Source organism: Streptomyces sp. Y309 (assembly GCF_056712025.1).
In genome coordinates, this window is the sequence record NZ_CM160048.1 from 4,885,981 (window position 1) to 4,943,651 (window position 57,671).

Here is a 57,671-nt window from a genome sequence, read left to right on the forward strand (position 1 = left end):
AGTGGGGGCTGTACGCGGTGTAGGGGCCGTACGCGGTGTAGGGCAGCGGCACCACGACCGGCGCCGTCACCCGCGCCGCGTACGCAAGGGCGGGCCGGGCCACCTCGCGGCGCTCCCACAGCGCGTCGAGCAGTTCCCGCTCCCTGACGGTGAAGTCGGCGCGGGCCCGGCCGCGCCGGGCCCGGTGCCGCAGCAGCGCGAGGGACGTCGCGTACGTCTCGTACGCGACGACGCTCCGGCCCGCGGGTTTGCCCAGGTGGTACGCGGCGTAGTCGCGGGCGAGGGTCCGCGCGCGCATCGAGCCGAGCGCGAACGGCTCGGCCGCGGTGAGCCAGCCCGCCGTCACATAGGCGGGCAGTTCGGCACGGACCAGGCGCAGTTCGCGCCGGCGCAGCCAGACGGCGAGCCAGGTGAGCAGCCCGAACACGGGCAGCATGAAGGTCGCGTACACGACGAAGAAGCCGTACTCGCCGAAGCTCGCCGAGCCGTTCCAGAAGGCGTGCAGGCCCATCGCGAGCAGCAGTCCGGTGACCGGAAGCAGCACCCGCCGGGCGGTGTGCCGCTCGCCGCTGAGGGCGGAGATGCCGAAGCCGATGCCGGTGAGCACGGTGAACAGCGGATGCGCGAACGGCGACATCACGATGCGGACGAAGAAGGTCGCCGCGGTCACCGAGGCGAGGCCGCTCTCGCCGCTGAGCTGGTCGGTGCCGAAGGCGTTGCCGAGGTAGAGGATGTTCTCGGTGAAGGCGAAGCCGGTCGCGGTGACGCCCGCTATGACGAAGCCGTCGACGACACCGGTGAAGTCGGATCTGCGGAAGAGGAAGACGAGCAGCACGGCCGCCGCCTTCGCGCTCTCCTCGACGATCGGGGCTATGACGGTCGCGCCGAGGGTGTCGGCGCTGGTCGGGTCGGCGGTCGCGGTGGCTATCCAGCGGGTCGCGAAGCTGTTCGCCACGATCGCTATCAGCGCGGCCGCGCAGGCGCCCCAGGCGAAGGCGAACAGCAGATTCCGCCAGGGGCCGGGGGCGACCCGGTCCAGCCACCGGAACGCCGAGACGAGCAGCGGCACGGGCAGGGTGGCGAGCCCGAGGCCGACCAGGAACCCCTCGGTGCCGGTCTGCTGCCGCACCAGGGCGAGGATCACCAGGCCGGAGAGCGCGAGCAGCGTGACGAGCGCGGCCGCCCGGATGGCTCTCCGCTGCCACCAGTGCGGATGCCGGGGCCCGGGTGCCTCGGCTGACCCGGCGGGCGGTGCCGGGTAGTTCGAGTACGCGGGACTGGTGGCCACGGCTTTGACAGTAACGAGGGTTGCGGCGGACCGCGACGGTGCCTCGGGTCCGGGGCCTCAGTCCTGCTGGTCTGCGGGGGCGTCCTCGTGCTGGGGATCCTCCGGTCGCTCCGCGAGGGTGGCGGCTCTGCGGAAGAGCAGGTCGTGGACCACGTGGCCCTTGTTGAGGCCCTGGCCCTCGAAGCGGGTCTGCGGCCGGAAGTCGGGACGCGGCGCGTACCCGCCGTCCTCCTGGGTGTTCTCGAAGTCCGGATGCGCGTTCAGGACCTCCAGCATGTGCTCGGCGTACGGCTCCCAGTCCGTGGCGCAGTGCAGCACCGCGCCCGGCTTGAGGCAGGGGGCGAGCAGGGTGAGGAACTCCGGCTGGATCAGGCGGCGCTTGTGGTGCCGGGCCTTGGGCCAGGGGTCCGGGAAGTACACGCGGACGCCGTCCAGGGACTCCGGGGCGAGCATTTCGCGCAGCAGGATGATGGCGTCGCCGTTGGCCACCCGGATGTTGGACAGCCCGTTCCGCTCGGCGAGACCGAGCAGGTTGCCCATGCCCGGGGTGTGTACGTCCACGGCGAGGATGCCGGTGTCCGGGTCGGCGGCGGCCATCTTGGCGGTGGCCTCGCCCATGCCGAAGCCGATCTCCAGGACGATGCGGGCCGGGCGGGGCGCCTTGTCCGGGGCGGCGGTGCGGGGTGCCTTGTCCGTGTCGGCGGTGCGGAAGAGCTCGGCGAGGTCGAGGACCTCCTTGCCGTCGATGTCCAGGCCCCACTGGGGCCACAGCCTGCGCAGCGCGTCGCCCTGCGCGGTGGTGACCCGGCTGCGCCGCGGCTGGAAACTGCGGATCCGCCGCTCGAACCTCGACCCGGCGGGGTCGGGGGCGGGACCTTCGGGAAAGCGGGGGGTGCCCTTCGGGCGGGAATTCTCAGACACAGTGGGGTCGATTTTAATCGGGCGGGGGCCCTGCCGGGGGCTCCCCCAATCCCGCCGCTTCCCGTAACCAGGGGGCTGCCGCCCCCTGGACCCCCGCTATCGCCGCTTCGCGGCTCGTCCTCAAGCGCCGGACGGGCTGGATATAGCCCCTCCGGCGTTTGAGGAGCGGGGGTCTGGGGGCGGAGCCCCCAGTTACGGGAAGGGGCGGGCTTGGGGAAAGCCCCGCAGGGCCCCCGTCACAGCACAGCCAGCACTCGCCGAGCCACCTCCCGCCCGATCGGCAGCGAGGCCGTCGCCGCGGGTGAGGGTGCGTTCAGGACGTGCACGGCCCGCGCCCCCTCCCGGATCAGGAAGTCGTCGACCAGCGTCCCGTCCCGAAGGACGGCCTGAGCCCGCACCCCCGCGGCAGCGGGCACCAGATCCTCCGCCCGCACAGCGGGCAGCAACCGCCGCACCGCCTCGGTGAACGCCCCCTTGGACAGCGAACGCCGCAGCTCACCGGCCCCGTACCGCCAGTGCCGCCGGGCTATCCGCCAGGACCCGGGCCACCCCAGCGTCCCCGCGAGCTCGCGGGGGTGGACCACCGACCACGCATACCCCTCGCGCGCCAGCGCGGGCACCGCGTTCGGCCCGACGTGCACCCCGCCGTCGACCCCGCGCGTGAGATGCACACCGAGGAAGGGGAAGGCCGGATCCGGCACGGGATAGACCAGGCCCCGCACGAGCCCGGGCCGCGCCAGCGTGAAGTACTCCCCCCGGAAGGGCACGATCCGCATGCCGGGGTCGTCGCCGGTCAGCCGCGCGACGCGGTCGCAGTGCAGCCCGGCGCAGTTCACCAGGACCTTGCCGCGCACGACGTCGCCGGCGGCGGTGCGCACGGCGACCCCGAGGTCCGCGCGCCGGTCGACCCGCACGACCTCCGCGCCGTACCGCACCTCGACGCCGGAGGCCTGGGCGAGCTGTGCGGCGACCGCTCCGTAGTCACAGATCCCGGTGGTCCCGACGTGGATCGCGGCGATGCCCCGCACACACGGCTCGTACTCCGCCATCTGGGCGGGGCCGAGCTCGCGGACCGGTATGCCGTTCTCCCGGCCGCGCTGGACGAGGGCGTGCAGGCGGGGCAGCTCGGCGCGGTCGGTGGCGACGATGAGCTTGCCGGTGACCTCGTGGGCGATGCCGTACTCCGCGCAGAACTTGACCATCTCGGCGGCGCCGCGCGCGGCATAGCGCGCCTTCAGGGAGCCGGGGCGGTAGTAGATCCCGCTGTGGATGACGCCGCTGTTGCGGCCCGTCTGGTGGCGGGCGGGGCCCGGCTCCTTCTCCAGGACGGTGACGCGGGTGCCGGGTGCCGCGCGCGTCAGGGCATACGCCGCCGCGAGCCCGACGATCCCGCCGCCGACCACGAGCACGTCACAGTCGTACGCCACGCCATCCCGACCCATCGCGCTGCACCTCCCACCCCCGATACTGCCCTGCACCACTGACAACGCCCCCAAACGTCCGTGGGCAGGCTGTCCGGCGTCCGCCCAACGTTTCCGTCATCGCTGTGGGCAGGCGTTCCGCAGGGCGGATCCCGCCCCTAAAGGCAGCCCCGTCCCACGGTGCCGTTCCGGACGGCGCCCGCACAGTGCCACCCCCGGCAGGGCCCCGTCACGGCCCGCGTGCACCACGACCCCGCTCAGCCCAGGGCACCGCTACGCCGGGGCGACCAGCAACGGCCGCGCCCGCTCCCGCAGCTCCACCACCCGGGGCTCGTCCCCGTAGGGCTCGAGCCGGTGCAGGAGGTCCTTCACGTACTCCGTGGTCCGCGCGGACGAGATCCGCCCGGCGACCTCCACGGCCCGCACTCCCTGCTCGCACGCGGCGTCGAGGTTCCCGGACTCCAGCTCGGCCACCGCCGACACCACGAGCCGCAGTCCGTGCGACCGCACGAATTCCTCGGTGGGCCGGGACAGGGCCTGCTCGGTGAAGCGCCGCACCTGGCGGGGCGCCTTCAGGTCGCGGTAGCACTCGGCGGCGTCCGCGGCGAAACGGTCGTAGCCGTAGAAGCCGAGCCACGAGGGGTCGTTGTCGCCCTCCCGGGCCCGCTCCAGCCAGCCCTCGGCGGCCCGCAGCGCCGCCCCGGCGGCGGGCGCGTCATTGGCGCGCGCGTGCGCGCGCGCCTCGACGAGCCGGAAGAAGCTCATGGTGCGGGCGGTGGCGAGCCCGCGGTTGCGTTCGAGGGCGGCCTGCGCGAGGTCCACGCCCTCGTCCCCGAAGCCCCGGTAGGTGGCCTGGAGGGACATGGACGCGAGGACGTACCCCCCCAGAGGCACGTCGGCGGCCGCGCGGGCGAGCCGCAGGGCCTGGATGTAGTACCGCTGTGCGGCCTCCTGCTGGCCGGTGTCGAAGGCCATCCACCCGGCGAGCCGGGTGAGTTCGGCGCTGGCTCCGAAGAGGGCGCGTCCCACTTCGTCGGAGTACGAACCGAGGAGCAGCGGCGCCGCCTCGACCCGCAGACACTCGGGGACCATGGACGAACGCCAGTCCCCGCCGCCGTACTTGGAGTCCCAGCGGCGCGCGTCCTCGGCGGCCTCCCGCAGTTTCAGTACGTCGCTGTGGCCGACCTTCATCGGCGGTCCGCCGTCGTCCTGGTGGGCCACGTCACGTGGCCCGTCCTGCGAGGCGTCGCGCGCGACGGAGCTGTCGGCCGGGGTTATGAGCCAGCGGGACGCCGGCGTGGCGTACGCGCTGACCGCGAAGGAGCCGGCGAGGGACTGCCAGATGCCGCCGCCGGTGCGGCGGCCCGCGAGGTCCAGGCGGTACAGCTCGGTGGCCGCCTTCACGGCGGCGCCCACGTCGCGCGGGAAGGCGAGGCCCACCTCGGGCGCCGGATCCGCGTCGGCGAGGCCGATTTCGTGCAGGGGCACGGGGCGGCCGAGTTTCTGCCCGATGGCGGCGGCGATGAGGTGGGGCGCGGCGCCCTGGGGCACCATCCCCTTGGACACCCACCGGGCCACCGACGTCTTGTCGTAACGAAGCGTCAACCCGCGTTGAGCGCCTAGGTCGTTGACCCGGCGTGCGAGTCCCGCGTTGCTGATTCCCGCGAGGGCGAGAACGGTGCCGAGCTTTTCGTTCGGCCCGCGTTGCTCCCTGGACATGCGCCACCCCTCGACACAGACGGCTGCCGGGCAGTGGCTTGACCGCGCGGCATTCGTGCTGTGTTCCCCCGGGGACAGCGGCTGGGTGCCCGGTCCGTCGGCGTGTCGCGCGCCGCGGCCCCGATCCCCGGCCGCAAGAGCACTTGGCCGAGCCCCCAGGTATATGCCTCCGCGAAAACATCAGCACACCCAGCGTAGTTCGGCGGATCCCAAGCGTTAAGAGGCGCAGTTCCGTATGGCGAGATTGTTGTCCGTACGGGAGTACGGCGATGCCGAGGCGTGCTCCCGTTGTGTGGCCGTGCGCCTGTGCGTGCGCTCTTCTCCGGCCATGTGGACAGCGCTTCCATGGTTGACGCGTGGGTCGGCCCGCTGCGCTGGAGTCAGCGGGCTGGGGGACACCGCCGCCTCCATCCCCGCGGGCGGCGGACCGGTCCGGGAGGCGTATGCCGCCTCCCGGGCTGTGCGTGGGTGCCGCGGGGCGCCATGGGGCGCTCGCGCGTGTTCGGCCATGGCTGAATTGGCCGAAAATCGCCCCCAGGTAAACGGGCTTCAGCCGTTCCACGTCCCCTTGTCGGTGTCGTTGCCGCGTCAACGACCGATCACCCAGGGCGCGTTCGCGCCGGTGTGAGCGCCCTCGCGAGCTCTCCCGCGCGCCTCCTTCGTGGCAGCATGGGTCCCCGAATCCCTCAGTCAGTCATGGATGCACTGGCTGTCCACAGCCTGTGGAGGCGGCGATGCGGTGGTTGGTGGGGTGGAGCAGTACCACCACGAGACCCCCTATGGGCGCTGCCGCCGTCGGCACGGCAGGCGCCACCGGTGACGACGGCGAAACACTGACCCCCGTGGGCTCGCAGCTCCTGTGGGGCGATCCGGACCCGCTGTGGGCCGTCGGCGACTGGCGCGCCGACGAAGTGCGCACCGTGAAGGCCGACGACCAGACCCGCATCGCGGTGCTCGGCACCTGCGGGGCCAGCGACGAGGAGCTGCGGGTCAGCCTGTTCGCCGCGCGCGGTGGCGCCCTGCGGCACCTGACGGCCTGGTCCGGCAGCTACACGGCGGTCGTCCAGGTCGGCCGCCGCGTGATGATCGCCGGTGATCTCGCGGGCGCGCGGCCGGTGTTCTACACCCCCTGGGCGGGCGGCACGGCGTACGCGACGGCCGCGCTGCCGCTCGCCGACCTCATCGAGGCCCACCTGGACATCGGGCACCTCGCGGCGCTGCTCGCGGCCCCCGACGTCCCGGAGGCGCTGCACGACTCGACCCCGTACCAGGACGTGCGCCGCGTGCCCCCGGGGCATGCGCTCATCCTCCGCGCGGGCGCACGGGAAATCGCCGGATACGAACCCGTCGCGTCGCTCGCCGTGGCGGCGCCCACGGCGGACGAGGCCGGTGCCCTGGACGGGGTCCGGGACGCCCTCGTCGAAGCGGTACGCGCCCGCCTGCGCGCGCCACGTCACGTACCGGGGACGGACATCGACCCCGGGCCCGTGCCCGGCATGGGGCCCGCCGAGCGGCGCGCCGCGCGGGGCATGCCGGTGCCCGGCATCGGAGCCGACCTCTCCGGAGGGCCCGCTTCGGGAACCCTCGCTCTCCTTGCCGCGGGTCTGCCGGGGATGCCCGGCACCGTCCTCGGGCACGGCACCGGTGCGGGGGAGCGGCTGCTCGCCGTCACCTTCAACGACCTGGTGACGGGCGGCCGCGAGGCCGAACTGGAGCGCGCTGGCACCATCGCCGCCAACCCGCGGCTGCACCACGTCGTCGTCGCGGCCGGCGAGGAGGCCCTGCCGTACGCCGACCTGGACGGGCCGCTGACCGACGAGCCGAGCGCCGCGATCGTCACCGCCCAGCGCCACCGCGTGCGGCTCGCCTCGGGCAGCGCCGACCACTTCACCGGCTACGGCGCGCGGCAGGTGCTCGACGCCCATCCCGCGCGCCTCGCCGACCTGCTGATGGACCGCAAGCGGCGGCACCTGGTGCGGCCCGTGACGGCCCTCGCCAAGGCCGAGGGCTCCGTCATGGTGCCCGCGCGTGTGTACGGCGCCGCGCGGAAGCTCGCCCGGACGGCGCACCGCGCGGGCGTCCAGTCGCTCGCCGACCGGCTCCTGCACCGCAGCTTCGAGGAGCCGGGCGGCGCCGTGGGGGCCTCCCTCGCCGCCCTGGCCTGGGCCAGACCGGGGCCGGCCGCGCGCTGGCTGACCGGTGAGGCCCTCGCAGAAGTATCGGTTCGCCTTCAGGAGACGACGACGCGGCCGGGACCCGGGCCCGGGCAGCGGCCCGGCGAGTTCCGCGCGCGCTCCGCGCTCTTCCGGCACGCCGCCGACCTGCGCGTCCTGGAGCAGGCCGCCGAGGTCCGCTTCCAGCGGCTGCACGCGCCGTTCCTCGACAACCAGGTGGTCCGGGCGTGCAGGGCGCTGCCGGAGTCCCTGCGGGTGCGGCCCGGGGCGCGGGCCGCCATTCTCCGTACGGTCCTCGAAGGCGCCGGCGTCACCGAACTCCCGCCCGGCTGGGGCGCCCCCTCGCACGCCTCCGCCGCGGCGGCTGCCCGCACCGGGCTTCGGGTCGCCGTGGACGAGCTGATCGGCCTCTTCGACACGCCGCTGCTCGCGCAGGCGGGGCTCGTCGAGGCGCGCGTCGTCCGCAAGGCCCTGCGGGCTGCGGCCGACGGCGAACCCGTCCCGCTGGACGGCCTCGCCGACCTCGTCTCCACGGAGGTCTGGCTGCGGCGCCTGCTCTCCCGCCGTGGCACCTGCTGGACCGGGACCCCGGCCCGCCAGCGGGCGGTACCGACGGGGTCGGTGGTGCCGCAGCGGGGGGCGCTCGGCGCAGGCCGCTAGCCGCTGGCGCGGGGCTTGTACGGGGGCGGGGCACCCAGGGGCGCGCCCCGCACCCCCCACGACCCCGCCGCTCCGCGGCGGATCTCTCCCACCCTCCCGGTGCCACGAACGGCCGCGCGGCGTCCGCCGCTTGTGGGTCGGCCGCGGAGGCGCTGGTCGCTGAGGCCTTCGACAACGTGTCGGTCCGCGTCCCGGCCCGCCGCTCCGCGGCGGGATCCTCCCACCCACCCACCCGTGACCCAGACCCTCAGGGTGACCCCACGGCCCAGGAAGCCTCCGTTCCCGCAATCCCCGAGCAAACCACCACACCCACTCCCACCGACGAACCCCGCCCCACAACCGGGACACCCCACCCCGACCCCGAGCCGTCCCTCGCCCCCCCCGCTACGGCCGCGACACCCCAGCCCGACCCCGAACCTGCCGACCCCGCTACGGCACCCCAGCCCGACCCCGAGCCCGCCGCTCCCGCCGAGGCACCCCAGGCCGACGCCGAGCCCGCCCCACCCGCTGTGGGCAGCTGGGTCGCCTCCTGGCGTCGTGTGCTGGGCCGGGTTCCGCCCCTCCCTGCTGTGGGCAGTCGTTCCGCAGGGCGGAACGGGTGGGCACAGCCCAGGCCGACGGCGCCGCTATGTGGGGGGAGGGGCACCCTCCAGGACCACGGCGACGTGATGTGAGGAGCAGCGCACGGCCGCAGGCCAGTCCGGCGGTGCTTCGGGGCGGCGGGCGGCGCCCTGGTCGCGGTGGGCCGACCAAGAGCACGGCCCCCCCCACCCCCGGGGAAACCCCGAGCCGCATTCACCCCCACCGGCCACAATGACCCCGTGCGGTACCAGATCCTGGGCGCCACGCAGGCGCACGACGACCAAGGGGCACCCCTGCCCGTAGGAGGCCCCCGCCTGCGGGCGCTCCTCGCGGCGCTGGCCCTGAGAGCAAACCGCACCACCCCCGTGGACACCCTCATCGACGACATCTGGGCGGACACCCCACCGGCCGACGCCCCCGCGGCCCTGCAGGCCCTGGTGGGCCGCCTCCGCCGAGTCCTCGGCAGACACGCCATCGCCTCCGGCCCCGGCGGCTACCGCCTCACCGCCACCCCCGACGAAGTCGACCTGCACCGCTTCGAGCACCTGACCCGCGAGGGCACCGCCGCCCTGGACCGCCACGACCCGGCGACAGCCGCCCGCGTCCTGCGCGAGGCCCTCTCCCTGTGGCACGGCCCGGCCCTCGCCGACCTCCCCGACCGCACCGCGGCCACCCGCCCCGAGGCCCGGCGCCAGGAGGCCACCCGCGCGCGGGTCGAGGCCGAGCTGCTCCTCGGCCACGCCCCCGACGTCGTACCGGAGTTGAAGGAGCTGACGGCCGACCAGCCCTACGACGAGGCCCTGCGCGCCCTCCTCATCCGCGCCCTGCGCGACGCGGGTCGGGGCGCGGACGCCCTCGCCGCGTACGAGGACGCCCGCCGCACCCTCGCCGAGGGACTGGGCACCGACCCGGGACCGGAACTGCGTGCCTTGCACGCCGAGTTGCTGGCGGAGCCGAAGGCGCCGACGGGACTGACGGGACTGACGGGACTGACGCAGCCAGGTGCGCCGAAGCCGCCGGGAGCAACCCCGTCCCACCCCGAGCCCGCGCCCGGCACCGAGACGAAGTCCCGTACGGACGCCGAGCCCACCCCCGGCACGAAGTCCCGCACCGACGCCCCCGCGCCCAGCGCGAACACACCGCCCCCGGCCAGGGACCGCCCCGCCGCCCGCCAGGGCAACCTCCGCCCCCGGCTCACCTCTTTCGTCGGCCGGGAACCCGAACTGGCCGCCATCCGTTCGGACATGCAGAGGGCACGCCTGGTCACGCTCACGGGACCGGGCGGCTCCGGCAAGACCCGCCTCGCCGAGGAAGCCGCCGCCGGGCATCCGAGCGCATGGCTGGCCGAGCTCGCCCCGCTCGACCGGCCGGAGGCGGTCCCCGGTGCCGTCGTCAGCGCGCTCGGCCTGCGCGAGACCGTGCTGATGACCAGTGAGCTGACGGCCCCGCACGCCGACCCGCTCGCCCTGCTCGTCGAGTACTGCGCCCCGCGCAGCCTGCTCCTGATCCTTGACAATTGCGAACATGTCATCGACGCCGCGGCCCGCCTAGCCGAGACCCTCCTGACCCACTGCCCGGGGCTCACGGTCGTCGCGACCAGCCGCGAGCCTCTGGGCGTGCCGGGCGAGGCCGTGCGCCCGGTCGAGCCGCTCCCGCCCGACCCGGCGCACCGCCTGTTCGCCGAGCGGGCCGAGGCCGTGCGCCCCGGCTTCGACCCAGGCCGGGACGCGGAGTCGGTCGCGGAGATCTGCCGCCGTCTCGACGGCCTGCCCCTGGCCATCGAGCTGGCCGCCGCCCGCCTGCGGCTGCTCACGCCCCGGCAGATCGCCGACCGCCTCGACGACCGCTTCCGCCTGCTCACGAGCGGCGCCCGCACGGTCCTGCCGCGCCAGCAGACCCTGCGGGCCGTCGTCGACTGGTCCTGGGACCTGCTCGACGACGCCGAGCGCGCGGCCCTGCGCGAGCTGTCCGTCTTCGCGGGCGGCTGGGACCTGGAGGCCGCGGAGGCCGTCTGCTCCGGCCCGGCGGCGGACCTCGTCGGCGCGCTCGTCGACAAGTCCCTGGTCGTCGCCACTCCGTACGACACGGGGGAGTACGGGACACACCCCGACGGTGCGGGTCCCGACGGATCGGGCTCCCGGATGCGCTATCGCATGCTGGAGACCATCCACGAGTACGTCAGGGAGCGTGCCGCCGAGACCCCCGGCCCGCGCGCCGAGGCGGAGCGACGGCACAGCGCGTACTTCCGCGCGCTGGCCGAGACAGCCGCGCCCCTGCTCCGCTCGGCCGAGCAACTGCCGTGGATCCACCGCCTGGAGGCCGACCTCGACAACGTCCGCGCGGCCCTGCAGCGCGCCATCCAGTCCCGCGACGAGCCGCTCGCCACGGCGATCGCCCTGGCCCTGGGCTGGTTCTGGTGGCTGCGCAACTACAGGGGCGAGGGCTCGGACTGGGTCCGCCGTGTCCTCGGCCTCACGGTGGCGCCGACCGACGACCGCGCCCTCGCCGCCACCGGGGAGGATCCGCCGGCGTTCGCCGCGGTGGTCGCGGGGCTCGACGCGGACCTCGCCGACGAGGACGCCCCGTCGTTCTGGCCACGCATGACCCTGCGCATGCTGCACCTGTTCCTGACGGTGGAGTCCCGGCCCACGACGGTGCTGAGCGAGGGCCTGGACCGGGAGTACATCGTGCGGCTGCGGGACGTGTTCGCCCGGCCGGTGCCCGCGAGCGGCCGGTTCCCGGGCCTGGTGTGGCCGTTCACGCTGTTCTTCGTCGACTGGGTCGAGGACGTGCTGCCCTCTCTGGACTTGGCGGTCGCCAACTGCCGCCGCTTCGGAGGCGACTGGGAGGTCGCGATCACGCTGATGTTCCGGGTGCACACGGCCGTCGACCGTGCGGGCAACCTCGCCGGGGTCGACAGGGACCTGGCGGAGCTGCGCGAGCTGACCCGGCGCGTGGGGGACCGGTGGCTGCGCGCGCAGGTGTACAGCGCGGCGGGTGAGGCGGAGATGGTGCGAGGCAGGCACGAGGAGGCCCGGCGGGAGTACGAGGAGGCGCTGCGGCTCGCCCACGAGGTGGGTGCCCATGCGGAGGCCCCCTTCCTGATCGCCCGCCTCGCCGAGATCGCCTACCGCTCGGGCGACCGCGAACTCGCCGTGCAGGGCCTGGAGGAGGCCGGCGCCAAGGCCGATCGGTACGGCGTGACGGACTCCCGCGCCTTCGTCCGCCTCATGAGCGCCGTCGTGGCGCTGAGCGGTGGTGACGTGGTGAGTGCCCGGTCCCTGTGTGACGCGGCCCGCGCGGAGGCCGAGCGCGGGACGCCGCCACCGCAGTTCGCCGCGGCCCTCGGCGGCGTGGAGGCGCGCATCACGGCCGCCGAGTCGGGGACGGCCGCCGGGCTCGCCGTCCTCGCCGAGGTGCTGCCGGAGGCGCTGCGCACGCGCTGTTCGGAGGCGGTCGTCGCGGGCCTGGTGGACGTGGCCGCGGTGTTTCTGGTCGAGGCCGGCGACCACGTCCGCGCGACCCGCCTGCTGGCCTTCGCCACCCGCTGGCGCGGCGGCCACGAACGCCCCATGCCGGAGCGGGCCGAGGCCGAACGCGCGGTGCGGGAGGCACAAGAGGCGCTCGGCGAAGGCGCGTACGAGCGGGAGCGCGCCGTGGGCGACGGGCTGACCATGGACGAGGCCCTGGCGGAACTGACGGACGCGGCCCGCTGACCGCCCGGCTCCGGACAAGTCCACAGGCCTCAGGCGGAATCTGTTGCTCCGGGCAGGCTCAGGTCGCTCCGGGCAGGCTCAGGTGCAGGAGAGCCGTGACTGGGCCCAGTCCGCGAGGGCCGTCGAGTCGAACGGCGTGTGCGGCTCCACGACCAGGCGGATCGTCTTGCGCCCGGTCAGCCCGACCCGTACGGGCACGGCCGCGTCGCCGCCCTTGATCAGCGGCGACCGCCACAGCCGCGCCCCGTCGGCGTACACGGAGAACCGCACCTTGCCGAGCCCGAGCGTCATGTCGTCGACACCGACGAGCGCTTCGTAGGAGGAGCACGCGCGGTTCAGGTCGATGGTGACGGAGGACCTGCCGTGCACCGTCACGCCGTGGCTGTAGCGCTTGTCGTCGATGGACATGCCCCAGCGCTGCCATACCCAGCTGCTCTCACCGAGCCGCATCTCGGGTTTGGTGCCGTCGCCGGTGAGGCCGTACTCCAGCTGGTTCCACTGGTAGACCTTCGGCGCGGGCGGCGGTGGGGGCGGCGGCTTCGGCGTCGGCTTGGGCGGGGTCGGCCGCGGCTTCGGCGGGGGCGGCGGCTTGGGTCTGGGTTTCTCCGGCGGCTTCGCCGGTGGCGGCTTCGGCTTCGGAGTCGGCTTGGGGGTGGGCTTCGGCGTCGGTTTCGGGGTCGGGGCGGGGGTGGGCGTGGGTTTGGGTCTGGGAGCGGGCGGCTCCGGTTTCGGCTCGGGCTTGGAGGGCGGCGGCTTGCGGGGCAGGACGGGTTCGGCGGCCGGCGGCTGGGCCTTCGGCGGGGCGTCCTTCTTGTCGTCGCCCCCGGTGAGCGCGAGCGCCGCGGCGACCGCGGCCGCGACGACGACACCCGCCGCGATACCGGCCTTCGCGGGCGCGCCGAGCCCCTCGGACGCGGCCGCGCCCCCGGCCCCCGCCGAGCCACTGCTTCCCGCCGCGGCCCCGGCGGCCCCCGCCGCGCCCGCGCCCGCGGCACCGCCGCCGACGAGCGCGGCCACCTTCGCGTACCCGGCGGCACCGAACCAACCGATGACGGCGATCGGCACGACCGCGGGGATGCCGCTCGCGACTTCCTTGATCTGGCCCGCGGCCAGGCGGCAGTTGGCGCACTCCTCCAGGTGCTTGCGCAGTCCGCGCTCGGCGCGGGTGCGCAGGCCGCCGCGGGCGTAGGCGCCGAGCCGGTCGGCGTAGCGCGCGCACTCCTCGCTCTCGGTGAGCGTGGTGCTCACATGGGCCTGGAGATAGGCCTGCTTGAGGCCTTCGCGAGCGCGGCTCGCGAGCACGCGGGTGCCGTTGGCGTCCAGGCCGAAGAGCGTGGCGACCTCGCTCGGCGACTCGTCCTCGACCTCCGTGTGCCACAGCACGGCCTGCCAGCGCTCGGGCAGGCTGCGGAAGGCCTGCATGGCGAGGGACTGTTCGGCCTCGTGCATGGCGCGCACGTCGGCGCCCAGGTCCAGTGTGTCGTCGTCGGAGACTTCGGAGCCGCGGGCGGCCTGCGCGGCGAACACCGCGAAGTCGTCGACCAGTTGCTCCCGTTTCGCCGACTTCGTCCATCCGGCCGCGACACGCCGCACCGTGGTCAGCAGATAGGCGCGCACCGCGTGCTCGGGCCCGGATCCGGACCGCACGGCGCCCAGCATCCGCGCGAAGACCTCGGCGGTGAGGTCGTCGGCGGTGTGGGCGTCGCGGCAGCAGGTGCGGGCGTAGCGGCGGACGGCTTCGGCATGCCTGCGGTACAGCTCTTCGTAGGCGGTGTCGTCGCCCGCGCGCATGCGCTCGATGAGGTCGGCGTCGGACGGCGGGACGTCACCGGAGCCGCTCCGGGCGCCGGGCACCCCGGCCTCCGTACCCGCGAAGGAGCCGTCCTCCGGCCCGCGCTCCCGCTGTATCGGCACGCTGGGATCGGGACCGGCCGCACCGCCCCCGCCGGAGGCGCCGCCCGCGGCGCCGGAGCCCGTGGTCCCGCTGCTGCCGCCGGGACCGCCTTGGTTCGGCACCTGCCGGGGAGGAGGCCCGCTCGACTCACCCCCGTTGGGGGTGGGCTCGTCCCGCCCGTCAACACTCATCGCGGAAAGCCTCCGCACGCACACTCGGACCCGAACACCGGGCAAGAGTGCCACACGGGCGCGCTACGCCGAATAGGGACGACAGGCAACCACTCGTCCGGGGCGAGTTCCCGTAATCGAGCACTACCGTTCACTCATTCGGGGAATGCTCAACTCCCGTGCACATCACGGGAGTTGAGCATGATGCCCCCGAAAGGCCCAGGCGGGCTTTACGGGCGGCTACTGAGCGTGGTGAAGGGCTACGCGGGCCGCGAGCGGAGCCCCTCGAGCAGGATGTCGAGCAGCCGCGACGAAGCCGCCGCCTGCTGCGCGGCGTCCGGCAGCGAGGGAGCCGCCGTGGCTATCACGAGCAGCACGTCCGACACGGTCACGTCCGCGCGCAGCTCACCGGCCGTGCGCGCCCGCTCCACGAGCCTGCCGACGACGTCGAGCAGCGCCGCGGCACCCGCGTCGTCGCTCTCCTCCGCCGGCGCCGTCCGCTGCTCGACCAGACGCAGATCGGGCGCCGAGGACACGGTGGCCGCCGAGGGCACGGAGGCCACCGGGGACACCTGCCGCTGCTGCGGCACCCGGACCTCCTCCACGCCCGCGGGACCGTCCGCCTCACCGGACCCGTCAGCTCCGTCCACGCGCACGCGCAGCACCTGGGGCGGCAACAGCCGCCCCGCGCCCGAGGCCACGGACGTCCGCAGGAAGCGCGAGAGCGCCGACCACGGCTCGTCCTCCTGCCCGAGCGCCGCACGTGCCTGTTCCGTCAGCCGGGAAGTCTCCTCCTCGGCTATCCGTCGCACCAGTACGTCCTTGCTGGGGAATCGGCGGTAGACCGTGCCCACCCCGACGCGGGCGCGCCGTGCCACGTCCTCCATCGGCGCGCCGTACCCCAGCTCTCCGAATACCTCACGGGCCGCGCGCAGCACGTGTTCGAGATTCCGCTGCGCATCCACGCGCAGTGGAGCCGAACGTGCTCCGTCCGTCATCTCGCGGCCGTTTCCGCCTGAGGCGACGGCCGATGCCGACGCTGTCGCGGAAGTCCAGTGAGAGTCCTGAATGTGCATATACGTTCCCCCGGTAATGACGTCTCCCCCCGGAGACACTCCCCGCCATCTGTGACCGGCGTGCGAGAGCGAGCCCCTGCACGAGTCCGGCAAACCGGACCCGACGAGCGCATCCCCCGACACCCCGACGTCACACGAACATAGTTGAGCCAGAGTCAATTCAGAAGGGGCGGGTTCCGCTCGGGGCGCCCCCCGATCGGAGTACGCACCGGTTCCCACCCGATTGCACCCCGCACCAGCACCCTGCCACCCCCCTCTGACCTGCGCACATTCTGCCCTGCCGGAGGGCGGCGCGGCACGGCGGCACCGCTCACTTCCTGTCATACAAATTGTCGAGCCTGTGGACAAACACGAAGTGCGGGTGCGTCATGGGATGGTGACGGAACCTGTGCGCATTCTCGTTGTCGGTGGTGGCTACGTCGGGATGTACACCGCGCTGCGCCTCCAGCGGAAACTCAAGCCGGAGCTGAAGCGGGGCGAGGTGGAGATCGTCGTGATCTCGCCCGATCCGTATATGACCTATCAGCCGTTCCTGCCCGAAGCGGCGGCCGGCTCGATCTCCCCGCGCCACGTCGTCGTACCGCTGCGCCGCGTGCTCGAGCACTGCCGCGTGATCGTCGGCGAGGCGCAGTCGATCGACCACTCCAAGCGCACCGCGTCGTTCACCACGCTCGCCACCGCGGAGGAGGGCACCGGCGCCCTCGACATCTCGTACGACGAACTGGTCCTGGCCCCCGGCTCCATCTCCCGCACCCTGCCGGTCCCCGGTCTCGCCGACTACGGCATCGGCTTCAAGACCGTCGAGGAGGCCATCGGGCTGCGCAACCACGTCATCGAGCAGATGGACATCGCCTCCTCCACCCGCGACCCGGCCGTACGCGACGCCGCCCTGACGTTCGTCTTCGTAGGCGGCGGTTACGCGGGCGTGGAGGCGCTGGGCGAGTTGGAGGACATGGCCCGCTACGCCGCGCGGTACTACCACAACGTCAAGGCCGAGGACATGAAGTGGATCCTCGTCGAGGCATCAGGGCGGATCCTGCCCGAGGTCGGCGAGGAGATGGGCAAGTACACCGTCAGCCAGCTCCGCAAACGCAACATCGACGTCCGCCTGGAGACCCGCCTCGACACCTGCGAGGACCGGGTCGCGGTGCTCAGCGACGGCGCCCGCTTCCGCACCCGCACCGTCGTCTGGACGGCCGGCGTCAAGCCGCATCCCCTGCTCGCCGCCACCGACCTGCCCCGCAACGAACGCGGCCGCCTGCAGTGCACCGCCGAACTCGCCGTCGACGGCGCCCCGCACGCGTGGGGCGCGGGCGACGCGGCCGCCGTCCCCGACGTCACCGCCGGCGAACCCGGCAAGGAGTGCGCGCCCAACGCCCAGCACGCCGTGCGCCAGGCCAAGGTCCTCGGGGACAACATCGCCGCGTCCCTGCGGAAACAGCCCCTCCAGGAGTACGCGCACAAATACGTCGGCTCCGTGGCGTCCCTCGGACTGCACAAAGGTGTCGCGCACGTCTACGGACGCAAGCTGAAGGGCTACCCTGCCTGGTTCATGCACCGCGTCTACCACCTCAGCCGCGTGCCCACCGTCAACCGCAAGTCCCGCGTACTCGCCGAATGGACCCTGGCAGGCCTGTTCAAACGCGAAATCGTCTCCCTGGGGTCACTCGAACACCCCCGCGCGGAGTTCGAACTCGCAGCCGGAGGCGAGCGTCCGAAGGAGTCCTGATCATCTCCGGCAGGAACTCCCCGGGCGGGCCCGGCGTCTGACGGATGTCAGTCCTGTCGGCCAGACTGGGCATGTGACCATGATGGGCGGGCACACCCACAGACGGGCACACCCGAGAGAAATCGTCCGCTCCACGCCATGCTGTGTCTTCCCGGGAGGCGGCGCCCCAGCCGCCGCGCCACCGGCCGGACCCCCGGCCGCACACCCCCGCCCGATCCAGAAGCGACACCACGAGGCCTACCGCAGTGAACTTCACGCGCTGGAGCGCCCGGCTCCCCGGAACACAGCGCCGCGCAGCGGCGCGCACCGAGACCGGCGGATCCCCGGCACAGCGGGGCGAGAGCTCCGTCCCCGCCGCCCGCGCCGAGCGCCTCGCGGACACGCCCGCCGGCGGCGTCGACGAACTGCCGGCCCGCGAGGTGCTCGACCGCATCCCGGCCCTCGTCGCGCTCGTGCACGGCCCCGACCACCGCATCGCGTACGTCAACGACGCGTACACCACGGCGTTCGGCACCCGCCCGGTCGGCGCCCCCGCGCGCGAGGCGCTGCCCGAGCTGGAGGAGGTCGGCCTGCTGCCGCTCCTGGACCAGGTCCTGCGCAGCGCCAAGCCGCGCACGGTCAAGTCCCGCAAGGCGCCCGGCGGCCGCTCCTACACCTTCACGTGCACGCCCGTCTCCCTGCCGCTCGGCGGCCCCGTGGGGGACACCCCGGGCGGCGGCGTGCTCGTCTTCGCCGCCGACGTCACCGACCACGCCGAAGCCGCCGAGCGGCTGCGCGCCAGCGAGCGCACCCAGCGCGAAACGGCCGTCACCCTGCAGCGCTCACTCCTGCCCCAGGAGTTGGAACAGCCCGACGACCTGCGCATCGCCGCCACGTACCAACCGGGCGGCACGGACGCCGCGGTAGGCGGCGACTGGTACGACGTGATCACCCTCGGCGGCGGCCGCACCGCCCTGGTCATCGGCGACGTCATGGGGCGCGGCGTCCGCGCGGCGGCCGTCATGGGCCAGCTGCGCACGGCCGTGCGCGCGTACGCCCGTCTGGACCTGCCGCCGCACGAAGTCCTGCAGCTCCTGGACGGCCTCGCCGCGGAGATCGACGCCAGCCAGATCGCCACCTGCGCGTACGCGGTGCACGACCCGAACGAGGGCAGCCTCGTGTACGCCTCGGCCGGCCACCTGCCGATCCTCGTACGCGACGAGAACGGCACCATCCACCGCGCGGAGGAGCCCACGGGCCCGCCGCTCGGCACCGGCGGCTGGCTGCACGCCTCCGGCTCCGTGCCGCTCGGCCCCGGCTCCACCGCCGTGCTCTACACCGACGGCCTGGTCGAGCGCCGCAGCGAGGACATCGACGAGGGCGTAGCCGCCCTGGAGCGCGCCCTCGCCGGAGCCACCGGCACGCCCCAGGTGGTCTGCGACCGCCTCATCCGCGCCCTGGGCGTGACCGCCGACCACGACGACGACGTGGCCGTCCTGGTCCTCCAGCAGCCGTCCCGCACGGGCGTGCACGCGGACCTGTTCCGCAACGCCGCCCTGGAGCTGCTCGGCGGCGTGGAGGCCGCCCCACGCGCGCGTGCCTTCGCCACCGGCGTCCTCGCGAGCTGGCGCTTCCCGCCGGAACTGAACGACCTGGGCGTCCTCGCCGCCAGCGAACTGGTCGCCAACTCCCTGCAGCACGGCACGCCGCCCATGCGGCTGCGGCTGCGCCGCACCGACCGCCGCCTGATCATCGAGGTCACCGACGGCGACGACCACCTGCCCCGGCGCCGCCGCGCCGAGCCCGCGGACGAGGCGGGCCGGGGCATCGCCATCGTCGCCACGATCGCCTCGAACTGGGGCTCACGGCGCACGCCCGGGGGCGGCAAGGCGGTCTGGTGCGAGTTCGCGCTCCCGCGCGCGTAGGGCGTCAACACAGCTACGCGCGCGCAGGCGAAGCCCACGCGCGCGTAGCTGACGATTTCGCGAACCGCACTCCTAGAAGAGTGCGGTCACGGCTCAGGAGTGTGCCGTCACGGCCTCCGGGGCATCCGGGGCGCCCTGGGCCACCACCCGGCTCTTCTGCGGGTACGGGTGGTTCTGCGCCGGACTGAGGTGCCGGCCGAGACGCAGCGCGAGCACCGTGATGCCGAGCGAGAAGAGCAGGAACGTCACGATGTACGGAGCGTGCAGCGTGGCGCCCATCGGCCCGCCCACGGCCGGACCGACCGCGAGGGCGAGCTGCTTGACCAGCGCGAAGGCCGAGTTGTACCGCCCGACCATCGACTCCGGCGCCAGATCGGCGACCAGCGGCGCGACGGTCGGCGCGAGCATCGTCTCGCCGAGCCCGAAGAGCGCGTACGTCGAGATGAACGCGGCGGTCGCCATGGCCTGGCTGCCGTGCCCGAGCCCCGCGTACCCGGCCGCGATCCACGCCACGGCCCAGATGAGGCCGACGGCCGCGATCACCTGCGAGCGCTTGCGCCGCTCGACGAACCGCAGGACCGCGAACTGCGCGATCACGATGGCGCCGGTGTTGGCGGCCAGGGCGATGCCGAGCGTCGACGGGGAGATCCCGGCAGCCTCCACGCCGTACGCCGAGAGGCCCGACTCGAACTGGCCGTAGCAGGCGAAGAACAGCACGAAGCCGAGGACGCAGAGCTGCAGCATCACGCGGTTGCGGAATACGTCCCTGATGCTGCCGCCGGACTGCGGGGTGGCGTCGGTGATGCGCGGCGAGCGGGGTATCCGCGCCGTCAGCATGACGCCGATGAGCACCAGGAAGATCACGGTCTCGATGGCGAAGAGCAGCGTGAAGTCGCTCGGCCGCTCGTGCTTCACGAGCTGGCCGCCGATCAGACCGCCGACGCCGAGGCCCAGGTTCTGCAGGAAGAACTGCATGGCGAAGGCGCGCGACCGGGTGCCCGGCGAGGAGCACTCCACGATCATCGTGGCGAGCGCGGGCTGCATCACGGCCTGACCGGCGCCCAGCGCCCCGGCCGAGAGCAGCACGAGCGGCGCGCTCGCGGAGAAGCCCAGGCTCAGCGCGCCGACGGCGGCGGTGAGCAGTGCGGCGATGAGCACGGGCAGCGGCCCCCGCCGGTCGATGGCCCGGCCCGAGAAGGGCAGCACGATGAGCGCGGCCACGGCGAACGCGGCGAGCACGAGGCCCGCCGTCACGGCGCCCAGATCCCGCACCTGCGCCACGTACACGTACAAGAAGGGGACCGTGAACCCCAGACCGAACGCACTCAGCGCGTTGCCCACGTGGATCCGGCGCATCGTCGCAGCGCCCATCGCCCTGGTCACTTTCACCTGCCTTAGGAGTGAAGACTTCGAAGCTAAAGTTAGGATCTAAACAATACACATCGAAGGACTTCAAGCCAACCAGGCCCGTGCCATACTGCGGCCATGGGCGATACCCCCGGCCCCACAGAGCCGACACTCGAAGAGCAGATCGCCGCCTACCAGCGGGAGTTCCAGGACCTCGACCCCCAGGTCGAGAAGATCGTCTCGGCCCTCGGCCGGCTCAACCGCCGCATGAACGTCGCCTACGGCCGTCAGACCGCGACGCTCGGCATCAGCAACGCGGAGTGGGAGGTCCTCAAGGCCCTGGTCCTGTCCGGCGCCCCCTATCAAATGGGCCCCGGCGAGCTGGCCAAGCGCCTCGGCCTCACGCCCGCCGCGATGACGCACCGCATCGACCGCATGGTGAGCGAGGGTCTCGTCACCCGCGACCGCGACGAGTCCAACCGCGTCCGCGTCATCGTCGAGCTCACCGCGGAGGGCCGCGAGAAGTGGCTGGAGGCCATGCGCCTCGCCACGGTCTTCGAGGAGGACCTGCTCCAGGACCTCTCCCCGGACGAGCGCGGTGTCCTCGGTGAGGTGCTGACACGTCTTCTACGTCGCGTGGAGCACGCCCAGCCGGACGCGGGCGGCCGCCTCAGCGACCTCGACTGACGGCGCCGTCAGGCCCGTTGCCCCTGCCGACCAGCGGAAGTTGACAGTCGCCTGCCCGATCCGTAAGGTTCTTCGGGTTGCCGCCGAGCTGTAACGGTTCTGCGACAGCAACTCCCGCCGCTCACGCGGCCACTCAACCACTTGCACGAACTCCCTCCGGGATTGATTTCGGCACGCCCGAATTGATTTCCCCATGCCTGTCGCGGCCGGAAACGGCTCGATTAGGAACTGCCGGGAGAATCCGCTAAAGTTTGAGACGTCGGAACGGCCCAACAGCCGGGAAGACAAACCCGGTTGACTGGGAATCAGGCCCGAAAGGATCTGATAGAGTCAACACCGCCGGAAGGCCGAAAGGCCGGAAAGCACCGAGGAAATCGGAACGGACCGGGAAGCCGGAAAGATCTGATAGAGTCGGAAACACGAAATACCGAAGGGAAGCGCCCGGAGGAAAGCCCGAGAGGGTGAGTACAAAGGAAGCGTCCGTTCCTTGAGAACTCAACAGCGTGCCAAAAGTCAACGCCAGATATGTTGATACCCCGACTCGCCTTCGGCGAGTTGAGGTTCCTTTGAAAAAGTCCTGTACGGCATGACCGTGCAGGCAGCACAGCGAGGACGCTGTGAACCAGGGGGATTATTCCTTCCCCTGGTTCCGCTCTCGTGGTGTCGGACCCGATTACGGGTACACATTCACGGAGAGTTTGATCCTGGCTCAGGACGAACGCTGGCGGCGTGCTTAACACATGCAAGTCGAACGATGAAGCCCTTCGGGGTGGATTAGTGGCGAACGGGTGAGTAACACGTGGGCAATCTGCCCTGCACTCTGGGACAAGCCCTGGAAACGGGGTCTAATACCGGATACAACCACCGGCCGCATGGTCTGGTGGTGGAAAGCTCCGGCGGTGCAGGATGAGCCCGCGGCCTATCAGCTAGTTGGTGAGGTAGAAGCTCACCAAGGCGACGACGGGTAGCCGGCCTGAGAGGGCGACCGGCCACACTGGGACTGAGACACGGCCCAGACTCCTACGGGAGGCAGCAGTGGGGAATATTGCACAATGGGCGAAAGCCTGATGCAGCGACGCCGCGTGAGGGATGACGGCCTTCGGGTTGTAAACCTCTTTCAGCAGGGAAGAAGCGCAAGTGACGGTACCTGCAGAAGAAGCGCCGGCTAACTACGTGCCAGCAGCCGCGGTAATACGTAGGGCGCAAGCGTTGTCCGGAATTATTGGGCGTAAAGAGCTCGTAGGCGGCTTGTCACGTCGGTTGTGAAAGCCCGGGGCTTAACCCCGGGTCTGCAGTCGATACGGGCAGGCTAGAGTTCGGTAGGGGAGATCGGAATTCCTGGTGTAGCGGTGAAATGCGCAGATATCAGGAGGAACACCGGTGGCGAAGGCGGATCTCTGGGCCGATACTGACGCTGAGGAGCGAAAGCGTGGGGAGCGAACAGGATTAGATACCCTGGTAGTCCACGCCGTAAACGGTGGGCACTAGGTGTGGGCAACATTCCACGTTGTCCGTGCCGCAGCTAACGCATTAAGTGCCCCGCCTGGGGAGTACGGCCGCAAGGCTAAAACTCAAAGGAATTGACGGGGGCCCGCACAAGCGGCGGAGCATGTGGCTTAATTCGACGCAACGCGAAGAACCTTACCAAGGCTTGACATACACCGGAAAGCATCAGAGATGGTGCCCCCCTTGTGGTCGGTGTACAGGTGGTGCATGGCTGTCGTCAGCTCGTGTCGTGAGATGTTGGGTTAAGTCCCGCAACGAGCGCAACCCTTGTCCCGTGTTGCCAGCAACTCTTCGGAGGTTGGGGACTCACGGGAGACCGCCGGGGTCAACTCGGAGGAAGGTGGGGACGACGTCAAGTCATCATGCCCCTTATGTCTTGGGCTGCACACGTGCTACAATGGCCGGTACAATGAGCTGCGATACCGCGAGGTGGAGCGAATCTCAAAAAGCCGGTCTCAGTTCGGATTGGGGTCTGCAACTCGACCCCATGAAGTCGGAGTCGCTAGTAATCGCAGATCAGCATTGCTGCGGTGAATACGTTCCCGGGCCTTGTACACACCGCCCGTCACGTCACGAAAGTCGGTAACACCCGAAGCCGGTGGCCCAACCCCCTTGCGGGGAGGGAGCTGTCGAAGGTGGGACTGGCGATTGGGACGAAGTCGTAACAAGGTAGCCGTACCGGAAGGTGCGGCTGGATCACCTCCTTTCTAAGGAGCACTTCTCACCAGCCTCGGCTGGTCAGAGGCCAGTACATCAGCGAATGTCTGATGCTGGTTGCTCATGGGTGGAACGTTGACTACTCGGCACGGTCGCTTTGATGGATCACTAGTACTGCCTTCGGGCGTGGAACGTGGTGCCGGAGAGGGGAACGTGTCGGGCACGCTGTTGGGTGTCTGAAGGCACGGCCGCAAGGTCGGGTGTCTTCGGTTGCCGGCCCCAGTGCACTCGATCCGGATGGTTCGGGGTGATGGGTGGTTGGTCGTTGTTTGAGAACTGCACAGTGGACGCGAGCATCTGTGGCCAAGTTTTTAAGGGCGCACGGTGGATGCCTTGGTACCAGGAACCGATGAAGGACGTGGGAGGCCACGATAGTCCCCGGGGAGTCGTCAACCAGGCTTTGATCCGGGGGTTTCCGAATGGGGAAACCCGGCAGTCGTCATGGGCTGTCACCCGCTGCTGAACACATAGGCAGTGTGGAGGGAACGCGGGGAAGTGAAACATCTCAGTACCCGCAGGAAGAGAAAACAACCGTGATTCCGGGAGTAGTGGCGAGCGAAACCGGATGAGGCCAAACCGTATGCGTGTGAGACCCGGCAGGGGTTGCGTATACGGGGTTGTGGGATCTCACTTGACCGGTCTGCCGGCCGGTCGGCGAGTCAGAAACCGTTGATGTAGGCGAAGGACATGCGAAAGGTCCGGCGTAGAGGGTAAGACCCCCGTAGCTGAAACGTCAGCGGCTTGCTTGTGAGACACCCAAGTAGCACGGGGCCCGAGAAATCCCGTGTGAATCTGGCGGGACCACCCGTTAAGCCTAAATATTCCCTGGTGACCGATAGCGGATAGTACCGTGAGGGAATGGTGAAAAGTACCGCGGGAGCGGAGTGAAATAGTACCTGAAACCGTGTGCCTACAAGCCGTGGGAGCGTCGCGTGCAGCACTTGTGCTGTACGTCGTGACTGCGTGCCTTTTGAAGAATGAGCCTGCGAGTTTGCGGTGTGTTGCGAGGTTAACCCGTGTGGGGAAGCCGTAGCGAAAGCGAGTCCGAATAGGGCGGTTTAGTAGCGCGCTCAAGACCCGAAGCGGAGTGATCTAGCCATGGGCAGGCTGAAGCGCGGGTAAGACCGTGTGGAGGGCCGAACCCACCAGGGTTGAAAACCTGGGGGATGACCTGTGGTTAGGGGTGAAAGGCCAATCAAACTCCGTGATAGCTGGTTCTCCCCGAAATGCATTTAGGTGCAGCGTCGTGTGTTTCTTGCCGGAGGTAGAGCACTGGATAGGCGATGGGCCCTACCGGGTTACTGACCTTAGCCAAACTCCGAATGCCGGTAAGTGAGAGCGCGGCAGTGAGACTGTGGGGGATAAGCTCCATGGTCGAGAGGGAAACAGCCCAGAGCATCGACTAAGGCCCCTAAGCGTACGCTAAGTGGGAAAGGATGTGGAGTCGCAGAGACAACCAGGAGGTTGGCTTAGAAGCAGCCACCCTTGAAAGAGTGCGTAATAGCTCACTGGTCTAGTGATTCCGCGCCGACAATGTAGCGGGGCTCAAGCGTACCGCCGAAGTCGTGTCATTGCGATATGTACCCCCAACGGGGATCGTGATGGGTAGGGGAGCGTCGTGTGCCGGGTGAAGCTGCCGCGTAAGCGAGTGGTGGACGGTTCACGAGTGAGAATGCAGGCATGAGTAGCGATACATACGTGAGAAACGTGTGCGCCGATTGACTAAGGGTTCCTGGGTCAAGCTGATCTGCCCAGGGTAAGTCGGGACCTAAGGCGAGGCCGACAGGCGTAGTCGATGGATAACCGGTTGATATTCCGGTACCCGCTGTGAAGCGTCAAACATCGAATCCAGTGATGCTAAGGCCGTGAAGCCGTTCCGGACCCTTCGGGGAAAGGAAAGTGGTGGAGCCGCCGGCCCGATCTGGTAGTAGGTGAGTGATGGGGTGACGCAGGAAGGTAGTCCAGCCCGGGCGGTGGTTGTCCCGGGGTAAGGGTGTAGCCCGAGTGATAGGTAAATCCGTCGCTCACATAAGGGTGAGACCTGATGCCGAGCCGATTGTGGTGAAGTGGATGATCCTATGCTGTCGAGAAAAGCCTCTAGCGAGTTTCATGGCGGCCCGTACCCTAAACCGACTCAGGTGGTCAGGTAGAGAATACCGAGGCGTTCGGGTGAACTATGGTTAAGGAACTCGGCAAAATGCCCCCGTAACTTCGGGAGAAGGGGGGCCACACCTGGTGATCCGTTTTACACGGTGAGCTGGGGGTGGCCGCAGAGACCAGCGAGAAGCGACTGTTTACTAAAAACACAGGTCCGTGCGAAGCCGTAAGGCGATGTATACGGACTGACGCCTGCCCGGTGCTGGAACGTTAAGGGGACCGGTTAGTCACTCTTCGGGGTGGCGAAGCTGAGAACTTAAGCGCCAGTAAACGGCGGTGGTAACTATAACCATCCTAAGGTAGCGAAATTCCTTGTCGGGTAAGTTCCGACCTGCACGAATGGCGTAACGACTTCTCGACTGTCTCAACCATAGGCCCGGTGAAATTGCACTACGAGTAAAGATGCTCGTTTCGCGCAGCAGGACGGAAAGACCCCGGGACCTTTACTACAGTTTGATATTGGTGTTCGGTTCGGCTTGTGTAGGATAGCTGGGAGACTGTGAAGCATGCACGCCAGTGTGTGTGGAGTCGTCGTTGAAATACCAGTCTGGTCGTGCTGGATGTCTAACCTGGGTCCGTGATCCGGATCAGGGACAGTGTCTGATGGGTAGTTTAACTGGGGCGGTTGCCTCCCAAAGGGTAACGGAGGCGCCCAAAGGTTCCCTCAGCCTGGTTGGTAATCAGGTGTTGAGTGTAAGTGCACAAGGGAGCTTGACTGTGAGACTGACGGGTCGAGCAGGGACGAAAGTCGGGACTAGTGATCCGGCGGTGGCTTGTGGAAGCGCCGTCGCTCAACGGATAAAAGGTACCCCGGGGATAACAGGCTGATCTTCCCCAAGAGTCCATATCGACGGGATGGTTTGGCACCTCGATGTCGGCTCGTCGCATCCTGGGGCTGGAGTCGGTCCCAAGGGTTGGGCTGTTCGCCCATTAAAGCGGTACGCGAGCTGGGTTTAGAACGTCGTGAGACAGTTCGGTCCCTATCCGCTGTGCGCGTAGGAGTCTTGAGAAGGGCTGTCCCTAGTACGAGAGGACCGGGACGGACGAACCTCTGGTGTGCCAGTTGTCCTGCCAAGGGCATGGCTGGTTGGCTACGTTCGGAAAGGATAACCGCTGAAAGCATCTAAGCGGGAAGCCTGCTTCGAGATGAGGACTCCCACCCCCTTTGAGGGGTTAAGGCTCCCAGTAGACGACTGGGTTGATAGGCCAGATATGGAAGCCCGGCAACGGGTGGAGTTGACTGGTACTAATAGGCCGAGGGCTTGTCCTCAGTTGCTCGCGTCCACTGTGTTGGTTCTGAAACCACGAACAACCCCATGCCCGGGGCCACCGGGTGTGGTGCGGTATTCACAGTTTCATAGTGTTTCGGTGGTCATAGCGTGAGGGAAACGCCCGGTTACATTCCGAACCCGGAAGCTAAGCCTTACAGCGCCGATGGTACTGCAGGGGGGACCCTGTGGGAGAGTAGGACGCCGCCGAACTAAATGTAGAGAAAACCCCCGTGCCGAATGGCACGGGGGTTTTCTGCGTTCGGGGTCTGCTGCGTTCTACAGAATCGTTCTACGGAACGCGACGGAAGCCGCAGCAGGTCACCGGTTCGGCGGCTTGATCCAGCCCTTCTTGACCAGCTGGTCGCAGTGCCACCTTCCCTGCGAGGGGCTCTCCCCCTTCTGCGCGGTCGCCTTGAGGCAGTCCGCGTACGGGTACGGAGGTCCCTGAACAGGGGCGGCGGCCTGGGCGGCCGCCGCCGACGCGCCGAGCCCTCCGGCAGCGAAAGCCAGGGCGGCCACGGCGATACTCATCCGACGCATAGATATCTCCTCTTCTCGCATCGCTGAAGCTGAACAAGATCAGCTCTCAGTCAACGAGTGAGGCCCTCGGCAGGGAACCGCCCAACCGATCTAATTCCCCCGGTATCTCTCTGGGCCGCCTCCCTAGGACGGCCGCACCAATTTCGTGTCGTACGCCAAAATGACCGCCTGCACCCGGTCCCGTGCGCCCGTCTTCGCGAGGATGCGGCCCACATGCGTCTTCACCGTCGACTCCGCCAAATGCAGGCGAGCGGCGATCTCCGAATTCGTCCAGCCCTGGCCGACGACCGTGAGGATCTGGCGTTCGCGGTCCGTCAGAGCCGAGAGGAGTGGATGCTTCGCCGGGTCTGCGGGGGCGTGCTCGGCGTCCGGGCCGGCCGCCGGGAGCTGGTCGGCGAAGGCGTCCAGGAGGCGACGTGTGAGGCGGGGCGCCACCACCGCGTCCCCCGTGGCCACCGCCCGGATGCCCGACAGCAGCTCCTCCGGGAGCGCGTCCTTGATGAGGAACCCCGACGCGCCGGCCCGCAGACCCGCGTACGCGTACTCGTCGAGGTCGAACGTCGTCAGGATCAGGACGCGGGAGTCGGCGCCCGACGTCACGATGCGGCGCGTGGCCTCGATGCCGTCCATGTCCGGCATGCGGATGTCCATCAGGACCACGTCCGGGCGCAGGTCGGCGGTCATGCGGACCGCGTCCGTGCCGTTGCCGCCCTCCCCCACCACCGTCATGTCGTCCTGACTCTCCAGGAGCATGCGGAAACCGAAGCGCTGCAAGGGCTGGTCGTCGACGATGAGGACGGTGGTCACTGAGCGGATTCCTTAGGGGCGGTGGTGCGGGGGAGATGGAGCCGGACCTGCCAGCCCGGTTCGGGGTGCGGGCGCGGCCCGGCCTCGATGGTGCCCGCGTACAAGGCGGTTCGCTCACGCATGCCGGTGAGTCCGCGCCCCGAGTCGGAGGGAACGCTGCCCCGCCCCGTATCGGTGACCGTCACCCGCACCCCGTCCTCCGCGTACGAGACGTCGACCGTCGCCGTCACGCCCGGCCCCGCGTGCTTCATGGTGTTCGTCAGGGCCTCCTGGACCACGCGGTACACCGTGAGTTGCTGGCCCTGAGGCAGCGAGTCGGCGCGGCCGCGGACGGTGCTGCGGACGGGCAGGCCCGCCGAGCGGACGCCGTCGATGAGGTGGTCCAGGTCGGTGAGGGCGGGTTGCGGGGCCAGGGCGGCGGCCTCGGCGGCCTCGGGTGCCTCCTCGCGCAGGACGTCCAGGAGGCGGCGCAGTTCCGCGAGGGCCTGGCGGCTTGTGGAACCGATGGCGTCGAGGGCCTGCGCGGCACGCTCGGGGGACTTGGCCGCGGCGTACTTGCCGCCGTCGGCGAGGCCCGTGATGACGGACAGGTTGTGGCCGATGATGTCGTGCATCTCGCGGGCGATGCGCGTGCGTTCGGCAGCCGCCGACAGGCGTGCCTGCTGGTCGCGTTCGACCTCGAGCTGGCGGGCACGCTCGACCAGGGCGCGCGTGTAGTCCTGCCGTGAGCGCACCGCGATGCCGAGGAGCGCGACGATGGCGTACGCCCACAGCTGCGGGACGACCTGCTGGTCCCAACTGCCCTTCGGATAGCGGATGGTGCCCACGGCCACCGGCGCCGTCATCATCACGCCCGCCCATCCCAGGGTCTTCAGCGGGAGCCGCAGCGCGATGTTGAACAGGACGATGAGCTGCACCAGGGCCACCTGGAGGAGCACGCCCGTCGCGCTGTTGACCATGCCGAACGACACCATGACGGCGAGGACCGTCATCGGCCGGCTCCGGCGCCACAGCAGCGGCACCGACATTCCGAGGGTCAGGATGAGGACGAGCCAGCCGGGGACGTCCGTGTTGTGCGCGATGTTGCGCCAGCCGCCGCCCATGTAGTCGATGCCGGCCGCCACCACGAAGAAGCCCGTGAGCAGCAGGTCCCACACGAGCGGGCGGCGCCGGTCGAAGGCGCGCGCCCGCTGCGTGAGTTGTTGCATGTGTCGGGTGAGGGGGTGCGGGTCCGACGCTTGGGTCACCTGCTCATCCTCGTACACGTACGTGAGTCCCTATACGTCGCGGCGCTTGAGCAGCAGTGATGCCGCCGCGAGGACCGCGGTGGCCCAGAGGGTGAGGGACAGCAGGCCCGTGCCCGGGGCCACCGTGTTCTCGACGCGGGTGATCGAGCCGAGGGACGAGGCGGCCTGCGCCGGGAAGTACGTGACGACGGTGTCCACGGCGTCGAGGGGCAGCGTCGTCAGGACCTCCGGCAGGACCAGGACGCCGCCGACGAACGCCCCGATGCCGCCGGGCACCGAGCGCAGCAGCGCGCCCAGGCCGAGGGCGATCAGGCTCAGGAGTGTGAGGGCCGCCGCGCTGCCCGCGAGGGCGCCGATGACGCCCGGGTCGGTCAGCGCCAGTTCCTTGTCGGTGCCGGCGAGCCAGATCTGGGCGACCAGGAACGTGACGACGTTCGTGACGAGGCACAGCGCGAAGACGATCGCCGTGAAGACCGCCGCCTTCGCCCACAGCACGGGCAGGCGGTGCGGGACGGCGGTCAGGGACGCGCGGATCATGCCTGTCGCGTACTCGCCCGCGGTGACGAGGATGCCGAGGACGGCGAGGCAGATCTGGGCGAGCTGGGTGCCGAAGAGGACGAAGACGACCGTGTCGACGTCGGAGTCGTCACCGTCGTACGTGGTGCCCATGGTGATGCCGATGGTGAGGACGAGGACGCTCGCGGTGAGGAGGGTGATCCATGTGCTGCGCAGCGTCCACAGCTTGTGCCATTCGGAGCGCAGGACCCGGGTGGGGGTCACGCGGTAGGGGCTCGGGGTGGGCCTTGCGGCGGTGTCCGTGGCGGTCATGCCGCGGCTCCTTCCAGGGGCGCGCCGGAGGCGCCGGGTGTACCGGACGTGCCGGGCGTGACGTACTCGACCGAGTCGTGGGTGAGGTCCATGAAGGCCTGCTCCAGCGACGCGGTCTGCGGAGTGAGTTCGAACAGGGGGATGGCGTGGGCGGCGGCGGTGCGGCCGATGTGCTCGGCGTCGGTGCCGCGGACGTCGAGGGTGCCCGGGGTGTCGCTGGTGATGGTCACCGCGGGGCCCGCGAGCAGCTCGGCGAGGCGGGCCGCCGCCGGGGAGACGACCTTCACCGAGCCGGTGCCCGAGTCGCGTACGAAGCGGTCGACCGTCGTGTCCGCGAGCAGCCTGCCCCGGCCGATGATGATGAGGTGGTCGGCGGTCACCGCCATCTCGCTCATCAGGTGGGACGAGACGAGGACGGTGCGGCCCTCGGCCGCCTGGGCCTTGAGGAGGTTGCGGATCCACAGCACGCCCTCCGGGTCCAGGCCGTTGACCGGCTCGTCCAGGACGAGGGTGGCCGGGTCGCCGAGCAGGGCGGCCGCGATGCCGAGGCGCTGGCCCATGCCGAGCGAGAAGCCCTTCACGCGGCGGCCCGCGACGTCCGTGAGCCCGGTCGCGTCGAGCACGGCCCGGACGCGTGAGCTGGGGATGCCGTGGGTGTGCGCGAGCGCCATCAGGTGGTGGTACGCGGAGCGGCCCGGGTGGATCGAGCGGGCCTCCAGGAGCGCGCCGACCTCGGTCAGGGGTGCGCCGTGCGTGGCGTACGCGCGGCCGCCGACGGTGCAGCGCCCGGCCGTCGGCGCGTCCAGGCCGAGGAGCATCCGCATGGTCGTGGACTTGCCGGCGCCGTTGGGGCCGAGGAAGCCGGTGACGGTGCCGGGGCGGACCTCGAAGGTGAGGTCGTCGACGGCGGTCCTGGGGCGCTTGCCGCCGTAGCGTTTGGTGAGTCCGTGTGCCCGAATCATGGATCGATGGTCGCGGCGGGGCGGGGGCGGGCGCGTCGGACCGGGGTCTCGTTGTCCGGCGGCGCGTAGTACCGCGGTACGACGGTACGGAGCCGGGCGGCCGGACGAATTGCGTTGCGTGCGGTCGGCCCTCCGCCCAAGATCGGTGTATGGAACACCTCATACGCCCGGTGCGCGCCGACGAATGGCGGAAGGTCCGCGAGCTGCGGCTGCTCGCGCTGCGGGATCCGGCGGCGCCGGTCGCCTTCCTGGAGACGTACGAGAACGCCGCCGCGAAGCCGGACGCGTACTGGCGCGACCGTGCCGAGGGCTCGGCCTCGCCGGGCGGCTCGGTGCGGCAGTTCATCGCCGAGGGTCCGGACGGCGGCTGGGCGGGCTCGGTGACCGTGCTGATCGAGGAGCCCGGGACGCAGGGTGCGCTCGGCGCGGCCTCGTCGGTGCGGCAGGCGCATCTCGTGGGGGTCTTCGTGCGGGCCGAGCACCGGGGTACGGGGGTCACCGAGGCCTTGTTCTCGGCGGCCGTGGACTGGGCGCGGGCGCCGGAGGGCGAGGGGGCCGGGGTCGAGCGGGTGCGCCTGTTCGTGCACGAGGACAATCCGCGCGCGGCGGCGTTCTACCGGAAGTTCGGGTTCGTACCGAGCGGGGAGGTCGCTTCTGTGCCCGGGGATCCGGGGGCGCGGGAGCGGGAGATGGTGCTGGAGGGGTCGGCCGTCCGAAGCACCTGGTTCGGCTAGATAGAACGCTCGTTTTAGTCGACGGGGTTGGTTCAGCCGGTCAGCTCGTCGTGGGGCCAGCGGGCGCGGCCCTGTTCGCGGGAGCGGAGCAGGGCCAGCGTCGGCATGCCGCGCTCGGCTCCGTCGGCGAGGAGCTCGGGCAGTTGCGGGAGCGGGGCGACCGCGGCGACGTCGTCCAGGACGAGCGTGATTGGTGGGTCGAGCCGACCGGAGGATGACCGTTCGGCCATGCGCCGGCCGTGCTCGACCACGCTGGAGGCGAGTGCCGTCAGGAGCGGCATCGCGCCGGGGTTCGTCTTGGGGTCCTCGATCGACTCACCCACCACGAAGAGCGTGCCCCCTTCATCGATGAAGGAATCCAGGGTGAGCGCGTCCGTCCGGTTCGGTGTGCAGGACTCTCGTACGTTGACCGTGAACAGGGCGGAGAGGGCGCGGGCCGTCAACTCCTGGGCGATGTCCCGGCGTTCGGTGTATGCCGTGAGGGCCGACTCCAGCTCGCCCGCGGCGCCCGAGCTCGCCTTGGGGTGCGTGCGCAGGATGCGGACCGCGTCCTGGACCTGGGTGCCCTGGGCCCAGCGGTGGACGTGCTTGATGCTGCGGCCGTCGACGGCCGCGGCGTGCAGGAAGCTGCGGAGCAGGGTTTCGGCGGTGTCGGCGACCGCAGTGTCCAGTCTGGCGCTGGGCCTTATCGGGGCGAGGAGGGATCGTGCCCGGTGGGCGGCCGTGGTGGTGTCCTCGCAGCCGGTGGTGGGGGGCCAGTGGAGGCGGGCCGGGGTGTCGCAGAGGTGGGAGGGGTCGTAGACCAGGACGGGGCCGAGCTTGGCTCGGGCGTCCTTGGTCTCCTCCCAGAGGGTGGGGTCCGAGGTGACGACCAGGGCTGCGGATTCCGCGTCCGCGATGGCTTGGACCGCCAGGGGGCGGCGGGTCTCCGGGGGGCCGAGGACCAGGGTGAGGTCGCCCGCTGTGGGCACCTGGTCCGCCCAGGGGGCGGAACGGGTGGGCACAGCCCAGTCCGACGTCGCCTCGACGACAGCCCTCGCCCCGTCGGCCCCGGCGTCCACCGACGGAGCGGGAGAGGGAGCAGGAGCGGGAGCGGCCGAGGGAGCGGGAGCGGAGGCAGGAGCGGGAGAGGAAGCGGAGGCAGGAGCGGGAGGCGGAGCCTTCCTTGCCTCCTCCCGGCGGGCTCTGCGTACCGCTCTGTACCTCGTGACCGTGCCCATCACGAAGATGGTGAGGACGATGAGGACCATCACCTGGCCTATGAGGAAGCCCCAGAGGAGGCCGTAGCCGGAGAGCTGGTCGGCGGGGGTGTCGGGCCAGGCGCCGGAGACGTCGTGCGGCTGCTGGAGGAGGTGGCGTACGGCGGGCGGTGTCTTGCCGAAGGTGACGCCCTGCGGCCACGCGCCGTGGGCCCACCAGCCGGCGATGCCGGTGGCCGACCAGATGAGGACCACCATGCCGAGGAGGAAGGCGAGGACGCCCACGAGCAGGCCGTCCGGCACCCCGCCGCGCCCGCGCGGCCCCTCGCCCGGCCCGCCGGGACCAGGCCCTCGCTCCTGGTAACGACCGTCCTGCCGCATGTCACGCCACCGTCGACCGGGAGCCGGCGGGTCCGTCGCCCATCTGCTGTTCCATGTACGCGGCCCTTTCCTCCGCCTCCCGTTCGGCCGCCGCCAGCGCGTCGTCGGAGAGCAGGTCGCTCGCGGACTCCGTCATGGCGCGGTCGGTGAAGACCAGGGGGCGTTCCGTGTCCGTGATCAGGTGCTTCACCACCTGGACATTGCCGTTGACGTCCCAGACGGCGATGCCGGGGGACAGCGTGGGGATGATCTCGACGGCCCAGCGGGGCAGGCCGAGGACGCGGCCGGTGGCGCGGGCCTCGTCCGCCTTCTGGGCGTAGATGGTGCGGGTCGACGCCATCTTCAGGATGGCGGCGGCCTCCTTCGCGGCGGCGCCGTCGACGACGTCCGAGAGGTGGTGGACGACGGCGACGAAGGACAGACCCAGACGGCGGCCGAACTTCAGCAGGCGCTGGAAGAGCTGGGCCACGAAGGGCGAGTTGATGATGTGCCAGGCCTCCTCGACGAGGAAGATGCGCTTCTTCCGGTCGGGGCGGATCCAGGTGTGCTCGAGCCAGACCCCGACGATCGCCATGAGGATGGGCATGGCGATGGAGTTGCGGTCGATGTGGGAGAGGTCGAAGACGGTGAGGGGAGCGTCGAGATCGATGCCGACCGTCGTCGGGCCGTCGAACATGCCGCGCAGGTCGCCGTCGACGAGCCGGTCCAGGACCAGGGCGACGTCCAGACCCCACGCCCGTACGTCGTCTATGGCGACGTTCATCGCCTCCGCCGACTCCGGCTCGGGATGGCGGAGTTGCTCCACGATGTCCGTCAGGACGGGCTGGCGGTCGACGATGGTCTCGTTGACGTAGGCGTGCGCGACCTTCAGGGCGAAGCCGGAGCGCTCGTCGAGGCCGTGGCCCATGGCGACCTCGATGATCGTCCTCAGGAGCGCCAACTGGCCCGTCGTCGTGATCGCGGGGTCGAGCGGGTTGAGGCGGATGCCCATGTCCAGGGCGGCGGTCGGGTCGAGCCGGACCGGCGTTATGCCCAGTTCCTGCGCGATGAGGTTCCACTCGCCGACGCCGTCCTCGCCCTGCGCGTCCAGGACGACGACCTGGCGGTCCTTGAACCGCAACTGCCGCAGCACGTACGTCTTCTCGAGGGCCGACTTGCCGTTGCCGGACTCGCCGAGCACCAGCCAGTGCGGTGCCGGGAGCTGCTGGCCGTACAGCTGGAAGGGGTCGTAGATGTAGCCCTTGCCGGAGTACACCTCGCGGCCGATGATCACGCCCGAGTCGCCGAGGCCGGGCGCGGCCGTCGGCAGATAGACCGCCTGGGCCTGCCCCGTCGACGTACGCACCGGCAGGCGTGTCGTCTCGACCTTCCCGAACAGGAAGGACGTGAACGCGTCCGTGAGGACGGTCAACGGGTCCCGCATCGCACCTTCACACCCCTACTACCGTTGTGGTTCATCGCCGGATGCCGGTCGCGAACGGCAGCGTGTTCACAAATGCCCGGTGGTGCTCGCGGTCGCACCACTCCAGCTTCAGATACGACTTCCCGGCCGATGCCCTTATCGTCCGCTTGTCGCGGGCGAGGGCTTCGGGGGAGCGGGACGAGACCGTGATGTAGCCGACGAGGTTGACGCCGGCGGCGCCGCTCGCCAGGTCCTCGCCGCGCTGGTCGAGGCGGCTGTGCGAGGCGATGTCGCGGGGGTCGACGGTGCGGTTCATCTTGGCCTGGCGGCTGGCCTCCGCCTCGTCGTTGGTCTTCTCCGTGAGCATCCGCTCTATGGCGACCTCGGTGGGCTCCAGGTCCATCGTGACGGCGACGGTGCGGATGACGTCGGGGGTGTGGACCAGGAGCGGCGCGAGGAAGTTCACGCCGACCGGGGTCATCGGCCACTCCTTCACCCAGGCCGTGGCGTGGCACCAGGGGGCCCGGGTGGCCGACTCGCGGGTCTTCGCCTGGAGGTAGGTGGGCTCCATCGCGTCGAGCTCGGCGGGCCAGGCATTACGTTTCGTCATCGCCTGGATGTGGTCGATGGGGTGGTCGGGGTCGTACATGGAGTGCACGAGGGACGCCAGGCGGCCCTGGCCGAGGGGCTGGCGGACGCGGATGTCGGCTTCCTGGAGGCGGGAGCAGATGTCGGTCAGCTCGCGGGCCATGACGACGGCGAGCCCGGCGTCCTTGTCGAGCTTCTTGCCGCCCTGCGGGCGCGAGGCGCGCGCCATGGCCTGGGCCTCGGCGGCGAGGTCGCGGGAGTAGTGCATACAGGCGACGAGATAGGCGCGGTGCTGCTCGCTGCTGGTGGAGACCATCGACTGGAGCTGGTCGTAGGAGTGCTGGAGCCAGGGCAGCGCGCGGTCGTCGCCGCGTGCCGTGACGTCCTTGGCGTGCGCGTCCGGATCGGCGGGCAGCGTACGGGCCAGCATCTGCAGGCGCGTCACGAAGCCGTCGCCGTTGGCGACGTGCTTGAGCAGCGTGCCGAAGCGGTCGACGAGGGCCTCCTGGTCCTCGCTGTCGCGCAGGCCGACGCCGGGCCCTTCGATCTCGATGGCGGCGGTCACCGTCCGCCGGTCGGCGTGCAGCAGCACGGCGATCTCGTCCGGACCGAAGGGCGCGGCCAGCCAGTTGATGCGGCCGATGCCGGGCGGCGGCCCGACCTCGACCTCGCGCCCGTCGAGGCGTACGCCCGCCTCGGCGACGGCCGAGCGGTAGGTGGTGCCGCGCCGCAGCGACCGCTTGTAGCTGCGGTTGATCTCGAACCACTTGTAGAACGTGCGCTGCTTGTACGGGAGATACACCGCCGCGATCGCGATCAGCGGGAAGCCCATGAGCAGCAGGATGCGCGGGAAGAGGAAGGGGATGAGGATGCCGCACATCATGCCGAGGAACGCGCCGCCGATGATCAGGGCGATCTCGCCGGTCTCGCGGTTGCGGCCGATGATGGCGTTCGGCCGGGCGCGGCCGATCAGATAGGTGCGGCGGGGCGTGACCGGTGGGGACACATGGGACTGGGTCGTCAACGCCCTTCACCTCCAGTGCGGTTGGTACTTCCCGATCGGTTGCCGGCGTGCGGGGTGTTCGACGGGTTTCGGGGCGGGGGCGGGGCGGCGGGGCCGGATCCGCCGCTGTTGGGGGAGCCCGCGGGCGCGGAGCGGTGGCCGTGGGTGGCCACACCGCTGCCGACCGCGTTGGCCGTGGCGGTCTGGGGCGGGGCGTCGCCGCCGCCCGCCTTGCCGCCGCCGGCCTTGCCGTTGGAGCGGGCGCTGTGGGTGCGGATGCCCTGGGCGACCCAGGCGGCGGGCGAGTTGAGGGCGGTGGCGGCGCGGTTCTCGGCGCCGCGCATGAGGCGGTTGTTGCGGGTGGCCATGATGTCGTCGCCGAAGCCCGGCACGAAGCGGTAGATGGAGGCGCTGGCGAAGATGGCGAGCAGGATGACGGACAGCCCGGAGACGACGGCCGAGAGCGAGTCGGGCCCGTCCTCGCCCTGCAGCGCCCCGGCGATCCCCAGCACGATCACAATGATCGGCTTCACCAGGATGATCGCGACCATCAGGCCCGCCCAGCGGCGGATGCGGCCCCAGGTGTTCTTGTCGACGAGGCCCGAGTAGACGACGGTGCCGAGCAGCGCGCCGACGTACAGCATGGCGGCGCGGATCACCAGCTCCAGGCAGAGGATGCCCGCGGCGGCGATGGACACGGCGGAGACGACGATCAGCATGATCGGGCCGCCGCCGATGTCCGTGCCCTTGTCCAGGGCCTGCGAGAACGTGCCGAAGAACTTGTCGGTCTCCCCGCCCACCGATTTGGCGAGCACTTCGGAGATGCCGTCGGTCGCGGACACGATGGTGGCCAGGATCAGCGGCGTGAACGCGGACGCGAGCACCGTCAGCCACAGGAACCCGATGGCCTCGGACAGCGCGGTGAGCATCGGCACGCCGCGGATGGCGCGCTTGGCGACCGCGAGCAGCCACACGACCAGCGTCAGGACGGTCGACGCGGCGAACACGACGGCGTACTGCTGCAGGAACCTCTCGTTGGTGAAGTCCACCGCGGCGGTGTCGTTCACGTACTCCGTGAGCTTGTTGACGATCCACGAGGCGGCGTCGCCGAAGCCTCGGGCGAGGGAGGAGAGGGGGTCGAGCTGGGAGAAGGCGCCGTTGTCGGCGGGCGGCTTGGGGGCCCCGCCCCCGCCTCCCCCTCCGCCGCCTTCGCCTTGTTCGCAGTACTTCTTGGCGGGGCCGACGATGAGTTCACACTTGTCCTCAGGGTCGGGGTCCGCGTGAGCGTGCGAGGCCAGCAGGATCACTGCGGTCGGGACAGCGGCTGCGAAGGTGGCGAGCTTTCGTACGCGTCGGCTAGCGGGCATACGTGAACCCTCCGTACTCTTCGATGGCCTTGGCGATCTCATCGGCTGTGGAGACCTTGTTGTCGCCGTTCACGGGGGAAGGCCCGTCTTTCGAGCTGAAGCTCTGGACCTTCCAGTCGCCATCGGCCCATCGCAGGTCCAGGGTCATGGTGAACCAGTCGTTGGTGACGGGGTTCGTTGTGTTCTCGCCGGCCGTGCCGAAGGCGCCCGTGCACCAGACCTGGACTGTGGCCTTGCCGCCGCCGTACGCAGTGACCTTGCTGCCCACGGGTACCGTGCGAGAGACGTACGTCTGCCCCTGCTGCGGATCGCCGTCCTCGTCCAGGCCGATCTTGCCCAGGAAGGCCTTCGAGTACGTCTTGTCGAACCGCTGCTCAAGTTCGCTTACCTTGTCAGCGACGAAGAGCCGCTCGACGATGTCGTCCCTGCGGTCGGGTTTGAGGATCTCCGCGGAGACCAGCACCACCGCGTAGTTGGAAGCTGCGGACTGCGCACCCTGCTGGGAGCGGGCGAAGCCCGAAGGAATCCCCCCGGCCTCGCCGGACACCGGCTTCTCCCCGGTGGGGGCCGTCGGCGCCGCCTCCGCCCCGCTGCCGCCCCCGCGGCCCCCGCCGTCCCCCCCGTCGGACGACGAATCGTCCCTGTTGGCGAAGGCGATGGCCGCGATGAGGAGGACCACGACGCCGATGACGGTGACGACGCTGCGCGAGGGGGACCGCCCCGCCGAACGGGGCGATCTGCGCGCGGAGCCGTACCCGTCGGCGCCGTCGCCCTCGGGGAGCCGCGTCCGGGTCTCGCCCGTACCGCCGAAGAGGTCATCGTCATCGCTCATGCCGCGTACGTCCCCTCAACCTCTTGCTTGACCGCGCGGTCCGCCGGATACACCAGACACGACGGTAGCCGTGCTGGTTCCCGCGCGGGCGCGGTGTGGTGACTCGACATCAGGGAGTTGCAACCTCAGCCGGTGGGCGCGACGGACGGGTGGGGAAGGGGTCAGACCGCCATGCCGTACACGATGGTGAACAGCGTGCCCAGCGAGCCGATGATGAAGACGCCGGTGAGCCCGGCGATGATCAGGCCTTTGCCCTGCTCCGCGCTGAAGGTGTCGCGCAGTGCCGTCGCGCCGATCCGCTGTTTGGCCGCGCCCCAGATCGCGATGCCGAGGCACAGCAGGATGGCGACAGCCATCACCACCTCGATCATCACGCGCGCCTCATTGCCCAGGCTCCCGAAGGGGCCCCAGTCGGGGGCGATCCCACCGATGATGGTGTTGATGTCGCCCTTCTCGGCTGCCATAAGCATGTGTAACTCACCGCCCCTAGTGGGTAGTTCTCGCGCCATTGCCCACCTCTGCCCGAAGCAGCGCAGAGGACGGAGTCATTCTCGCTGACAATCGGGCCGACGCGTGCCGCCTTGACGTCATTTGTTGGCCGACTTCGTACGTTTCGTCGTCGTACGCATTCCACGTGGCCGTTCGGCGGCGGGCGAAGAAAGGTATACGAAGGCACGTACGGTCACTCTGTGTATCACGCGTAGTGACGCCGGGCAATGAAGGCCCGGCGTGGCCGCCGACGTCACCTCAGGCAGGGCTGGGCGAGGGCTCCCGGACAGTGCGTCAGCGGGAGTTGGGGCCCGTCGGGTCAGGCCGTCGAACCCCCGTCAGGTCAGGCCGTCGAAGCCGCCGATGCCGCCGCTGACGACGTACGCGCAGTCCGTGTAGCGGTATCCGCCCTGGACGTTGGCGCCGTCGCTGTGGTCGCGGACCAGGCCGGTGCCGCCGGCGCCGCGCTTGTAGAGGAAGTGGTACTCACCGGGCGGCAGTCGCAGCGTCTTCTGCGGGTAGCTCCGGCCGCTCGACTTGCAGGCCTTGGCGCGGCCTTCGGCCCTGCTGCTGTACGTGGAGCAGCCCACGCAGGCGTCGAGCTTGACGCTGCCGGTGACGGGTCCGGTGAACAGGACCTCGACGGGGGACGGGCCGTCGTTCTTGAAGACGAACTCCTGGCCGGAGCCTGGCCGGCGCTGCGCGGGCAGCTTGCCGCCGGCCTGCGGGCGGGCGGCGGCGACCTCGGCGGCGATGGAGATGGTCCGGGCGCGCTCGCGCTTGCCGCTGTCCTTGTACGTGTCGGCGAAGCCGTCGAGGGTCTTGGCGGCCTCGGAGTACCGTCCGTCCTCGAACTCGTCCACGCCGCAGGCGTATACGCCGGGTTCGACGGCGGCGGCGGCCTTCCGGACGAGGCCGGGGGCCGTGCCGTCGGGCAGGGACCGGGTGGTGGTGCGGATGGCGCGCAGCTCCTCGGTGGCCGTGCAGGGGTCGGGGCCCTTCAGCTCGGCGACGCGGTCGTCGATGGCGCCGCGGATCGCGGGCGCGACCTTGCCCGCGGCGTCGGACTCGGGGAACGTGTCGAGGAGTTCGCGCAGGTCGGCGCCGCCGCCGGTCTTACCGAGCGAGGACATTCCGCACTGGTAGTAGGAGTCGGCGAGGCGGTTGTCCGGCCAGCCGGCGAGGCGGCCGAGGCGGTCCTCGCCGACGCTGCCGGGCAGGGTGCGCAGATATTTCAGCGGCTCGATGGCGTCGCAGTACTGCTTGTCGGCGTACGGCGCGGCGACGGACTTGTAGTACGCGTCGAGGCGGTCGGGGACGCGGTCGGCGGCGCGGGAATCCGCGTGGTCGCGGACGAGGCCGCGGTAGAGGCCCATGGCGGTGCGGTAGTCGCTCTCGGAGGCCGTGAACGGGCGGCCCTCCTGCGCCTTGACGATGCCGTCGGCCTTGTCGAGGCGGTCGAGCAGCATCTCTTCGACGGCCTCGTCCTGGGCGGCGTCGTAGGCGACGGCGGAGCCGGCCGGGACGGCGAGCAGGACGACGCCGAGGCCGACGGCGAGCGGTGCCCGCAGTCGCCAGCGGATGGGGGCGTGGCGGGCCCGGCGGGCGGCGTCGGCGGCGGCGAGCACGAGGACGGCCAGATATCCGAGGAGGGCGCCGCCCGGGATGCCGTCGACGTCGGCGGGCAGGGCGACCAGGAGCAGCGCGGCGGTGGCCGCCCAGCACAGGGCGGCGGGCAGCCAGGCGCGGATGAGCACATAACCGAGCCCGAGCCCGGTGAGGTTGAGCAGCACGGCGGCGAGGGGCCGCAGCGGCTCGTGCGGCGCGGGTTCGGGCGGGGGCGCCTTGGGGGGTGCGGGGGGTTCGAGGAGTTCGGGGGTGCCGTAGAGCGGGGGTGGTGGGGGCGGCGGGGGTGCGGCGGGGTGGGCGGTGGGTGGCTGGGGTGGGCCGTAGGCGGCGGGCGGTGGGGGGCTTGCGGGGGCGGTGGCGGCGGGGGCGTAGGTGGGCGGTGGCGGGGTGGGGGTTGTGGCTGGTGGGCTCGGCGCGGCCGGGGGCTCGGTCGGCGCGGGCGCCGCGGAAGGCGGCTCTGTGGACGGCGGTTGTGCTGACGGCGGCTGCGCTGACGGCGGCTCCGCGGAAGGCGCCTGCGGGGCGGCGGGCTGTTCCGGGCGCGGGGCCTGCGGCAGCGGGGCCTCCGGAGGCGGGGGCGGGCCGAAGCCGCCCGGGCTGCCTTCGCCGGGTCGCCTGTCCTCGGGCACGGGCCGCTTGTCCTCGGGCACGGGCCTGTCTTCGGGCGCGGGCCGGCTGTCCTCAGGTACCGGCCGGTCCTCGGGCACCGGAGCGTCTTCGGACCCCGGCCGGTCTTCCGGCACCGGAGCGTCTTCCGGCACCGGAGCGTCTTCCGGCACCGGCCTGCCATCCCTGCCTTCGGGTTCGTTGGGTTCCATCGTCGGCTCCCCCCAGCCGTAGGACGCAGAACACCGACCAAGGGCGCGCGCCCCTGCCTCACGCCCCCAATTCCCCTACACTCGACGAAAGTTGGCGCTCCGTCAATCGCCCGTAACGGGCTGTTTCGAGTCGGGCTGTTTCGGGTCGACGGGCCCGGCCGGTGCCCCGTCCAGGCGCCGCAGGAAGCAGACCCGGTCGAGCCCGGGCCCGTCGTAGTCCCTGTGTACCGGGACTCCACCGGGACCGGTCCCGTCGCCCGGCTCGATCCCGAACCCCATGGCCCGGTGGAAGGCGATGGACCCGGCGTTCGACGGCGAGGTCACCGCCCGCACCAGCGTCCGCCCCTCCGCCGCCGCCCCCCGGAAGAACGCCTCGTACAACTCCCGCCCCACGCCCCGCCCACGCAGCGCCGGATCCACGCCGACGAAGTGGATGTACGCCTCGTCCACGGCGTCCGGCGGATGCATCCCGACCAGAAAGGCCCGCACCCCGCCCGCGTCCTCGCTCACGAGGCTCGTACGGGAGAAGAACTGCAGGAACAACTTCGGCAGCAGCAAGGAAAGTTCCCGCATCTCGGCGGGGGTGCGATCGGTCCACCAGGTCTGTACGGCGGCGACGACGCGGGGGTGGTCGTCGGGGCGGGCCCGGCGCAGCGTGACAGGGGCGAAATGGTCGAGGTCCGCCACGAAGTGGTCGAACTCGCCCGCTCGTACGCCCAGTACGAACGCCTCCCACTTCGCTTGGGTCGTTGTGACGACGTTGTCCGGGTCGTCGGTCGTGCGCAGGTGGACCGTGTCGCCGGTGCCGAAGGCGATCTCGATCCAGGGGCCGGGGCCCTCCTCGTCGTCGGGGGCGGCGCGGACCCAGGTCAGGGATTCGGGGCGGGTGTTGTCGGCCATGGGCGGAAGTATCGCCGACGTGTCGCGCCCCGGGTGGCGAAAGCCGTCCCGGGCGGAGCGGAAGCCGCCCCGGCCGCAGGTGCCGCGCCTAGACTGAGCCCGGCGGACTCCCGGGAACGGTGGGGTGGTTGACGGTGCGTAAGACGTGGCTGCTCGCGGCCGTCGCGTTCAGTGGGTCCACGGGGTTCATCGGGCTGCTGGTTCTCGGGACGTTCGTGGCGGCCGGGAGCATGGCCGGCGGGTCCGGGGGCGGCGGGAACGTCGGACTGGCCAAGGGTGCCGTGCCGACCACGTACCAGCCCCTCGTACAAAAGTGGGGCAATCTGTGCAAAGCCATCAACCCCGCCCTGCTCGCCGCCCAGCTCTATCAGGAGAGCGGGTTCAACCCGCGCGCGAAGAGCCAGGCCGCCGCGCAGGGGATAGCGCAGTTCATCCCGGGGACCTGGGCGACGCACGGGATCGACGGGGACGGCGACGGCGACCGTGACGTGTGGGACCCCAAGGACGCCATCCCGTCGGCGGCCTCGTACGACTGCAAGCTCGCCAAGTACGTGAAGGACGCCCCGGGCGACCCGACGAAGAACATGCTCGCCGCGTACAACGCGGGCGCGTACGCCGTGATCAAGTACGGCGGGGTGCCCCCGTACCGCGAAACGCAGAACTACGTCAAAATCATCACGACTCTGGAGAAGAGTTTCGCCAGGCCCATCGGGCGGGTGCAGCCGTCGCAACAGGCGGCGGGCGCCATCTACTACGCGCAGAAAAAGCTCGGCACCGAGTACCTGTGGGGCGGCAACGGCACCGCCGACCAGGGCGGCAAGTTCGACTGCTCGGGGCTGACCCTGGCCGCCTACCGCACCGTCGGCATCGAGCTGCCGCGCGTGGCCAACGACCAGTACAACGCCGGGCCGCACCCCAAGCGCGAGGAACTGCTCCCGGGCGACCTGGTCTTCTTCTCGGACGACCTCAGCAATTCGCGGGCCATCCGGCACGTGGGCATCTATGTCGGCGGCGGCTACATGATCGACGCACCCCGCCCCGGAGCCGTCATCCGCTTCGACCCGATCGATACGCCGGACTACTTCGGAGCCACACGGGTCACCGAAGATGGCGCAAAAGCGATCCCCGAGGAGCCGGTGGAGAAGCGGGTCGAGCGGCCCGCGGAGGAGCCGAAGGGGGAGTCCCCCGAGTCGGGGGAGCCCGGGGAGTCCGCCGAGCCGAGCGAGCCCGGAGGGAACGCGGCGGAGGGCGCGGCCGGTGAGCCGTCGGGGCGTCCTTCCGGTACGGCGTCGCCGGCCCCCGCCGGACGGCCTTCGGGGCGGCCGTCGGACGCGGGCGCCGACGTCTGACCCGGCCGCGCTCCGGCGCCCCACCGGCGTGTGATCCACTTGCTGAGCGGAGGCGTGCGCCGGGCGCGCGCGCCGCGTGATCTGGCTTGAACCCTCCGTTAAAGCAGCCCCCTGAGCTGCAGCGATGAGTCTCTCTTCGATAACGTCTGAGTGATCTTTCGGTGGAGAGTGGAACGTAGTGATGGGGACCAGGCGTTCCCTTGACTGGTACGGCGGCACGACTGCACTGACCACGGGGGTTGATGGAAGGGCGCGCGACAGGGCGCGCTCGCGAGTGAGAAGACAAGGGGCCACAGCATCATGGCTGGACTCGATGATTCCGGGTCGAACCCCGACGTCAGCCTGCTCTACGACATCAACGGCCTGGCCGAGGACGCCCCCGGCTGGCTCGCCAGGACGATGGAGTTCGTCGGTGAGTACGGACTGCTGCTCACCCTCGTCCTGCTCGTCGTGTGGTGCTGGTGGGGCGCACGCGCGCGCGGAGCGCTGGACGACGCGGCCTCGTCGGTCGCGGCCGTCGTGTGGGCACCGCTCGCCGCCGGTATCGCCGTCCTCGTGAACGTACCGATAAGAGGCTTCGTGGAGCGGCCCCGCCCCTTCGAGGACCACCAGGGCCTGGAGGTCCTGGTCGACGGCAAGACCGACTACTCCTTCGTGAGCGACCACGCGACGCTCGCGATGGCCATCGGCGTGGGTCTGTTCGTCGCCAACCGGAAGTTCGGCATCGCCGGCATCGCGCTCGCCGTGGCCGAGGGCTTCTGCCGCGTCTTCATGGGCGTGCACTACCCCACCGACGTGGTCGGCGGCTTCGCGCTCGGCACGGCGGTCGCGCTGCTCCTGTCCCCGCTCGCCATGGCCCTCCTGACACCGCTCGCCAAGGCCGTCGGCCGCTCCTCCGGCCGGGCGTCCCGCCTTGTGTGGGGCGGGGCCGGGGACGTCGAGCCGGTCGCCGCCCTGACCGAACAGGAGACGGCGCCGGGGAGCGACGAGCGGGACCTGGCGGCGTAGGACCAGAACCTCAGCAGGGGGCGGGCTACAGCGCCTGCGGGAACGAGAAGAATCGCGTCGGGTCGTAACTCTTCTTGAGCTTCTTCAGACGCGGCGCCGCCTGCCCGTAGTACGCCTCGCGCCAGTTGGTGAGCGTCGGGTCCGCGTAGTTCTGGTACGCCGCCCCGGAGGCGTAGCGCCGCAGTGCGCCGTGGGCCGTGTTCAGCCAGGCCTGTGAGGTCGTCCCGGAGGTGCCCGCGCGCCAGGAGACGACGTACTGCGCGAGCATCCGCGAACGACGGTGCACGAAGGCCGTGGCCGTCGGGTCGACGCGGTTGATGGCGCCGCCGAGCGCGGTCAGCGCGATGCTGCCCGCGGTGCCGCGTGCGCCGCGGACGTTCTCGATCTGGGTGAGCAGCGCGCGGATGCCGGCCGTGGACAGCGAGCGGTCGAAGAAGTCCGAGCGGGCCGCGTACGTCTCCCGGCCGAGCGCGCCGCTGGGCGTGCGCCCCGGCGTGGAGCCCGGCAGGTGGCACTGGGCGTCCTCGGCGAACGACGAGCAGCCCGCGTACACCTCCATCGCCTGCTCGTACGAGCGCCGCTTCAGGGACACGCTGCGGGCCGGGGCGCCCACCTTGTCGGCGAGGCGGTCCACGGCGTTCTGCAGCGAGCCGTACGTCCCGAGGGAGAAGGCGGCGACGGAGATGGTGGGCGTGCCGCCCGGCACCGCCGCGATGTGGGCCGACGACCAGATCTCGTCCGGCTGCGCCGGACCCCACTCCTGCCAGGCCTTCAGGACGGCGGCCGCCTTCGACCAGGGCCAGGTCAGGTACGCGGAGACGGCCTGCGGGGCCGGGTGGGTGCGGAAGGTGAGCTCGGTGACGATGCCGAACTGGCCGTTGCCCGCGCCGCGCAGCGCCCAGAAAAGATCCTTGTTCTCGTTCTTGTCGGCCCTGATCTGCTTGCCGTCCGCCGTGAGGAGCGTCGCCGAGGTGAGGCTGTCGCAGGTCAGGCCGTACGCGCGGGAGACCACGCCGTGGCCGCCGCCGAGGGTCAGGCCGCTGATGCCGACGGTCGGGCAGGAGCCCGCGGGGATGGTGACGCCTTTCGCGGCGAGCGCGCGGTAGACGTCGATGAGCTTGGCGCCGCCGCCGATGGTGGCGGTGGTGCCGCCGGCTCGGATGCGGTTCAGCTTCGATACGTCGATGATGAGGCGGCCCGTGCCGGAGGACCAACCCGCGTAGGAGTGGCCGCCGTTGCGGATCGCCACGGGGGTGTCGTGGGCGCGGGCGTACGCCAGTGTGGTGCGGATGTCGTCCACGCCTGCGACGTAGGCGACGGCGGTGGGCTTCAGGGTGTCGAAGCGGTTGTTGTAGAGCTGGCGGGCGGTGGCCCAGGCGGCCTCGTTGGGGCGGACCAGGGTGCCGTCCAGGTCCTTGGCGAGGGCCTTGAGGCTGGCCGGGGCGGAGGCGGCCGCCGATTTTATGGGGGTGGTGCCGGTTCCGGTGCTTGCGTCTGCTGTGGCACCGCTGGTGCAGGCGGTGGTGGTGCCCGCCGCGAGCGCGGCGGTGGCCGTTCCGAGGAACGTACGTCGTTGCATGGGCCCTCCCGTTGCTTCCCGCACATCGAGACGACGCGCGCGCTCCGCGGGTTCCCCGGGCCGGGGGTGCCGTTGGACTTCCCGGCACCGCCGGCCTGGGCTGTGCCCACCCGTGCCGCCCTGCGGCACGACTGCCCACAGCAGGTACGAGAGATCCGCGGACCGCGGGGCGGTTGCCCGCAGCAGGGAGCGAAGGAGGCGGGCGGACGCCGGACGGCCGTTTGTGGCACCGGAGGTGTGGGGTGGCTGCACGGCTGGTTGGCGGTGGCGCCGGTGCCGGCGTGGACGGGATGTGCCTGGAAACGGGAAGGGGGTCCCCCCTGCTCTTTAAGAGCTTGGGGGAGGGTGGGAGAAAATCCCGCCGCGCAGCGGCGGTGTCGAAGGGCGTCAGAGAGGCTCCGCGGCGTGGTGGGCCGCGTCGTCGCGGGCCTTGCTGCGCGCCCTGCGCGCGGGCCCCCGCCACCCGCACGTGCACCGCGCGGCACAGAAGGGCCCGTTCTCGACGGTCGAGGTGCGGTGGTGCGAGACGCGGTGGTGTCCGGTGGATTGCTGCTCTGCCACGCGCCCACGGTACGCCCGCCGGGTGAACGCCCTCCCGCGTGACGACGCCTCGTACCGGTCGTTAGTCGAAACGACAAGGGGCCGGGCCGGTTGACACATGGAGAGGCTGGGGGTCGGCAGGGCGATGGGGCAGCAGCGCAGGCACACGGGCAGAGCGGCCACCGCGGCCGCGGCCACCGCCGCCGTGATGGGACTGATGGCGCTCACCACGGGCTGCGTCGGCGACGGCGCCGCGGCGAGCGACGACCCGGCGGCGGCCGACCCCGCCGGCACGGTGCGCGGCGCCGCCGACTCCCTGGTGCGCGCGGGCAGTTCCAAGGCGCGTACGTCCATGGAGATGGCCAGCGGCGGCACCCGCGTGACGGTCACGGGCGAGGGGACGTACGACTTCCGGCGCCGCCTCGGCCGGTTCGAGGTCGTCCTGCCGCAGGACCCGGCGGGCAGCTCCGCCGAGCCCAGGCCCCCGGTCACCGAGCTCATGTCGGGCGGGGACCTGTACATGAAGAACCGCGGCGCGGGCGTGCCCGCCGACAAATGGGTGCGCATCGAGACGGCGTCCCTGTCCGACGGGAACCTCGTCACGGGCGGCGCCACCGACCCCTTCGTCGCCGCCGAACTCCTGCGCGGCGCGGGCAGGGTGACGTACGTGGAGCGGACCCGCGTCGACGGCGTCGACGTCGCGCACTACCGCGGCGTCGCGGACCTCGCCCGCGCCGCGCGGTCCGCGTCGAAGGAGCACGGCCCGGCGCTGCGGGCGGCGGCGGCAAAAGGGTTCAGCGCGGCGGGGGTGCCCTTCCACGCGTACGTCGACGAGGAGGGCCGGCTGCGCAAGCTCCGGCACCGGTTCAAGGTCTCCAACGGCGCGGTGGCGTCGACGACTTCGCTGTACGGCTTCGGGGCACCCGTCGACGTGACGCTGCCGAAGGGCGAGGACATCTTCGCCGGGAAGATCGCCGAGCGCTGAGCCGTTGCACAGGGGGCCGAAGGCGCCGGAGCCCCGGAGTGCCGGAGCGCGTCCGGCGAGGCCCCGCACGGCGGGGCGGGAGGGGGGAATGAGGGGTGGAATATGGTCCGTCCGTGCCATGCGCGGTGCGTAGACCGCTCCCTACCCTAGGAAGCCGGTACCGGCACAACCATGGTCAGGAAGAGGTGATGAACGTGGCTCCGGTGGGCGCGACGGCAGTTCAGGACCACGTCGCCCTCGCCGAGATCGAGCTGTGCGGCGAACTGATCATCGCGGCATCTGCCGCGCGCGGTGAGCGGCTCAGTGCCGACCGGATCGACGAGGTGTTGAGGGTCTCCGACGGGCTTGAGGGCCTTGAGGGCGGGGTGACCGGCGAGGACCGGTCCGAGTCCTAGCCCGGCACCCCGCCGCTACGTGCGCAGCATCCGCGCGATCGCCTTCGTCGCCTCCTCCACCTTCGCGTCGATCTCGTCACCGCCCTTGACCGCCGCGTCCGCGACGCAGTGGCGCAGGTGCTCCTCCAGGAGCTGGAGGGCGAACGACTGCAGGGCCTTGGTGCCGGCGGAGACCTGCGTGAGTATGTCGATGCAGTAGACGTCCTCCTCGACCATCCGCTGCAGGCCCCGGATCTGGCCCTCGATCCGGCGCAGCCGCTTGAGGTGCTCGTCCTTCTGTTTGTGATACCCGTGCGTCTTGTGCGCCGGAGCCGCCTCGGCGGCCTCGGCCGCCTGCTCGGGGCCGGAGGGCGCTTCGGTGGTCGTGGCCGCGCCGGCCGCCTCTGTGGTCGTCATCCCGTCCTCCTGTGCATACCCCTGGTGGGTATAGGGTAGCCGATTCCTCGGGTGGTGTGCTGATCACTGTGCCTGATGGGCGACACTGGGGTATGGCCGGTTAGCCGTGGCCAGATGATGCGCCTAGCATCAGCCTGACCGCATCCAAAGCATCCCGAGGACCCCACGTGCGATTTCGTCTGACCCCCAGGGAGACGAGCTTCTACGACATGTTCGCCGCATCCGCGGACAACATCGTCACAGGCTCCAAGCTCCTGATGGAACTGCTCGGGGCCGATGCCTCGGCCCGAGCCGAGATCGCAGAGCGTATGCGGGCCGCCGAACACGCGGGGGACGACGCGACGCATGCGATCTTCCACCAGCTGAACTCCTCGTTCATCACGCCGTTCGACCGCGAGGACATCTACTCCCTCGCGTCCTCGCTCGACGACATCATGGACTTCATGGAGGAGGCCGTCGACCTGGTCGTCCTCTACCAGGTCGAGGAGCTCCCCAAGGGCGTCGAGCAGCAGATCGAGGTGCTCGCCCGCGCCGCCGAGCTCACGGCCGAGGCCATGCCGCACCTGCGCACCATGGACAACCTCACCGAATACTGGATCGAGGTCAACCGCCTGGAGAACCAGGCCGACCAGATCCACCGCAAGCTGCTCGCCCACCTCTTCAACGGCAAGTACGACGCCATGGACGTGCTGAAGCTCAAGCAGATCGTCGATGTGCTGGAAGAGGCGGCCGACGCGTTCGAGCACGTCGCCAACACGGTGGAGACCATCGCGGTCAAGGAGTCCTGAGGCACCTCCATGGACACCTTCGCGTTGATCGTGACCATTGGCGTCGCGCTCGGTTTCACGTACACGAATGGCTTTCACGACTCCGCGAACGCCATCGCCACCTCCGTCTCCACGCGTGCGCTGACGCCACGTGCGGCGCTCGCCATGGCCGCGGTCATGAATCTCGCCGGTGCCTTCCTCGGCAGCGGCATCGCCAAGACGGTCAGCGAAGGGCTGATCGAGACGCCGCACGGCACGAAGGGGATGTGGATCCTCTTCGCCGGCCTGGTCGGCGCGATCGTCTGGAACCTGATCACCTGGTACTACGGCCTGCCGTCGTCCTCGTCGCACGCCCTGTTCGGCGGCCTGGTGGGCGCGGCGCTCGCCGGTGGCATCGGGGTCATCTGGTCCGGCGTCCTTGAGAAGATCGTCATCCCGATGTTCCTGTCGCCGCTGGTCGGACTCCTGGTCGGCTATCTGGTGATGTGCGCGATCATGTGGATGTTCCGCAAGTCCAACCCGCACAAGGCCAAGCGGGGCTTCCGGATCGCGCAGACCGTCTCGGCGGCCGGCATGGCGCTCGGGCACGGCCTCCAGGACGCCCAGAAGACCATGGGCATCGTGGTGATGGCCCTGGTCATCGCGGACGTCGAGGACGCCGGTGACCCGATTCCGATCTGGGTCAAAATCTCCTGTGCGGTGATGCTGTCGCTCGGTACGTACGCGGGTGGCTGGCGGATCATGCGGACGCTCGGCCGCAAGATCATTGAGCTGGATCCGCCGCAGGGGTTCGCCGCGGAGACCACGGGTGCGGGGATCATGTTCACCACCGCGTTCATGTTCCACGCGCCGATCTCGACGACTCACGTCATCACGTCGGCGATCATGGGTGTGGGGGCGACCAAGCGGGTGAACGCGGTGCGCTGGGGCGTCGCCAAGAACATCATCCTCGGCTGGTTCATCACGATGCCCGCGGCGGCGCTGGTCGCCGCGCTGAGCTTCTGGATCGTGAACCTCGCGTTCCTGTAACGCCGCCACGTACAGCTGTCGGGTACGACCGCCGCGTACAACGGAACGGGCCCGCCCCCCGGGAGCCAGGGGGCGGGCCCTTTGTGTCCCTGCGGTGGCACCGCCATGCAGCACCGCGGGGAGCTCGGAGTGCCCGTCGGTCAGCCGAAGCGGCCCGAGATGTAGTCCTCGGTCGCCTGGACCGACGGGTTGGAGAAGATGCGCTCGGTCTCGTCGATCTCGATGAGCTTGCCGGGCTGGCCGACCGCCGCGAGGTTGAAGAAGGCCGTGCGGTCCGAGACGCGGGCCGCCTGCTGCATGTTGTGCGTCACGATGACGATCGTGAAGCGCTCCTTCAGCTCGCCGATCAGGTCCTCGATGGCGAGGGTGGAGATCGGGTCGAGGGCGGAGCACGGCTCGTCCATGAGCAGGACCTGCGGCTCGACCGCGATCGCGCGGGCGATGCAGAGGCGCTGCTGCTGGCCGCCGGAGAGGCCGGAGCCGGGCTTGTTCAGGCGGTCCTTGACCTCGTTCCAGAGGTTCGCGCCCTTGAGGGACTTCTCGACGACGTCGTTCAGCTCGCTCTTCTTGTACGAGCCGTTGAGCCTCAGGCCCGCCGCGACATTGTCGAAGATCGACATGGTCGGGAACGGGTTCGGGCGCTGGAAGACCATGCCGATGGTGCGGCGCACGTTCACCGGGTCCACGCCGGAGCCGTACAGGTCGTCGCCGTCCAGCATGACCTTGCCCTCGACCCGGCCGCCGGGGGTGACCTCGTGCATGCGGTTCAGGGTGCGCAGGAACGTGGACTTGCCGCAGCCGGACGGGCCGATGAAGGCGGTCACGGAGCGCGGCTCCACGGTCATGGAGATGTCTTCGATCGCCTTGTGCGAGCCGTAGTAGGCGTTGAGGCCCGATACGTCGATTCGCTTGGCCATGGGGATCACTGCTTCTTTCGAGATGGGCGTACTGCCGTCGGTCGCTGTTTGGCCCCACTCGGCGGAGCCGAATGATGTCGCCTTAGCGACCGGTCTTCGGGGCCTTCCAGCGGGCGATGCCGCGGGCCACGAGATTGAGGATCATGATGAACGCGATCAGGGCCAGGGCCGCCGCCCAGGCACGGTCGTAACCGGCCTGGTTGCCCGACTGGTACTGCTGGTAGATGTACAGCGGCAGCGAGCCCTGGGCACCGTCGAACGGGTTCGTGTTGATGAAGGGCGTCGTCCAGACCAGGAGCAGGACGGGCGCGGTCTCACCGGCGATACGGGCGATGGCCAGCATGACGCCGGTCGTGATGCCGCCGATCGCGGTGGGCAGGACCACCTTCAGGATGGTGCGCCACTTCGGTACGCCGAGCGCGAGCGATGCCTCGCGCAGCTCGTTCGGGACGAGCTTCAGCATCTCCTCGGTGGAGCGCACGACCACCGGCATCATCAGGATCGACAGCGCCATGGCGCCGGCCAGGCCGGAGAAGTCGAAGCCCAGGATCAGGATCCAGAAGCTGAGGACGAACAGACCCGCGACGATCGACGGGATGCCCGTCATGACGTCGACGAAGAACGTGACCGCCTTGGCGAGCTTGCCGCGCCCGTACTCGACGAGGTAGATCGCGGTGAGCAGGCCGATCGGCACGGCGATCAGGCAGGCGAGGCCGACCTGCTGCAGGGTGCCGATGATGGCGTGGTAGATGCCGCCGCCGGCCTCGTCGTCCGCGACGACGCCCATGGAGTGGGTCAGGAAGTAGCCGTCGAAGACCTTCGAGCCACGCTTGACCGTCTCGAAGATCAGGGAGGCCAGCGGGACGACGGCGAGCAGGAACATCACCCACACCACCGAGGTGGCGAGGCGGTCCTTGGCCTGGCGGCCGCCCTCGACGGTCGCCGAGAGGACGTACGAGACGGCGACGAACAGGATCGCCGCGATCAGGCCCCACTGGATGCGGGAGTCCAGACCCGCGGCGAGGCCGATGCCGCAGCCCACGGCCAGCGAGCCGAGCGCGATGACGTACGGCGACCAGCGGGGCAGGCGTGCGGCCTTGAGGTCCGAGGGGGCGGGCTTGCCGCCGGGCGTGCCGGTCGGCTTCATGGTGGTGATGCTCATGCGTTGGCCCCCGAGTACTCCTTGCGGCGCGCGATGATCAGGCGGGCCGCGCCGTTGACCAGCAGCGTGATGATGAAGAGCACCAGGCCGGAGGCGATGAGCGCATCCCGGCCGTACTCGTCGGCCTCGCCGAACTTGCTGGCGATGTTCTGCGCGAAGGTGCCGCCGCCGTAGTCGAGCACGGACGCGTTGATGACGAAGCTCGGGGAGAGCACGGTGGCGACGGCGATCGTCTCGCCGAGCGCGCGGCCGAGGCCGAGCATCGAGGCGGAGATGATGCCGGAGCGGCCGAAGGGGAGCACCGACATGCGGATGACTTCCCAGCGCGTGGCGCCGAGCGCGAGCGCGGCCTCTTCGTTGAACTTCGGGACCTGGAGGAAGACCTCGCGGGTCACGTTGGTGATGATCGGCAGGATCATGATCGCGAGCAGGATGCCGACGGTCATCAGGGAGCGCGGGGCGCCGCCCTGGTACTCGAAGATGCCGGTCCAGCCGAAGTAGTCGTCGAGCCAGCTGTACAGGCCGGTCAGATGGGGGGCGACCACGATGGCGCCCCACAGGCCGTACACGATCGAGGGCACGGCGGCCAGCAGGTCGATCACGTACGCGATGGGAGCGGCGAGCCGGCGGGGCGCGTAGTGCGAGATGAACAGCGCGATGCCGACGGCCACGGGCACGGCGATCACGAGCGCGATGATCGAGCTCACGATGGTGCCGAAGACCAGGACGGCGATGCCGAAGTAGGGCTTGCCGCCCGTCGTGATGCCGGCGGGGTCCCACTCGAAGGTGGTGAAGAAGTTGCCGGTGTTGTCCGAGAGGGCGACGGACGTGCGGTAGGCCAGGAAGGCCGCTACGGCGGCCATGATCGCCAGGAGCGCGAGGCCGGAACCGCGGGAGAGACCGAGGAAGACCCGGTCACCCGGGCGGGTGGCGCCGCGGGCGGCGCGCTTCTGCTCGGCGGTCGTGGGCCTGTCGTCCTGGACGGGGGATGGCTGGGGCGGTGTGTCGGTAGGTATATCCATGGGGTTCTCCGGTCTGCGGAGCCGCCTGCCCGAGGGGGCGGTGGCTCCTGGCGGCGGTGCACCGGACGGCGCGGCCCGCCGGGGTGGCGGGCCGCACTCTTGGTCAGCTCAGGGTCTTGATGGTGTCGCGGACCTTGGTGTTGATCTCGGCGGGGATGGGGGCGTAGCTCTCGTCCTTCAGGAGGGCCTGGCCGTCCTCGCTCGCGATGTAGGTCAGGAAGGACTTGGTGGTGGCCAGGGTGTCGGCCTTGTTGCCCTTCTCGCAGACGATCTCGTACGTCACCAGGGTGATCGGGTACGCGCCCTCGGCGGTCGGCTTGTAGTTCAGCTCAAGGGCGAGGTCCTTGCCCTTGCCGACCGTCTTGGCCTCGGCGATCGCCTTGGAGGCGTTGTCGACCGTGGCCTTGACCGGCTCCTTGGCGCCCGTCTTCAGGTCGACGGTCTTGATGCCTTCCTTGGCGTACGACAGCTCCATGTACGAGATGGCGCCGGCCGTCTGCTTCACCTGCTGGGCGACACCGGAGGAGCCCTGCGCGGACTGGCCGCCCTTGGCCTCCCAGCTCTTGCCGGTCTCGTGCGGCCAGGCGTCCGGGGCGGCGCCCTTCAGGTACTTGGTGAAGTTGTCCGTGGTGCCGGACTCGTCCGAGCGGTGGAAGGCCTGGATCTTGGTGCCGGGGAGCTTGGCGTCCGGGTTGAGCTTCTGGATCGCCTTGTCGTCCCAGGTCTTGATCTTGTCGTTGAAGATGTCGGCGAGGGTCTTGGCGTCCAGGACCAGGCTGTCGACGCCCGGGACGTTGTAACCGACGGCAATGGGGCCGCCGACCATCGGCAGGTCGATGGCCTGGCTGGACTTGCAGACCTTCTTCGACTTCTCGATCTCGTCGGGCTTCAGGGCCGAGTCGGAGCCGGCGAAGGCGGTCTGGCCCTGCAGGAACGCGGTGATGCCCGCGCCGGAGCCGTCCGCCTTGTAGTTCAGCTGTACGTCCTTGCAGGCGGCGCGGTACTGCGCGACCCAGGCGTCGATGGCGTTCTTCTGCGCCGTCGAGCCGGAGGCCATGAGCTGGCCCTTGGCGCCGTCGCAGTCGATGTTGCTGGCGGCGTTGGACTTCTTGCCGCCGTCGCCGCTGTCACCCGTGTCATCCGAGCCGCACGCCGTGAGGGCCAGGGCGCCGGAGACGGCGAGAGCACCGAGGGTGAGGGCCCGCCGGTTCTTGCGCTGAAGCTTCACTTTCGGGAGTTCCTTCCGGGAGCCGCCGGACTGGGGCGGCGTGCGAGGTTTTTCGAGTGGCCATGGGTGGCCGTGGGCCGATCACGTACTGCCCGGGCGGTCTGGGCGAGCGCGCCACGCAGCACGTAAGGCTGAAATTAGGCAGAAGAGGTGAAGCGGCCGATGGCCGTAAATGAACGCGCGGTGAACCTACGCGGACTTTGTGGTTAGGTCACGGTCGGATTACGTCGAGCGCGGGCGCAAAGGGCCAAGTCGCCCGTCGGTCGGGCCGCCCGGGAAGGGGCTGTGGTGGCTCGATGTAGTCGATCGAGTCTCGATCGCGTTCCCGCAGTCTCCGTCTCCGTCTCCGTCTCCGGTCTGCGGCGCGCTCCCGGTGCGGGCACGTCCGTTCTGTCAGGTCCGTTCCGTCAGGTCCTCAGGCGTCTTCGGCCGGGTGGAGCGTGGTGAGGAGGGTGTCGAGGAGTTCGCGATCGCGAGGCTGGGTGAGGCGGGCGCGGGCCTCGGCCGGGGGGAGCCAGCGGAGGCGGTCGACCTCGTGGGTCGGGGTGAAGTGGCCGTGGGTGGCCTCGGCCGCCCAGTACTGGACCTCTTTGGGGCGGCCGCCCGCCTGGTAGCGGGCCGTGGGCAGGCGCGGGCCCGGCACGCAGTGGTGGCCCGTTTCCTCCGCCACCTCGCGTACGGCGGCGGTCAGCGGGTCCTCGCCGGGCTTCAGCTTTCCCTTTGGATGCGACCAGTCGTCCCACTTGGGCCGGTGGACCAGGCATATCTCCAGGGCGCCCGTGACCGGCGAGTGGCGCCACAGGACGCAGCCCGCGGCGCGGATCAGGTCCGGGGCGCCGGTCATGGCGCCGTGACCGCCTCGCGCAGCCAGGCCCGCTGGAAGGCGAAACGTGCCGCCTCCACCTCGTGGCGCTGGTCGGCGTGGAGCACGCCGAGGGCGTACGCGGTGGCCGGGGCGATGCGCGGCGTGCGGGCCGCCGATGCCGCCGCGGCGGCGGCGTCCGCTGCCTCGCGGTGCAGGTCCAGGGCCTGGCCCGCCTGGATGAGGCGGGGGTCCAGGGGGGCGTCGCCGAGCAGCACCTCCTGGGCGTAGCGGTGCAGGCGCAGCAGGGAGCGGACCTTCAGCCAGGGGGCGTCCTGGGCCTCCGGGGCCGTGTCCGCCGCCAGGCCGTGGACCAGGGCCTCCGCGTTGTACGGGTGGCCCGCGCGGACCAGGGGGAGGGCGGCGATCGCGTCCGCGAGCTGGGCCTCGGCCGCCGCGGCCAGCGGTTTCAGGTCCGCCTCGTGGGTGGGGCGGAGGGGGACCTCGCTGGCCAGTACGGCGACGTTGTCCGCCACCGCGTGGAAGCGGGAGGAGCCGAAGGCCTGGAGGGCGGCGGAGTGGGCCCGGGTGCGGGCCAGGGTGAGCTGGCGCTCGAGCAGCGCGGCGGCCTTGGCGGCGCCCACGGCCAGGGGGCCCGTCGCTTTCTTGGCCGGGCCCGCCTGGGCCGCCGCCCCCGGGGCTTGCGCCGGGAGCGAGCCTTGGCTGGCGCCTACATTCTCGGCACCGTGGGCCTGGGGCTGTGCCCACCCGTTCCGCCCTGCGGAACGCCTGCCCACAGCGGTAGCCGGGTCGGCTGTGGCTGCGGGCGGGATCTGTCCGGCGGAACGCCTGCCCACAGCGGTAGCGGCGGAGTCGGGTGCCTGCCCGCCGGGGTGCCTGCCCGCAGCGGTAGCCGGGTCGCCTGTGGCTGCGGGTGGGATCCGGCCTGCGGGGTGCCTGCCCGCAGCGGTTGCGGCAGGACCGGGTGCCTGCCCGGCGGGGTGGCCGCCTGCGGTGGTGGAGGGGTCCGGTGCGGATGTGGATGAAGGGTGGGTGGGTGGGGGATATCCGCCGCGGAGCGGCGGGGTTGATGGGGTCGGCAGGGATGCCGAGGTGGCCGGTGCCGGGGCCGTCGTCGGGGGTGGGGACGACAAGCGGTGCAGGGCGCCCAACAGCCGTTCAAGCCGCGCGGCGTAGGCGTGTTCGCGGGCCAGCGTGCCCGACAGCCAGGCCAGTTCGGGGCGGAGGGACTCCGTCCAGTCGGGGTCGAGCAGCGGCCGGAAGGTGTGCAGCGAGGCGCCGATGCGGCGGGACGCGCGCCGCAGGGAGCGGGCCGCCGCCAGGGACTCCTCGGCCCCCTGCGCGTCCGTCGAGGACTCGCGGTGCAGCCGCAGCGAGCGGAGGAAGTCGGTCGCCTGGTCCTGCAGGTAGACCGACAGGGCCTCGCCCGCCGTCATCTCATGGTGTTGCTGTGCCACGCCGGCGCCTCCGGGCGTCTATGAGCATCTCCTGTACGTTCCGCAGGGGCTGGCCGTCCGGGTCCGTGGCGTGCCGCGTCCAGTTGCCGTCCGCCCCCAGGTGCCACGAGGCCGTGGTGTCCGACATGCCGGTGTCCAGGAGCCGGTTCAGGGTCGCCCGGTGCGCCGGGGACATCACCCTGACCAGTGCCTCGATACGGCGGTCGAGATTGCGGTGCATCATGTCGGCGCTGCCGATCCACACCTCCGGCTCGCCCCCGTTGCCGAAGGCGAAGATCCGGGAGTGCTCCAGGAAGCGCCCGAGCACGGAACGTACGCGTATGTTCTCCGACAGACCCGCGACGCCCGG

Annotated in this window: 42 protein-coding genes, 3 rRNA genes and 1 pseudogene (2 of these 46 only partly in view); 15 read left to right on the forward strand and 31 right to left on the reverse strand. The window is 70.7% G+C overall.

Features of this window, described 5'->3' with window-relative positions; genetic code table 11:
* The 4 genes from AC0KTA_RS19800 to AC0KTA_RS19815 form a co-directional block, all read right to left on the reverse strand.
* Positions 1-1,288: the 5' portion of a PrsW family intramembrane metalloprotease gene (locus AC0KTA_RS19800; protein ID WP_481049546.1), read on the reverse strand. 95 nt of this gene lie to the left of the window's left edge; the window shows 1,288 of its 1,383 coding nt (coding positions 1-1,288); the start codon lies at positions 1,286-1,288; its stop codon lies off the left edge, out of view.
* A gap of 57 nt (positions 1,289-1,345) precedes the next feature.
* Complete coding sequence (trmB, locus tag AC0KTA_RS19805; protein WP_481049547.1) at positions 1,346-2,209, reverse strand: tRNA (guanosine(46)-N7)-methyltransferase TrmB; 864 nt, start codon at positions 2,207-2,209, stop codon at positions 1,346-1,348.
* A gap of 236 nt (positions 2,210-2,445) precedes the next feature.
* Positions 2,446-3,651 carry an L-2-hydroxyglutarate oxidase gene (gene lhgO, locus AC0KTA_RS19810; protein ID WP_481049548.1) on the reverse strand — a complete coding sequence of 402 codons (1,206 nt, stop codon included), beginning with the start codon at positions 3,649-3,651 and terminating at the stop codon, positions 2,446-2,448.
* Positions 3,652-3,903: 252 nt separating this feature from the next.
* On the reverse strand, positions 3,904-5,349 hold the full coding sequence (locus AC0KTA_RS19815) for an NsdA family TPR-like regulatory protein (protein WP_481049549.1): 1,446 nt from the start codon (positions 5,347-5,349) through the stop codon (positions 3,904-3,906).
* Between the two features lie 734 nt (positions 5,350-6,083).
* Here AC0KTA_RS19815 and AC0KTA_RS19820 point away from each other — a divergent pair.
* Together AC0KTA_RS19820 and AC0KTA_RS19825 are read left to right on the forward strand one after the other, a co-directional pair.
* Positions 6,084-8,183, forward strand: a complete 2,100-nt coding sequence (locus AC0KTA_RS19820) for an asparagine synthase-related protein (RefSeq protein ID WP_481049550.1) — start codon at positions 6,084-6,086, stop codon at positions 8,181-8,183.
* 821 nt (positions 8,184-9,004) lie between these two features.
* Positions 9,005-12,481: an AfsR/SARP family transcriptional regulator gene (locus tag AC0KTA_RS19825; RefSeq protein ID WP_481049551.1), complete on the forward strand. Its 3,477-nt coding sequence runs from the start codon at positions 9,005-9,007 to the stop codon at positions 12,479-12,481.
* Positions 12,482-12,559: 78 nt separating this feature from the next.
* Here AC0KTA_RS19825 and AC0KTA_RS19830 read toward each other — a convergent pair whose 3' ends face one another.
* Together AC0KTA_RS19830 and AC0KTA_RS19835 are read right to left on the reverse strand one after the other, a co-directional pair.
* Entirely contained in the window at positions 12,560-14,566 is a 2,007-nt protein-coding gene (locus AC0KTA_RS19830) for a sigma-70 family RNA polymerase sigma factor (protein ID WP_481049552.1), read from the reverse strand.
* Positions 14,567-14,805: 239 nt separating this feature from the next.
* Positions 14,806-15,621 carry a TetR/AcrR family transcriptional regulator gene (locus AC0KTA_RS19835; protein WP_481049553.1) on the reverse strand — a complete coding sequence of 272 codons (816 nt, stop codon included), beginning with the start codon at positions 15,619-15,621 and terminating at the stop codon, positions 14,806-14,808.
* Positions 15,622-15,994: 373 nt separating this feature from the next.
* On the opposite strand from AC0KTA_RS19835, the gene AC0KTA_RS19840 reads away from it, so the two are divergent.
* Positions 15,995-17,350 carry an NAD(P)/FAD-dependent oxidoreductase gene (locus AC0KTA_RS19840; protein WP_481049554.1) on the forward strand — a complete coding sequence of 452 codons (1,356 nt, stop codon included), beginning with the start codon at positions 15,995-15,997 and terminating at the stop codon, positions 17,348-17,350.
* Positions 17,351-17,595: 245 nt separating this feature from the next.
* The gene (locus AC0KTA_RS19845) at positions 17,596-19,254 is read left to right on the forward strand and encodes an ATP-binding SpoIIE family protein phosphatase (protein WP_481049555.1); all 1,659 of its coding nucleotides are present in this window, start codon (positions 17,596-17,598) and stop codon (positions 19,252-19,254) included.
* A gap of 93 nt (positions 19,255-19,347) precedes the next feature.
* Here the strand turns inward: AC0KTA_RS19845 and AC0KTA_RS19850 are convergent, their stop codons facing one another.
* Positions 19,348-20,625: an MFS transporter gene (locus AC0KTA_RS19850; protein ID WP_481049556.1), complete on the reverse strand. Its 1,278-nt coding sequence runs from the start codon at positions 20,623-20,625 to the stop codon at positions 19,348-19,350.
* 114 nt (positions 20,626-20,739) lie between these two features.
* Here AC0KTA_RS19850 and AC0KTA_RS19855 point away from each other — a divergent pair, with 114 nt between their 5' ends.
* The 4 genes from AC0KTA_RS19855 (at position 20,740) to rrf (ending at position 27,149) form a co-directional block, all read left to right on the forward strand.
* On the forward strand, positions 20,740-21,288 hold the full coding sequence (locus AC0KTA_RS19855) for a MarR family winged helix-turn-helix transcriptional regulator (protein WP_481049557.1): 549 nt from the start codon (positions 20,740-20,742) through the stop codon (positions 21,286-21,288).
* 686 nt (positions 21,289-21,974) lie between these two features.
* A 16S ribosomal RNA gene (locus AC0KTA_RS19860) occupies positions 21,975-23,501 on the forward strand.
* A 311-nt stretch (positions 23,502-23,812) separates the two neighbouring features.
* Positions 23,813-26,938: ribosomal RNA gene (locus AC0KTA_RS19865) — 23S ribosomal RNA — on the forward strand.
* A gap of 94 nt (positions 26,939-27,032) precedes the next feature.
* A 5S ribosomal RNA gene (gene rrf / locus AC0KTA_RS19870) occupies positions 27,033-27,149 on the forward strand.
* Together the 16S, 23S and 5S rRNA genes form the textbook arrangement of a ribosomal RNA operon.
* Before the next feature lie 108 nt (positions 27,150-27,257).
* On the opposite strand, the gene AC0KTA_RS19875 is transcribed toward rrf, so the two are convergent.
* The 5 genes from AC0KTA_RS19875 to AC0KTA_RS19895 form a co-directional block, all read right to left on the reverse strand.
* Complete coding sequence (locus tag AC0KTA_RS19875) at positions 27,258-27,479, reverse strand: hypothetical protein (protein WP_481049558.1); 222 nt, start codon at positions 27,477-27,479, stop codon at positions 27,258-27,260.
* 123 nt (positions 27,480-27,602) lie between these two features.
* Positions 27,603-28,286, reverse strand: coding sequence for a response regulator (locus AC0KTA_RS19880; protein WP_481049559.1), 684 nt, complete (start codon positions 28,284-28,286; stop codon positions 27,603-27,605).
* Complete coding sequence (locus AC0KTA_RS19885) at positions 28,283-29,494, reverse strand: sensor histidine kinase (protein WP_481056492.1); 1,212 nt, start codon at positions 29,492-29,494, stop codon at positions 28,283-28,285. Before AC0KTA_RS19885 ends, AC0KTA_RS19880 begins: the two co-directional genes overlap by 4 nt.
* Positions 29,495-29,563: 69 nt before the next feature.
* Positions 29,564-30,361 carry an ABC transporter permease gene (locus tag AC0KTA_RS19890; RefSeq protein ID WP_481049560.1) on the reverse strand — a complete coding sequence of 266 codons (798 nt, stop codon included), beginning with the start codon at positions 30,359-30,361 and terminating at the stop codon, positions 29,564-29,566.
* On the reverse strand, positions 30,358-31,323 hold the full coding sequence (locus AC0KTA_RS19895) for an ABC transporter ATP-binding protein (RefSeq protein WP_481049561.1): 966 nt from the start codon (positions 31,321-31,323) through the stop codon (positions 30,358-30,360). Before AC0KTA_RS19895 ends, AC0KTA_RS19890 begins: the two co-directional genes overlap by 4 nt.
* A gap of 149 nt (positions 31,324-31,472) precedes the next feature.
* Here AC0KTA_RS19895 and AC0KTA_RS19900 point away from each other — a divergent pair, with 149 nt between their 5' ends.
* Positions 31,473-32,057 (forward strand): GNAT family N-acetyltransferase, encoded by a 585-nt coding sequence (locus tag AC0KTA_RS19900; protein ID WP_481049562.1) that lies wholly within the window; start codon positions 31,473-31,475, stop codon positions 32,055-32,057.
* A 32-nt stretch (positions 32,058-32,089) separates the two neighbouring features.
* Here the strand turns inward: AC0KTA_RS19900 and AC0KTA_RS19905 are convergent, their stop codons facing one another.
* The 9 genes and pseudogenes from AC0KTA_RS19905 to AC0KTA_RS19945 all read right to left on the reverse strand — a co-directional run.
* Entirely contained in the window at positions 32,090-33,637 is a 1,548-nt protein-coding gene (locus AC0KTA_RS19905) for a type IV secretory system conjugative DNA transfer family protein (RefSeq protein WP_481049563.1), read from the reverse strand.
* Position 33,638: 1 nt separating this feature from the next.
* The gene (locus AC0KTA_RS19910) at positions 33,639-35,060 is read right to left on the reverse strand and encodes an ATP-binding protein (RefSeq protein WP_481049564.1); all 1,422 of its coding nucleotides are present in this window, start codon (positions 35,058-35,060) and stop codon (positions 33,639-33,641) included.
* A 31-nt stretch (positions 35,061-35,091) separates the two neighbouring features.
* Entirely contained in the window at positions 35,092-36,651 is a 1,560-nt protein-coding gene (locus tag AC0KTA_RS19915; protein ID WP_481049565.1) for an SCO6880 family protein, read from the reverse strand.
* Positions 36,648-37,997: a hypothetical protein gene (locus AC0KTA_RS19920; RefSeq protein WP_481049566.1), complete on the reverse strand. Its 1,350-nt coding sequence runs from the start codon at positions 37,995-37,997 to the stop codon at positions 36,648-36,650. The genes AC0KTA_RS19915 and AC0KTA_RS19920 overlap by 4 nt, the downstream gene beginning before the upstream one ends.
* Positions 37,987-38,829 carry a DUF8175 domain-containg protein gene (locus AC0KTA_RS19925; protein WP_481049567.1) on the reverse strand — a complete coding sequence of 281 codons (843 nt, stop codon included), beginning with the start codon at positions 38,827-38,829 and terminating at the stop codon, positions 37,987-37,989. The genes AC0KTA_RS19920 and AC0KTA_RS19925 overlap by 11 nt, the downstream gene beginning before the upstream one ends.
* 161 nt (positions 38,830-38,990) lie before the next feature.
* Positions 38,991-39,299, reverse strand: coding sequence for a hypothetical protein (locus AC0KTA_RS19930; RefSeq protein ID WP_030363595.1), 309 nt, complete (start codon positions 39,297-39,299; stop codon positions 38,991-38,993).
* 357 nt (positions 39,300-39,656) lie between these two features.
* A complete protein-coding gene (locus AC0KTA_RS19935; protein ID WP_481049568.1) occupies positions 39,657-41,597 on the reverse strand; it encodes a hypothetical protein in 1,941 nt (646 codons plus the stop codon).
* 270 nt (positions 41,598-41,867) lie between these two features.
* The gene (locus AC0KTA_RS19940) at positions 41,868-42,338 is read right to left on the reverse strand and encodes an N-acetyltransferase family protein (protein WP_481056493.1); all 471 of its coding nucleotides are present in this window, start codon (positions 42,336-42,338) and stop codon (positions 41,868-41,870) included.
* A 90-nt stretch (positions 42,339-42,428) separates the two neighbouring features.
* A pseudogene (locus tag AC0KTA_RS19945) lies at positions 42,429-42,665 on the reverse strand (DUF397 domain-containing protein); the annotation flags it as partial.
* Between the two features lie 128 nt (positions 42,666-42,793).
* On the opposite strand from AC0KTA_RS19945, the gene AC0KTA_RS19950 reads away from it, so the two are divergent.
* Positions 42,794-44,014, forward strand: a complete 1,221-nt coding sequence (locus AC0KTA_RS19950; RefSeq protein ID WP_481049569.1) for a C40 family peptidase — start codon at positions 42,794-42,796, stop codon at positions 44,012-44,014.
* A 300-nt stretch (positions 44,015-44,314) separates the two neighbouring features.
* Positions 44,315-45,022, forward strand: a complete 708-nt coding sequence (locus AC0KTA_RS19955) for a phosphatase PAP2 family protein (protein WP_481049570.1) — start codon at positions 44,315-44,317, stop codon at positions 45,020-45,022.
* A 25-nt stretch (positions 45,023-45,047) separates the two neighbouring features.
* On the opposite strand, the gene AC0KTA_RS19960 is transcribed toward AC0KTA_RS19955, so the two are convergent.
* Together AC0KTA_RS19960 and AC0KTA_RS19965 are read right to left on the reverse strand one after the other, a co-directional pair.
* On the reverse strand, positions 45,048-46,601 hold the full coding sequence (locus tag AC0KTA_RS19960; protein ID WP_481049571.1) for an FAD-binding oxidoreductase: 1,554 nt from the start codon (positions 46,599-46,601) through the stop codon (positions 45,048-45,050).
* 387 nt (positions 46,602-46,988) lie between these two features.
* Complete coding sequence (locus tag AC0KTA_RS19965; RefSeq protein ID WP_481049572.1) at positions 46,989-47,162, reverse strand: hypothetical protein; 174 nt, start codon at positions 47,160-47,162, stop codon at positions 46,989-46,991.
* 97 nt (positions 47,163-47,259) lie between these two features.
* Here AC0KTA_RS19965 and AC0KTA_RS19970 point away from each other — a divergent pair, with 97 nt between their 5' ends.
* Together AC0KTA_RS19970 and AC0KTA_RS19975 are read left to right on the forward strand one after the other, a co-directional pair.
* A complete protein-coding gene (locus tag AC0KTA_RS19970; RefSeq protein WP_481049573.1) occupies positions 47,260-48,126 on the forward strand; it encodes an SCO4651 family lipoprotein in 867 nt (288 codons plus the stop codon).
* 188 nt (positions 48,127-48,314) lie between these two features.
* Positions 48,315-48,521, forward strand: a complete 207-nt coding sequence (locus AC0KTA_RS19975; RefSeq protein WP_481049574.1) for a hypothetical protein — start codon at positions 48,315-48,317, stop codon at positions 48,519-48,521.
* 15 nt (positions 48,522-48,536) lie between these two features.
* On the opposite strand, the gene AC0KTA_RS19980 is transcribed toward AC0KTA_RS19975, so the two are convergent.
* On the reverse strand, positions 48,537-48,917 hold the full coding sequence (locus AC0KTA_RS19980; protein ID WP_481049575.1) for a metal-sensitive transcriptional regulator: 381 nt from the start codon (positions 48,915-48,917) through the stop codon (positions 48,537-48,539).
* A 167-nt stretch (positions 48,918-49,084) separates the two neighbouring features.
* Between AC0KTA_RS19980 and AC0KTA_RS19985 the strand changes: the two genes are divergently transcribed.
* Both AC0KTA_RS19985 and AC0KTA_RS19990 read left to right on the forward strand, forming a co-directional pair.
* A complete protein-coding gene (locus AC0KTA_RS19985) occupies positions 49,085-49,705 on the forward strand; it encodes a DUF47 domain-containing protein (protein ID WP_481049576.1) in 621 nt (206 codons plus the stop codon).
* A gap of 9 nt (positions 49,706-49,714) precedes the next feature.
* The gene (locus AC0KTA_RS19990; protein ID WP_481049577.1) at positions 49,715-50,713 is read left to right on the forward strand and encodes an inorganic phosphate transporter; all 999 of its coding nucleotides are present in this window, start codon (positions 49,715-49,717) and stop codon (positions 50,711-50,713) included.
* A 140-nt stretch (positions 50,714-50,853) separates the two neighbouring features.
* On the opposite strand, the gene pstB is transcribed toward AC0KTA_RS19990, so the two are convergent.
* From pstB to AC0KTA_RS20025, 7 genes are all read right to left on the reverse strand, one after another.
* A complete protein-coding gene (gene pstB / locus AC0KTA_RS19995; protein WP_481049578.1) occupies positions 50,854-51,630 on the reverse strand; it encodes a phosphate ABC transporter ATP-binding protein PstB in 777 nt (258 codons plus the stop codon).
* An 82-nt stretch (positions 51,631-51,712) separates the two neighbouring features.
* Entirely contained in the window at positions 51,713-52,792 is a 1,080-nt protein-coding gene (gene pstA / locus AC0KTA_RS20000) for a phosphate ABC transporter permease PstA (RefSeq protein ID WP_481049579.1), read from the reverse strand.
* Positions 52,789-53,814 (reverse strand): phosphate ABC transporter permease subunit PstC, encoded by a 1,026-nt coding sequence (pstC, locus tag AC0KTA_RS20005; protein ID WP_481049580.1) that lies wholly within the window; start codon positions 53,812-53,814, stop codon positions 52,789-52,791. Before pstC ends, pstA begins: the two co-directional genes overlap by 4 nt.
* A gap of 103 nt (positions 53,815-53,917) precedes the next feature.
* Positions 53,918-55,042, reverse strand: a complete 1,125-nt coding sequence (gene pstS / locus AC0KTA_RS20010) for a phosphate ABC transporter substrate-binding protein PstS (RefSeq protein WP_481049581.1) — start codon at positions 55,040-55,042, stop codon at positions 53,918-53,920.
* 415 nt (positions 55,043-55,457) lie between these two features.
* On the reverse strand, positions 55,458-55,886 hold the full coding sequence (locus tag AC0KTA_RS20015) for an NUDIX hydrolase (protein WP_481049582.1): 429 nt from the start codon (positions 55,884-55,886) through the stop codon (positions 55,458-55,460).
* A complete protein-coding gene (locus AC0KTA_RS20020) occupies positions 55,883-57,322 on the reverse strand; it encodes a CHAD domain-containing protein (RefSeq protein ID WP_481049583.1) in 1,440 nt (479 codons plus the stop codon). Before AC0KTA_RS20020 ends, AC0KTA_RS20015 begins: the two co-directional genes overlap by 4 nt.
* Positions 57,303-57,671 carry the end of an RNA degradosome polyphosphate kinase gene (locus AC0KTA_RS20025; RefSeq protein ID WP_481049584.1) on the reverse strand. Its footprint extends 2,037 nt past the window's final position, so only the last 369 of its 2,406 coding nucleotides appear in the window; the start codon falls outside the window, past its right edge; its stop codon occupies positions 57,303-57,305. The genes AC0KTA_RS20020 and AC0KTA_RS20025 overlap by 20 nt, the downstream gene beginning before the upstream one ends.

Excerpts from the sequence above, each read along its gene's own strand:
- lhgO (WP_481049548.1), bottom strand. The coding sequence starts at position 3,651 with ATGGGTCGGGATGGCGTGGCGTACGACTGTGACGTGCTCGTGGTCGGC.
- AC0KTA_RS19815 (WP_481049549.1), bottom strand. The coding sequence starts at position 5,349 with ATGTCCAGGGAGCAACGCGGGCCGAACGAAAAGCTCGGCACCGTTCTC.
- AC0KTA_RS19820 (WP_481049550.1), top strand. The coding sequence starts at position 6,084 with ATGCGGTGGTTGGTGGGGTGGAGCAGTACCACCACGAGACCCCCTATG.
- AC0KTA_RS19830 (WP_481049552.1), bottom strand. The coding sequence starts at position 14,566 with ATGAGTGTTGACGGGCGGGACGAGCCCACCCCCAACGGGGGTGAGTCG.
- AC0KTA_RS19835 (WP_481049553.1), bottom strand. The coding sequence starts at position 15,621 with ATGCACATTCAGGACTCTCACTGGACTTCCGCGACAGCGTCGGCATCG.
- AC0KTA_RS19840 (WP_481049554.1), top strand. The coding sequence starts at position 15,995 with ATGGTGACGGAACCTGTGCGCATTCTCGTTGTCGGTGGTGGCTACGTC.
- AC0KTA_RS19850 (WP_481049556.1), bottom strand. The coding sequence starts at position 20,625 with ATGGGCGCTGCGACGATGCGCCGGATCCACGTGGGCAACGCGCTGAGT.
- AC0KTA_RS19855 (WP_481049557.1), top strand. The coding sequence starts at position 20,740 with ATGGGCGATACCCCCGGCCCCACAGAGCCGACACTCGAAGAGCAGATC.
- AC0KTA_RS19875 (WP_481049558.1), bottom strand. The coding sequence starts at position 27,479 with ATGCGTCGGATGAGTATCGCCGTGGCCGCCCTGGCTTTCGCTGCCGGA.
- AC0KTA_RS19885 (WP_481056492.1), bottom strand. The coding sequence starts at position 29,494 with ATGCAACAACTCACGCAGCGGGCGCGCGCCTTCGACCGGCGCCGCCCG.
- AC0KTA_RS19890 (WP_481049560.1), bottom strand. The coding sequence starts at position 30,361 with ATGACCGCCACGGACACCGCCGCAAGGCCCACCCCGAGCCCCTACCGC.
- AC0KTA_RS19895 (WP_481049561.1), bottom strand. The coding sequence starts at position 31,323 with ATGATTCGGGCACACGGACTCACCAAACGCTACGGCGGCAAGCGCCCC.
- AC0KTA_RS19900 (WP_481049562.1), top strand. The coding sequence starts at position 31,473 with ATGGAACACCTCATACGCCCGGTGCGCGCCGACGAATGGCGGAAGGTC.
- AC0KTA_RS19905 (WP_481049563.1), bottom strand. The coding sequence starts at position 33,637 with ATGCGGCAGGACGGTCGTTACCAGGAGCGAGGGCCTGGTCCCGGCGGG.
- AC0KTA_RS19910 (WP_481049564.1), bottom strand. The coding sequence starts at position 35,060 with ATGCGGGACCCGTTGACCGTCCTCACGGACGCGTTCACGTCCTTCCTG.
- AC0KTA_RS19920 (WP_481049566.1), bottom strand. The coding sequence starts at position 37,997 with ATGCCCGCTAGCCGACGCGTACGAAAGCTCGCCACCTTCGCAGCCGCT.
- AC0KTA_RS19925 (WP_481049567.1), bottom strand. The coding sequence starts at position 38,829 with ATGAGCGATGACGATGACCTCTTCGGCGGTACGGGCGAGACCCGGACG.
- AC0KTA_RS19930 (WP_030363595.1), bottom strand. The coding sequence starts at position 39,299 with ATGCTTATGGCAGCCGAGAAGGGCGACATCAACACCATCATCGGTGGG.
- AC0KTA_RS19940 (WP_481056493.1), bottom strand. The coding sequence starts at position 42,338 with ATGCGGGAACTTTCCTTGCTGCTGCCGAAGTTGTTCCTGCAGTTCTTC.
- AC0KTA_RS19955 (WP_481049570.1), top strand. The coding sequence starts at position 44,315 with ATGGCTGGACTCGATGATTCCGGGTCGAACCCCGACGTCAGCCTGCTC.
- AC0KTA_RS19960 (WP_481049571.1), bottom strand. The coding sequence starts at position 46,601 with ATGCAACGACGTACGTTCCTCGGAACGGCCACCGCCGCGCTCGCGGCG.
- AC0KTA_RS19970 (WP_481049573.1), top strand. The coding sequence starts at position 47,260 with ATGGAGAGGCTGGGGGTCGGCAGGGCGATGGGGCAGCAGCGCAGGCAC.
- AC0KTA_RS19975 (WP_481049574.1), top strand. The coding sequence starts at position 48,315 with ATGAACGTGGCTCCGGTGGGCGCGACGGCAGTTCAGGACCACGTCGCC.
- AC0KTA_RS19980 (WP_481049575.1), bottom strand. The coding sequence starts at position 48,917 with ATGACGACCACAGAGGCGGCCGGCGCGGCCACGACCACCGAAGCGCCC.
- AC0KTA_RS19990 (WP_481049577.1), top strand. The coding sequence starts at position 49,715 with ATGGACACCTTCGCGTTGATCGTGACCATTGGCGTCGCGCTCGGTTTC.
- pstB (WP_481049578.1), bottom strand. The coding sequence starts at position 51,630 with ATGGCCAAGCGAATCGACGTATCGGGCCTCAACGCCTACTACGGCTCG.
- pstA (WP_481049579.1), bottom strand. The coding sequence starts at position 52,792 with ATGAGCATCACCACCATGAAGCCGACCGGCACGCCCGGCGGCAAGCCC.
- pstC (WP_481049580.1), bottom strand. The coding sequence starts at position 53,814 with ATGGATATACCTACCGACACACCGCCCCAGCCATCCCCCGTCCAGGAC.
- AC0KTA_RS20015 (WP_481049582.1), bottom strand. The coding sequence starts at position 55,886 with ATGACCGGCGCCCCGGACCTGATCCGCGCCGCGGGCTGCGTCCTGTGG.